The following is a 57069-nucleotide window of genomic DNA, read 5'->3' on the forward strand; positions in this document are numbered from 1 at the left end:
CCATTCGGCACCACGCACCGGTGTTCCGGACCTCGATCGCCGCCCCGGCCGAACGGCGACTCAGCGCGGCGGCCCGTGCCCTGCTTGCCACCGCCCAACGCCAGGCCGCCCCGCTCGCCCCGATCGCCTGACGCTTCGGTGCGCGGTGCGGTCTACGACGGTGGCGGCAACGTCAAAAACCGGCGACGCAGGTCCCCGACCGAAACCGACGGCAGGTCCTTGACCGCCTCGCTGAGGCACAACGAGAGATAGAGCGCCACCGAGACGCCCGGCTCGTCGGCCAGTTCCTCCTTCCGCGACACGCACGGCCACTCAAGGCCACAGGCCCGGCAACGCCAATACGGCCGTACGGCGACATGCTCGCTCACCAGTGCCCCCGATTCGGCATGTTGGTGGGCGGCTCGGCCGGTTGTGGTCGGCTGTGCCGGTCCGGACAGGTCCGGAACCTCAGCCCGCACCGGCACCACCGGCTCAGCGGATGCCGCCGCCGATGCTCCGGCCCATCGGGTACCACCTGCGCCTTGCGCGAACGCCTCATCACCTCATCGTGCTATCGCCCGTATTGACGGCGATCGTCAACTGCGACCGCTGTTTGCGATCGTCTGACTATCGGGCTTACCTAAAGTCAGCCGTGTGCCCGAGGTGGAGTTTGTAGCCATCGCCGAGATCCGCGACATGCTCGGCGGTCTGTCCCGAGCGCGGGCGTGTGTCGTCGCCTCGCGGCGCGATTTTCCGGCTCCGTACCAGGTGCTCCGGATGGGGCAGATCTGGCGCCGTACCGACGTCGAGCGCTGGATCCGTGACCACCGCCCCGAACTCTCCGACGAGACATAGCCAGTGATCCAGGAGAGTTTGGCCGGCTCCAGCGAGCCGAACTCTCCGCGATAATGGACCCCGCATCCCGTCCGTCCCCCGATGCGAGGTTTTTGGGCTTGCTCGACTCGGCTCGGGCGGGCGTCGGCGGAATGTTGGCGGGGCCGGGTCGGTTATACATCGCGTACGACCGGAGCAGCGCCGGGGTTGAGTTCTCGCCTCGTGCCGGCTGTGGCCTCGTACTTCTTTCCCCGAGCGCAGGCGCCTTCCCCTAGGCGCGCGTCGGGTACCCCCGATTGAAAGGTGAGCCATCGTGAAGACGACGACTTTCACCAGTTTTGCTGAGACTTCGTTTGTTCGTAAGACCGCTCTCGGTATCGCCGGCCTCGCGTTCGTCGGTGGTGCGGTTGCGGGTCCTGTGGGCCATGCGTTCGCGTCTCCGGCCGAGCACACCGCCGCCGCCCCGGCGATGACCACGGTCGCGCAGGTGACCAGTGACAAGCCGGGCATGGACAAGCTCGTCCCGCACGGTACTCAGGGTGCTCAGTCGAGCATCGACCTGAGTAAGGAACAGCGTGACAACGCCAAGGCCATCACGGATACGGCGAAGAAGCTGGGTATGGGTGAGCGTGGTGCGGTGATCGCGGTTGCGACTTCGATGCAGGAGTCGAAGCTGGAGAACCTGGGTCATCTGGGTGACATGAACGACCACGACTCGCTGGGTCTGTTCCAGCAGCGTCCGAGTTCGGGTTGGGGTACTCCGGAGCAGATCACGGACCCGACCTACGCCTCGACGGCGTTTCTGAAGTCGTTGAAGCAGGTTGATGGTTGGCAGGACATGCCGTTGACGGATGCGGCGCAGAAGGTTCAGGTGTCGGCGTTCCCGGATGCGTACGCGCAGTGGGAGAACCAGGCCGCGCACATCGTGCAGGACGTCTGGACCAAGTAAGTAGTTACGGAAGCCGGGTCCCCGTACACGGGGACCCGGCTTTTCGCGTACCCAGAAAAGCCCGGACCTCGGCGGTGAACTCGGCCGGTCGGGTGGCATGGACCTGGTGCCCGGCCGCGATGGTGACCAGCCGACCGGCCGGCATCCGTCCGGCCATCGCCGAGATCTGTTCCTGCGGAAGGTGGCTGGTTGGTCCGCCGGCGATGACCAGGGTTGGTGCGGCGATCTGTGCCACGGCCGCCGACCAGCTCGGGTCGGGCGCGTTGAGCTGGGCGATGACCGCCGGGCGTACCGACCAGTCGTAGGGGAGTGGCTGGTCGGGGCGTTGTGGGATGGCCAACCCGAGCGGGATCGGGGGTGGCGTCTCCTCCAGGATCAGTGCCTCGACCCGGTCGGGATGCGCTGCGGCGAAGAGGTACGCGACCACCCCGCCGAGTGAATGCCCGATCAGCGTCACCCGGTCCAAACCCAGCCCGTCGAGGAATCCGAGCAGATCGTCGCGCATCAGCTCGATCGAGTAGCGGCCGGGTTGGTCACTGTGCCCGTGCCCGCGAAGGTCGGGGGTGTAGAGCCGCCACCGGTCGGCGAGGCCGGCCAGCACATTGTCCCAGGTCGACCCGTCCCCACCGCCGCCGTGCAACAACACGATCGGTGGGGCGCCGGGTTCGCCGGTGACCCGGTAGCCCAGATGTACGTTGCCGACGTCGAGCACCCGATGGACGGTCACGCCCCGCAGGCTAACAACGTACGGTTGTGGAAGGCGGTTACACCGGGCTCGGATCGTTGTAGGCGGGGGCGTACTCCTGGCCGGAGAGCGCGCCGATGGCCTGCACGATCTCGTCGGTTGCCCGGCGGCGGTCGGACGCCGACGCCGCGTCGCCGTAGTCCGGGCCGAAGTGCAGCGGGGTGCCGAACCGGATTCTCACCCGACTGATTCTCGGCAACCTGCTGCCGACCGGTTGGATCCGTTCGGTGCCGTTGAGCGCGACCGGCACCACCGGTGCCCGTGCGGTCAGCGCCAGCCAGCCGACGCCGGTACGGCCACGGTAGAGCCGGCCGTCCACCGAGCGGGTCCCCTCGGGGTAGATCCCGAAGGCGTCACCGGCCGCGAGCACCTCCAACGCCGCGTCGAGCGATGCCTGCGCGGCGCGGTTCGCCCCGCGCTGGACGGGGACCGAGCCGATGGCGGTGAAGAACCAGCGGACCACCCGTCCCTTGAGCCCTCGACCGTGGAAGTACTCGGCCTTGGTCAGGAAGACCACTTTCCGGGGTGCCATCAGCGGGATGATGATGCTGTCGAAGAACGACAGATGGTTGCTGGCGAGGATCACCGGCCCCTGTGCGGGTACGTTCGACCGCCCCTCGATGATGGGCCGGAAGGCGAGTCTGACCAGCGGAATCAGCAGCAGTCTGGCGATCCGGTAGAGCACGGAGGCTCCCCTCGATGGCTGGGCGGGCGTTGGTGTCAGGGACTATAGCGTCCGAACGGTCGTACGCTAAATGGGTCGCTGCTCGTTATAGTAAGCGCCGTGAGTCCGCGTCGATCGAACACCGAAGCCGGTCGGACCCGCGCCGCGATCCTGGCGCGTGGCGTGGCGGTCGCCTCGGTCGAGGGGCTGGAGGGGCTCACCATCGGCCGACTGGCGACCGATCTGGGGCTGAGTAAGTCCGGGCTGCTGGGCCACTTCGGCTCCAAGGAGTCTCTTCAGTTGGCGGTCGTCGACACAGCCGCCGAAATTTTCTTCCGCGAGACAGCAGACCACGCTGCCGGCGCCGCACCGGGACTCCCGCGTCTGCGTGCCATGGTCGAGGCGTGGATCGCTCACCTGGAGCGCGAGGTGTTTCCGGGCGGCTGCTTCTTCACCGCCGCATCGAGCGAGTACGACGATCGCGACGGGCCCGTACGCGACGCCGTCGCCGCCCTCGTCGGACTGTGGGAACGAGACCTGCGGCTACACGTACGCCTGGCGGTGGAGGCAGGCGACCTGCCCGCCGGGACCGACCCGGACCAGGTGGTGTTCGAACTGATCGGGCAGATGCTCGCGCTCAACCACACCCTGCGGCTGCACCGGGACCGTGCCGCCCCAGCCCGCGCCCGCCGCGCCATGAACCGCCTCCTGCCCCAACCCGAAAACCCCCGCCGAACGGGACCCCCACCCGAAACCGGACACCGCACACTTTCAGAGAATGAGTGGTTATCTCGGCGTGGATAGCCACTCTTTCTCTGCATGAGGCGCCCCGGTCGTGCGGGGTGTCGGGTGTGCGAGGTTTTTGGGCTTGATCAACTCGGCTCGGGGGCCGGTGGGCGGAATGTTGGCGGGCCCGGGGCGGTTATACATCGCGTACGACCGGAGCAGCGCCGGGGTTGAGTTCTCGCCTCGTGCCGGCTGTGGCCTCGTACTTCTTACCCCGTACGCGAGCGCCTTTCCCCCTTGTGGGCGCGCGTCGGGTACCCCCGATTGAAAGGTGAGCCATCGTGAAGACGACGACTTTCACCAGTTTTGCTGAGACTTCGTTTGTTCGTAAGACCGCTCTCGGTATTGCCGGCCTCGCGTTCATCGGTGGTGCGGTTGCCGGGCCCGCGAGCCACGCGTTCGCGTCTCCGGCCGAGCACACCGCCGCCGCCCCGGCGATGACCACGGTCGCGCAGGTGACCAGTGACAAGCCGAGCATGGACAAGCTGGTTCCGCACGGTACTCAGGGTGCTCAGTCGAGCATCGACCTGAGTAAGGAACAGACCGACAACGCCAAGGCGATTGTCGAGACCGCCAAGAAGCTGGGTATGGGTGAGCGTGGTGCCGTGATCGCGGTTGCTACCTCCATGCAGGAGTCGAAGCTGGAGAACCTGGGTCACCTGGGTGACATGAACGACCACGACTCGCTGGGTCTGTTCCAGCAGCGGCCGTCGTCGGGTTGGGGTACTCCGGAGCAGATCACGGACCCGACCTACGCCTCGACCGCGTTCCTGAAGAGCCTGAAGCAGGTTGATGGTTGGCAGGACATGCCGTTGACGGATGCGGCGCAGAAGGTTCAGGTGTCGGCGTTCCCGGATGCGTACGCGCAGTGGGAGAACCAGGCCGCGCACATCGTGCAGGACGTCTGGACCAAGTAAGCAACCAAGTAAGTAGAACGGCAGGAACGGAAGCCGGGTCCCCGTACACGGGGGCCCGGCTTTTCGCGTACCCGGAAGTGGGGAAGTCAGACCGCGACGATGACGGCGGACTCGGCCGGCAGCTCGACCCCGTTGCGGTTCACGATCGCGCCGGGACCGGTGGCCAACAGGACCTTGCGCACCGCGTTCGCGAGGTCGATCCGTTGCGACTTCCCGGCCAGGTTCGCCGCGATCACGCAGCGGCCCCGGCGCACGACCACGAACCGGTCGCCGTAGCGTACGTCGATCCGGTCCAGCCGGGGGTCGGACAGGTCGGTACGGCTGCGCCGCAGCGCGATCAGCCGACGGTAGAAGTCGAGCATGTCCCGGTGTTCGGGCTTGTCCAGCTCGGCCCAGTCGAGCCGGGAGCGGGCGAAGGTCTGCGGGTCCTGCGGGTCCGGCACCTCGTTGTCGGACCAGCCGTGGGCGGCGAACTCGCGGCGGCGGCCGGTGGCCACGGCGGCGGCCAGCTCCGGCTCCGGGTGGCTGGTGAAGAACTGCCACGGTGTGCTCGCCGCCCACTCCTCGCCCATGAAGAGCATCGGGGTGAACGGTGCGGTGAGCAGCAGGGTCGCGCCGACCCGTTGCAGGCCGGGGGAGAGGGAGGCGGAGAGCCGGTCGCCGGTGGCCCGGTTGCCGATCTGGTCGTGGTTCTGGAGGTAGGCGACGAACCGGTGGCCGGGCGTGCGGTGCCGGTCGACCGGGCGGCCGTGGCTGCGCCCCCGGAAACTGGACCACCCACCGGCGTGGAAGAACGCCCCGGTCAGTACGTCGGCCACCGACTCCAGCGAGCCGAAGTCGGCGTAGTAGCCCTGTTCCTCGCCGGTGAGCAGGGTGTGCAGGGCGTGGTGGGCGTCGTCGTTCCACTGCGCGTGCAGGCCGAAGCCGCCGGCCTCCCGAGGGGTGATCAGCCGGGGGTCGTTCAGGTCCGACTCGGCGATCAGCGACAGCGGGCGGCCGACGTGGGTGGAGAGCGCCTCGACCTCGGTCGCCAACTCCTCCAGCAGCGGGATCGCCCGCTGGTCGCGCAGGGCGTGCACGGCGTCCAGGCGCAGCCCGTCGAGGTGGTAGTCGCGCAGCCACATGATGACGCTGTCGACGATGTAGCGGCGCACCTCGTCGGAGTGGGGGCCGTCGAGGTTGACCGAGCGGCCCCAGGTGTTGCTGGTCTCGGCCAGGTACGGGCCGAACAGCGGGGCGTACGCGCCGGAGGGGCCGAAGTGGTTGTAGACGACGTCGAGGATCACCCCGAGCCCGCGTGCGTGGGCGGCGTCGACGAGCCGTTTCAGCCCGTCGGGGCCACCGTAGCCGTGGTGCGGGGCGAACCAGCAGACACCGTCGTACCCCCAGTTGTGCTCGCCGTTGAAGGCGTTCACCGGAAGCAGTTCGATCAGGTCGACGCCGAGGTCGACCAGGTGGTCGAGCTTCTCGATGGCGGAGTCGAAGGTGCCCTCCGGGGTGAAGGTGCCGACGTGCAGCTCGTACAGGACCCCGCCGGGCAGTTGCCGGCCGGTCCACCGTTGGTCGGACCACGTGTACGCAGCGTGGTCGTAGACGCGGCTGTGGCCGTGCACACCCTCGGGCTGCCACGGGGACCTCGGGTCGGGCAGCGCCCGGTCGTCGTCGTCGAGCAGGTACGCGTAGTCGGTGCCCGGTCCGGCGGTCGGTACGTCGACCCGCCACCAGCCGTCCGGGCCGGCGACCATCTCGTGGTCACCGCCTCCGACCAGGCGAAGGCGTACGCGGGCCGCCTCCGGTGCCCAGACCGTGAACTCGGTCATGATGTCTCCACGGGCTCGCTTGCGATGAGCAGTGCCACCGGGTAGTCGGCCAGCAGTTCGGCCAGGAGGACCCGTCCGCCACTGTAGACGCGACCGGTGAACAGCTCGGTCACTTGATTAACGGACGGTGACAGCCAGGTGCCGGCCCAGCCGCCGCCCCGGGCCAGGCCCAGCGGCAGCCGGGTGGCGACCGCGATCGCCCCGCCCCGGTCGAACGCGACCGCGTGTGCGGCGGCCGGTCCGTGCACCGGCACCGGGCGGTAGCCGGTGAAGAGTTCGGGCCGGTCCCGGCGCAGCCGCAGGGTGCGGGAGACGACGAGCAGCTTCGCCGCCCCGCTCGGATCGACCGGGGGCAGCCAGCCGGTGTCGAGCCGGTCCAGCAGGTGCCGGCGTACGGCGAAGTCGACCGGGCGGCGGTTGTCCGGGTCGACCAGCGAGTTCTCCCACAGTTCGGTGCCCTGGTAGGTGTCCGGCACGCCGGGCATGGCGAGCTGGACGAGTTTCTGGCCGAGGGAGTTGGACCAGCCCGCGCGGGTGATCCGGTCGGCGAAGGCGGTGATCTCGGCGTGCAGGTCGGCGTCGTCGTACATCCGGTCGACGAGGGCGTGCACGGCGGTCTCGAAGACCGGGTCCGGGTCGGACCACTTGGTCGAGGTGCCCGCCTCGCGGGCCGCCTTCTCCGCGTACGCGTGCAGCCGGTCGCGTTCGATCGGCCAGGTGCCGACCGCGCTCTGCCACAGCAGGTGCGCGAAACCCGGGTCGGGCAGCGGGTGGCGGGCCGACCAGTCGCGTACCCGCCGGTCCCAGTCGCCGGGCAGTTCGGCGAGTACGGCCAACCGGGCCCGGACGTCCTCGCCGCGCTTCGTGTCGTGGGTGGAGAGCGTCGTCATCCCCGCCGGTCGGTGCGCCTGCCGGTCGGCGGCGGCCCGGTGGAACTCGTCCGGCGGCACCCCGAACCGGGCCGGGCTGCCGCCGACCTCGTTCAGGGCCACGAACCGGGTCCACCGGTAGTAGGCGGTGTCCTCCACCCCCTTGGCCATCACCGCCCCGGTGAACTGCGGGAACCGCATCGCCAGTTCGTCGTCGGGGTCGCGCAGGTGGGCGGTGATCGCGTCCAGGGTGACGGTCAGGTCGGGGCGGCGCCGCCCGGCCTCGGACCGGGCCATCGCCAGGTGCCGGGCACCGTGCGGCGGGTAGCCCCGGTAGACGGGGAAACAGGCGGCCAACTCCGCGAGCGCGGCGCGGGCGGACTCCGCCGGCACCTCCGGCACGAGCAGGGCCAGCCGGTTCAGCTCGGCGGCGAGCAGGGTGGTGGCGACCATCCGCTTGGACCGGTGGGTCAGCGAGGGCCAGGAGGTGGGTCGGCCGGTGAGGGTGGTGTCCAGGACGGTGAAGTCACCGGCCGCCGCCGGGTCGACGAACAGGCCGCAGATCGCGGCCAGGGACTCGTACCCGGTGGTGCCGTCGACCGGCCAGTCCGGCAGCTCCTCGCCGTACTCCAGGATTTTCTCCACCACGAGCCAGGCGTCCGGCGCGGCCGCCCGGAGCCGGGCCAGGTAGCCGGCCGGGTCGCGCAGCCCGTCGGGGTGGTCGACCCGGATGCCGTCGACGTCGCCCGCGTCGACCCAGCGGAGGACCTCGGCGTGGGTGGCGGTGAACACCGCCGGGTCCTCGACCCGCAACCCGGCCAGGTCGGAGACGGCGAAGAACCGTCGGTAGCCGAGTTCGGTGTCGCCGCGCCGCCAGGAGACCAGCTCGTAGTGTTGCCGGTCGTGCACCTCGCGCGGGCTGCCGCCGTCGGTGCCGTCGGCGATCGGGTAGCGGTGTTCGTGGTAGCGCAGTTCACCGTCGGCGACTTTCAGGTCGGCGAGCGCGTCCGGGCTGTCGGCGAGGACCGGGAGCAGCAGCCGGGGCCGCGACCAGTCGATGTCGAACCAGTCGGCGTACGCAGACGCGCGTCCCCGCCGCAGCACGTCCCACCAGGCCGGGTTCGCCGCCGGTACGGCCACCCCGGCGTGGTTCGGCACGATGTCGACGACCAGGCCGAGCCCGGCCTCGCGCAGCGCCTGCACGAGTCGCCGCCGAGCGGCCTCGCCGCCGAGTTCGGGGTTGACCGCGCGCGGGTCGACCACGTCGTAACCGTGCGCGGAACCGGGGGTGGCGGTCAGCAGGGGCGCGCTGTACAGGTGGGTGACACCGAGGTCGGCGAGGTAGCCGGCGAGGCCGGCGGTGGTGTCCAGGTCGAAGCCGGGGCGGACCTGCACCCGGTAGGTCGCCGTGATCCGGGGGTACGCGCCCGTCGGCATGTCACACCATCCTCTCCAGGACTACCAGGCAACGGTCCGGCACCCGTACGGTCCCGCCGGTGTCGATCACCGTCGGGGAGTCCGGGTCGGGGTCGGCGGTGCTCACGACGCGTTCCCACTTCTGGCCGAACTCCCCGCCGGGCAGGGTGAAGTCCAGGGCCGCGTCGTGTGCGTTGAACAGCAGCAGGAACGAGTCGTCCCGGTGCCGTTGGCCGTACTGGCCGCGTTCGCGGATGCCGTCGCCGTTGACGAAGAGAGCGAGCGCCCGGCCGAAGTCGTTGCCCCAGTCCTCGCCGGTCATCTCCCGCCCGTCCGGGGTGTACCAGGCCAGGTCGGGGAGGTCGGCGTCGGCCGTACGGGTGTGCACCGGCAGCCCGGTGAAGAACCGCCGCCGGTGGAACACCTGGTGGCGGGCGCGGAACGCGGAGAGCGTACGGACGAACTCCAGCATCTGTTCGTCGACGTTGGTCCAGTCGACCCAGGCCAGTTCGTTGTCCTGGCAGTAGGCGTTGTTGTTGCCGTGCTGGGTCCGGCCCAGTTCGTCGCCGTGCCCGATCATCGGTACGCCCTGCGAGAGCAGCAGGGTGGCGAGGAAGTTGCGCCGTTGCCGGGCCCGCAGGGCGAGCACCTCCGGGTCGTCGGTCGGCCCCTCCACCCCGCAGTTCCAGGACCGGTTGTGTCCCTCCCCGTCCCGGTTCTCCTCGCCGTTGGCGTCGTTGTGCTTGTCGTTGTACGACACCAGGTCGGTCAGGGTGAAGCCGTCGTGGCAGGTGACGAAGTTGATGCTGTGGAACGGGCGGCGCCCGTCGTCCTGGTAGAGGTCGGCGGAGCCGGAGATCCGGGAGGCGAACTCGGACAGGGTGGCCGGCTCGCCGCGCCAGAAGTCCCGCACGGTGTCCCGGTACTTGCCGTTCCACTCGGTCCAGACCGGCGGGAAGTTGCCCACCTGGTAACCGCCGGGGCCGACGTCCCACGGCTCGGCGATCAGCTTCACCCGGCTGACCACCGGGTCCTGCTGGACCACCTCGAAGAAGGTGGAGAGGCGGTCGACGTCGTAGAACTCACGGGCCAGGGTCGCGGCCAGGTCGAACCGGAAGCCGTCGACGTGCATTTCCTGCACCCAGTACCGCAGCGAATCCATGATCAGTTGCAGCGAGTGCGGACTGCGTACGTTGAGGCTGTTGCCGGTCCCGGTGTAGTCGACGTAGTACCGGCGATCCTCCTCCGACAGCCGGTAGTACGACGGGTTGTCGACGCCCTTGAACGACAGCGTCGGGCCGAGGTGGTTGCCCTCGGCGGTGTGGTTGTAGACCACGTCGAGGATCACCTCGATGTTCGCGGCGTGCAGCGCCTTCACCATGCCCCGGAACTCCTGCACCTGCTGGCCGAGCCGGCCGAGCGCCGAGTAGCCGTGGTGCGGGGCGAAGAAACCGATGGTGTTGTAACCCCAGTAGTTGCGCAGCCCCAGGTCGCTCAGCCGGTGGTCGTGCACGAACTCGTGCACCGGCATCAGCTCGATCGCGGTCACCCCGAGCCGGGTCAGGTGCTCGATGATCGCCGGGTGGGCGATGGCGGCGTACGTGCCGCGCAGTTCCTCCGGTACCTCCGGATGCCGCCGGGTCAGCCCGCGTACGTGCGCCTCGTAGATGAACGAGTGGTGGTACGGCGTACGCGGGGGCTTGTCGTTGCCCCAGTCGAAGTACGGGTTCACCACCACCGCCTTCGGCATGAAGGGCGCCGAGTCGGTCTCCGACATCCGGTCCGGGTCGGCGAGGTCGTAGTCGTAGACCGCCGGGTCCCAGGTCACCTCACCGTCGACGGCTTTCGCGTACGGGTCGAGCAGCAGCTTGTTCGGGTTGCAGCGGAGCCCGTTCGCCTGGTCGTACGGCCCGTGCACCCGGAAGCCGTACCGCTGCCCCGGCTGCACCCCCGGCAGGTACGCGTGCCAGACGTACGCGTCGACCTCCCGGAGCCTGACCCGCCGCTCGCCGCCGAGGTCCCACTCGTCGAAGAGGCAGAGTTCGACCGACTCGGCGACCTCGGAGAAGATCGCGAAGTTGGTGCCCGTGCCGTCGTAGGTCGCTCCCAGCGGATACGGTTCCCCCGGCCAGACCTGCATGGTGCTCCTTTGCCCTGGTCCGCAAGGCGTCGGGCAGCGGGTGACCCGACGCGCAGGGGTAATGCCCAGCCGTCGTACCCGCCAATCCACCCGTTCGGGGTCGGTGGTGCGGCTCGGGTCAGGGCAGTGAGGCGGGCAGCCCGAAGGCCCCGAACAGTTCGGGGTCGAGGAACGAGGTGATCTCCGTGATCCGCTCGCCGCGCAGCGTCAGCACGTTGATCCCCCAGGCCAGGTGCGTGGCGGTGGCGTTCTCGCCGACGTAGAACGCCACCGTGGGCTGCCCGTTCGCGCTGGTCGTCAGGTACCGCCAGCTCGGGCAGCGGGTGAGTGGGACCTCCACGGCGAAGTCCATCACCGCGTCGCGGCCGTGGTACCAGTGCGCCAGCGGCGGCATCGACCAGGTGACGTCCTCGGTCAGCAGGGCGACCAGGGCGTCGGCGTCACCGCGTTCCATGGCGGTGCAGAACGCGCCGACGATCTCCCGCAGGCGGGTGTCGTCGATCTCCCGCAGCGTCTGCTGCTGGCTGGGCGCGGGGATCTTCTCGGCGGCGATCCGGCGGGCCCGTTGCAGGGCGCTGTTCACCGAGGCGGTGCTGGTGTCCATCATGATCGCGATCTCGGCGGCGGAGAAGCCGAGGACCTCGAAGAGCAGCAGTGCCGCCCGCTGGTTGCCCGGCAGGTGTTGCAGGGCGGCGACGAACGCCAGTTCGACGGCTTCGCGCTGCTCGTAGCGGGCCTCCGGGGCGGCCGGGCCGGAGCCGAGCCCGGCGTCCGGGTAGGGGCCCAGCCAGGCGATGTCGGTCAGCGGCGCGGCCAGTACCGCACGGTCGCTGGACGGGCCGAGGTCGACCGGCAGCGCCCGCCGGCCCCGGCTTTCGACCAGGTCCAGGCAGGTACGGGTGGCCACGGCGTAGAGCCAGGAGCGCAGTGAGCCGCGCCCCTCGAACCGGTCCAGCCCCCGCCACGCCCGCAGCAGGGCGTCCTGGAGCGCGTCGTCGGCGTCGTGGGTCGAGCCGAGCATCCGGTAGCAGTGGGCGTGCAGTTCCCGGCGCAACGGCTGCACCAGGCGGGTGAACGCGGCATCGTCCCCGTCGCGGGCCCGGAGCAGGTCCCGGTCGGCGGCGTCCTGGGCCGTCGGGTCCGGGGTCGACCGAGAAATGTCGCTCACGACCGATGATTCTGCCCCACCACGGCGGTCTTCCTTGTCGACCGAGTAATACCGCACTTCCAGGCAAGGACACCATGACACAGAGCGGACACCACTCGACACCCGTGTGGTTCGACATCTCCACCCCCGACGGCCCCCGCGCCCGCCGCTTCTACCAGGACATGTTCGGCTGGCCGGTGCAGGTCCTGGACGACACGTACGCGTTGGTGGGCGGGGAGGGCGGCCCGCCGGTCGGCGGGATCGGCCAGGCCGACGCCGACAGTCCGTACATCGGGATGGTCGTCTACTTCCGGGTCGACGACGTCGACGCCGCGCTCGCGCGGGCCGAACAACTCGGCGGCGCCCGCACGCTGGACCCGGTCACCGTGCCGGGACAGGGGCGGATGGCCGTCTTCCACGACCTGGACGGCAACCCGGTCGGACTGCTGGGGCCGTGACCATGACCGGAGCGGATCTCAAGGCCGATCTTCACCGCTACCTGCGGGAGGCCCGCGCGGCCCTGGTCTGGAAACTTGACGGGCTCTCCGAGTACGACCTCCGCCGGCCGCTGACGCCGACCGGCACCAACCTGTTGGGGCTGGTCAAACACCTGACCAGCGTCGAGTTGCTGTACCTGGGATTCGTGTTCGGCCGGGACTTCCCCGAACCGGTGCCCTGGTTCCGGCCGGATCTGGGACCCGACGCGTTCGCTCCCAACGCCGACATGTGGGCCACCGCCGACGAGTCCAGCGGGTACGTCGTCGACCTGTACCAGCGGGTCTGGAAGCACTCGGACGCGACGATCGAGGAGCTGGCGCCGGACGCGACCGGACACATCATGTGGTGGCCCGAGCCGGAGCGTGAGGCGACGCTGCACCGGGTCCTGGCCCACCTGATCGCCGAGACGCACCGGCACGTCGGACACGCCGACATCGTCCGTGAGCTGGTCGACGGAGCGGCCGGGGAGCAGCGGGACAACACCTTCCTGCCACCGGTCGACGAGGCGTGGTGGCAGGACTACCGCAACCAGCTGGAGCGGGTGGCGGAGCAGGCCGGACGGAACTGAGCGGTACCGGCACGTGTACGTGGCCGACCCGGGGAGGCCGGGGCGTCGCGGGAGCCGGCCCGGACCTTGCGGTGATCGGGGGTGGTCCGGGTGGGACCGGCGTACGTATCCGGGTTTTCCCGGGGTCGGCCGCTTCCGCGGGGAAGCGGTCTGGTCAGTCGGCGAGTCGGGCGGCGTGCAGGTCGGTCCGGACCTCGACCGTGGTCGGGTGCTCCGGGCCGAGGATCCGCTCGCACCGGGCCAGCGTGTGCTCGTAGCGGCCGATCGCGTCGGCGAGCCGACCCGCCGCCCGGTACGCCCCGGCCAGGTCCCCGGCGCAGTCGAGGGAGCGCGGATGGTCGGGACCGAGCAGGCGTTCCAGGTCGCCGAGCGTCCGTTCGAGGATCGTGATCGCGTCCGTGCACCGGCCCGCGTCCCGGTACGCGTTGCCCAGGTTGGCGCAGGAGATCAGCGTGTCGATGTGGCCGGCGCCGAGGATGCGTTCACTGTCGGCCAGGGTCCGTTCGAGCAACGCGGTCGCCTCGACCAGCCGGTCTGCCTCCCGGTAGGCGTTGGCCAGGTTGTTGCGGGAGTAGAGCGTCCGGACGTGGTTCGGCCCGAGGATCCGTTCCCGGTCGGCGAGCGTCCGCTCGAACAGCGGGACGGCCTCGGCCAGCCGACCGCCGGCCCGGTACGCGTTCGCCAGGTTGTTGCGCGCGGTGAGCGTGTCGGCTGCCTCCGGTCCGAGGATCCGTTCCCGGTCGGCCAGACAGCGCTCGAACAACGCCGTCGCCCGGTCGAGCTGCCCCTGGCCGGCCAGGTACTGGGCCGCCTGCCCGTGCAGGAAGGAGAGCTCGGCGCTGCGGTGGTCGGCCGGAAAATAGCCGGTCAGCACGTCGACGTGGGGGAGCAGGACGTTCCACCTCGGCCAGCCGGAAACCTCGTACATGGGGTTGCGGGGGATCGCCCGGTGCAGCAGCAGGCACGCCTGGTCGGCTGGCGTCGGTCCGGCATCCGCGCCGGCCTGCGCCCGGGTGGCGGCCTGGACCAGCCGGTGCACGCTCACCATGCCGTCCTCCCGGACGACCATGCTGTACGAGGCGAGCAGGTGCAGCGCGTCGGCCAGGTCGAGTTGGTCGGGGGCGAGCGGGACCAGCACGTCCTCCGGCAACTCGTCCGGAGCGAGATGGGCGAGGATCGACAGCACCCGACCGGCGAGCACCGACCTGCCGGCGATGACGCCCATGGTGAGCTGCCAGACCCGCCGGACCGTACGGGTCGCGTCGACCCCCTCGGTGACCGTGTCGTACATCCGGTCCGGGCGTTCGGCGAGCAGTGCCCGGTACCGGGCGATGGGCAGATCGTGCTGGGCGATGTACGCCCCGGCCTGCTCCAGCGCCAGCGGCAGGTCACCGAGGTCGGCCGCGAGCAGGGCCGCGTCCCCGGTCTCGTCCGGCCGCTCGCCCACGGTGGTGAGCAGTTCGACGCTGGCCGCCCGGTCCAGTTCGGCGAGCCGCAGCGGGGCCAGCCGGAGCCGGCGCCAGGCCCGCGCGCCCAGGTCACGCCGGGTGGTGACCAGTACCCGACCGTCCGGGTGGGCCTGGGCCAGCAGGTCGGCGACGTCCTCGGCCCGTTCGACGTTGTCGAGTACGAGCAGCCAGCCGGAGTGGCTCTGCAACCACGCGCGGGCCCACTCGCCGGCGTCGGTGAGCGACGCGGCCGGGTGCAGCCGCCGGGTCAGCCCGGCCAGCCCGAGCAGGATCCGCTCCGGGCTGTCCGCGGTGATCCACCAGATCAGGGTGAACCGGTCGGCGTGGGCGTGGGCGTACCGCAGGGCCAGTTCGGTCTTGCCGATCCCGCCGAGGCCGTGCACCGCCGGCCCGATCGCACCGCGTACGGCGGCGAGCGCCCCGGACAACTCGGCCAGCGCAGCATCCCGGCCGACGAAGACCCCGCCGGCCGGGTGGGGAAGGTTGTGCGTGCCGGCGGGGGCCGGTACGTCGGCCGGAGGCGGCAGCAGACCGTCGGCCCCGGCGTGCAGGTTCACCTGGGTGTTGCCGTCGCCGAGTTGCACCCCGGCGGAGCGGCTGACGTTCACCCCGGTCGGGCCACCGGTCACGCCGGGGTCGGGCCGAAGGTGTTGGTCTGGGTGTTGCCGCTGCCGACCTGCACACCCTGTGAACCGGTGATGGTGACGGCGTAACCGGCGGTGCCGGGGACTCCGGCGTCGGCGAGCAGCTTGCCGATCTCGGCCGCCAGTTCCGGGTCGTCGGCCAGCACCTTCTTCACCTGGGCGCGTACGGCCGCCTGGAAGTCCTCGTCGTCGGGGTGCTCGCCCAGGTCGGTGACGGCCGCCTCGATCGCCGGCCGCGACTCCTCCCGGCCGAGCAGCCGGCCGAGCAGGCGTCGGCCCACCTCGACGGTGGAGTTCGTCGCCTCGTCCTGGAGCCGCTGGAGGACCGCGCCGCCGTACGCCCCCGCCACCGCGCCCAGGTAGGGAAACGCCTGGCTCACCAACACGCCGATATCCACTGTGGGTCACTCCTCCGGTCGCCGGCAGTGGTTACCGGTGTACCACGTCCGTCACACCCCTGTCGGTCCCGGTGCCCCGACCCCGGGCCGGGGCAGGCGGTGTCATCGCCCCCGGCCTGCGTCGATGGCTGCTGCGTGAAAGGGTTGACCGGCTTTCGAGGTTTTCGTAATCCGTCGGGCCGGTGTCGGTCTCCTGACAGGGAGAGGTCGGACGAAGCCGACCAACCTGCCCTGAGGCTCGGGCATATCGCCACAATCGGGCGGACAACCGCTGGGGCGGTCACAATCGAAGGGGAGTGAGACGCCGTGTCCGGAGTCGGTCGGGGCGTACCCGATACCGAGATGGTCATCGCGGCCCAGCGTGGCAACCAGCACGCGCTCGACGATCTGGTGGCGGACTCCCTGCCGCTCGTCTACAACATCGTCGGCCGGGCGCTGCGCGGCCACGTCGACGTCGACGACGTCGTCCAGGAGACCCTGGTACGGGTCGTCCGGCACCTGTCCGACCTGCGCGACCCCGAGGCGTTCCGGCCCTGGCTGGTGGCGATCACGATCCGGCAGATCCGCAACTGGGAACAGCACCGGCGGACCGCGCTGATCCGCGACGCCGGAGTCGAGGCGATCCACGAGGTGCCCGACCCGGCGGCCGACTTCGCCGAGGTCACCATCCTCCGGCTCGGCCTCACCGACCAGCGCCGGGAGGTTGCCGAGGCGACCCGTTGGCTCGACTCCGACGACCAGGAACTGCTCGCCCTGTGGTGGCTGGAGGAGACCGGCGAACTCGACCGGGCCGACCTCGCCGCCGCGCTCGGACTCAGCGCCAGCCACGCCGCCGTACGGATCCACCGGATGAAGGAGCAGATCCAGACCGCCCGTACGGTCGTCCGGGCGCTGCGCGGCCGGCCCGGCTGCAACGAGCTGCGAGGCATCACGGCCGGCTGGAACGGCACCCCCACCCCGCTGTGGCGCAAGCGCCTGGCCCGGCACGTACGCGACTGTGTGGTCTGCGGCCGGTACCGCGAGGACTTCCTTCCGATCGACCGGCTGCTCGCCGGCCTGCCGCTGCTGCCGCTGCCGGCGAGCTTCGGCAACCAGGTCGCCGCCGCCGTTGCCACCCACGCGGCGGCGGCCACCCCGCACGGCGCCACGGCCACGCAACAGATCGGAGCCGGCGGCGGTACGCCGTGGACCCCCGACCCGGCCACCGCCGACGCCCCCGGCTGGCTGGGCAACCTGTTCGGCGCCGGCCTCGGTAAGGCGGCGGTCCCGTTCGCCGCGGCGGCCACCGTGGCCGCCCTGGTCGCCGGGGCGCTGTTCGTGACCAAGCTGACCGGCCCGCCACCGTCGTCGTCCGCCGCGCCACCGGCGGTCGCGGCACCACTGAGTCCCACCGCGACCGTCGCACCCACCCCGTCGCCGAGTGAGTCGCCGAAGGTGACCCCGAGCGCCAAGCCGAGCAGCAAGGCACCGGCCGCCGGGCCGGCGGTGACGTCGGCGAAGAAGGGCGTCGCGGTCTGGGACTTCAACGGCGCGAGTCAGGCCCTGGCCAACTCGAAGGCGAGCTGGTACTACACCTGGAACACCGGGCACCCGGGGATCACCACCCCACGCGGGGCGACCTTCGTACCGATGATCCGGGCCTCGACGAATGTCACCGCCGCCGAACTGGCTCGGGCGAAGGCCGCCGGGCCGTATCTGCTCACGTTCAACGAGCCCGACCTGGCGGAGCAGGCGAACATGTCGCCGGAGGCGGCGCTCGACCTGTGGCCGCAACTGGTCGCCACCGGCGCCACGCTGGGTAGCCCGGCGGTGGCGTGGGGTGCCGCTGACCCGGGTCGCTGGCTGGACCAGTTCATGTCCGGTGCGAAGGCGCGCAACCTGCGGGTCGACTTCATCACCCTGCACTGGTACGGCGGTGACTTCAACACCACCAACGCCGTCAACCAGCTCAAGCAGTACCTCACGGCGGTCTACAACCGGTACGGGCTGCCGATCTGGCTGACCGAGTTCGCGCTGATGAACTTCGCCAACGGCGGTCAGCGGTTCCCGTCCCAGGAGCAGCAGGCGGCGTTCGTCACCGCCTCGACCAAGATGCTCGCCGGCCTGTCGTTCGTGCACCGGTACGCCTGGTTCGGGCTGCCGGCCACCGACAAGGACCAGTCCGGCCTGTTCCGTACGGGCACCGAGGCGACCGCCGTCGGTCGCGCGTTCCAGGCCGCCGGCTGATCTCGCGCGGGCGGCGCCCGACCCACCGCCGCCCGCGCGACCGCCGATTTCCGTACGCCCGCCGCAGCACTGTGGGCGGGCCGTCGAAAGGTGCGTCGATCAGGTCGGCCGACGCGTGTGGCGTGCACCGTGGATGCAATTGTGCGACTCTTCGTCGGCTCGGTCACCAATTCCGTCACCGGATTCGTGACGCGCGGCTGACGTGCGTGTTGAGCAGGACTTATGCGGCTGGCTGCCGAAAGCCGGCGCACGTCGCGACTCGGATCGGATCTGCTGGATTACAGATTTAAGGCGAAGATAAAGCGGGGTCGTGCGAGCTGATGCGGGACCAGGAGTTAAGTGAAAGATAAGGGATCCAAGTCGAGTTCGTCGACACTGTCCACGTATTGTCTCCGGCGGAGAGAGAAAGGTGCGTGCCCCCCGTATGACCACACGACCCATCCTCGGAAAACTTCGACCCGTCACCGCGGTGTTGTTGCTCAGCGCGGTGCTGTTCAGCGGTTGTGCCGACACGTCGGTCGTACCCGGAGCCTCGGGCCCGTCGGAGTCGACGTCCGCCTCGGCGGAGACCGGCTCCGGACCGGCGGGCACCCCCGGACCGTCCGGAACGCCCGGCTCACCCGCCGCGACCACGGGTGCGCCCGTCCCGTCGCCGACCCTCAGCACCTCACCGAAGGTGCCCCCGACCGGTAAGCCGAGCACCAAGCCGCCGGCCGGTGGACCGGCGGTGACGTCGGCGAAGAAGGGCGTCGCGGTCTGGGACTTCAACGGCGCGAGTCAGGCCCTGGCCAACTCGAAGGCGAGCTGGTACTACACCTGGAACGCCGGGCATTCGGGGATCACCACTCCGAGCGGGGTCAACTTCGTACCGATGATCTGGGGTGCGAAGAGCGTCACCTCGGCCGAACTCGCGAAGGCCAAGGCCGCCGGTCCGTACCTGCTCGGGTTCAACGAGCCGGACATGGGCGAGCAGGCGAACATGACCCCGGAGCAGGCGCTCGACCTGTGGCCGCAACTGGTCGCCACCGGTGCCATCATGGGCAGCCCGGCGGTGGCGTGGGGCGGTGCGGACGCGAACGGTTGGCTCGACCGGTTCATGTCCGGCGCCAAGGCGCGCAACCTGCGGGTCGACTTCATCGCCCTGCACTGGTACGGCGGTGACTTCAACACCACCAACGCCGTCAACCAGCTCAAGCAGTACCTCACGGCGGTCTACAACCGCTACGGGCTGCCGATCTGGCTGACCGAGTTCGCGTTGATGAACTTCGTCAACGGTGGGCAGCGGTTCCCCACCCAGGAGCAGCAGGCGGCGTTCGTCACCGCCTCGACCAAGATGCTCGCCGGCCTGCCCTGGCTGCAGCGGTACGCCTGGTTCGGGCTGCCGGCCACCGACAAGGACCAGTCCGGCCTGTTCCGTACGGGCACCGAGGCGACCGCCGTCGGGCGCGCGTTCCAGGCGGCGGGCTGAGTCCACGCGGGCGGCGGTCCACCTACCGCCGCCCGCCCCGCCCTGCCCACACCAACCGGATTGTCCAACGCAACGTGAACGGTGGGTACTGAGCCATGACGGACACGGGTGTCGGCGCCACCGCCCGGACCCGCGCCTGGCGACTCGCCAGTGCGGTCGCGATCCTGGTCGCGACGGTGCTGGCGGTGGCGCTGGTGCAGGGCTGGGGGCGGGACGGGTCGCGGGCGCGGGCGACCCAACCAGCGGTGAGCGCGACCCCGTCGGCGGCGGCGCCGGTCGTGCTCGGCGGTACGGATGTGGCGTACCTCCAACTGATGGTGCCGATGAACGACGGCGCGCTGGCTCTCTTCGCCTACCTGCGGACCAGTGCGGTGGCCCCGCCGGCACTGCGTGAACTGGCCGACCGGCTCGCCGCGACGCACCGGACCGAGGCGGGCGAGATGCGGTCCCTGATGGCCGCCGGGGGCGTGTCCGAGGAGAACATCCACGAGGGCCACCAGATGCCGGGCATGGTCACCGAGGAGCGACTCGCCGACCTCAGGCGGGCGCCGGCGGCAGAGTTCGGTGCCCGTGCGGCCACCCTGATCCACGATCACCTGGCCCAGGGCGTGCTGCTGTCCCGGGGAGAGCAGGAGTCCGGCGGCACTGACCAGGTCAGGGCCTTCGCCGCGGTGGCCGAGAAGGCCCGCAACGCGGAACTCGCCGAGCTGGCGGCACTGCCGGGAGGCTCCGGGGCGGGCTGACCGGACCGGTGGCGCGACACACCGGCCCTACCCGGCCGTTCGCACACCTGTCGGGTAACTTCGACCTCTGGCCCTGGCAGTAGTACCACCGGACAGGAGAAGTTTCACGCATGGGTAGAAAGACCGTTCACGTCTCCGACTTCAGCGGCAAGGTCCTCCAGTCCGACGACGAGGTCGTCCGCGTCGTCGTCCTGGAACACCCCGACCTGGTGGCCGGACCCGTGCAGTTGGAGGCCAGGTCGGTCGAGGTGGAGAGCATCGACGACGCGTCGCTGGACGTGGCGATCGTCGAGATCTACGACGGCCACGGCGGCGGTGAGCCGCGCCGGGTGGTGCTCACGGCCGGCGAGTTCGACGCGCTGGCGACCGACGTGCCGATGGCGCAGTTGCTCAGGACCGCGGAACGGATCAAGCCGCCGAGGGCGGCGAAGAAGGCCGCTGTCGACCGGCTCGACTACGCCACGCTGGAGCACGCCGGCAAGCCGCACCGGGGGAAGACCACCGACGAGGAGGCGCAGCTCGTCCGCGACCACCTCGACGAGATCAACAAGCGGCTGGCCGACGAGGGCATCCGCCAGATCGACCCGGCCGACCCCGAGCACGCCGCCCGGTACGGCTTCCCGGTCTGAACCACCCGCACGATCGCACACTGCTGGCCGGGTACCCCGTACCCGGCCAGCGGTGTCTGCCGGGATTCCGGCCGGGCCCGGTAGCGTTCGCGTCGACATCCGGTGGCGCCGGGGCACCGGAGCCGGGAGTGCGAGCGGGGGACGACGATGGCTGACGGGCGGGAACCGGTCGACCTGCTGGCGCTGGAGCGGCAGGTCTGTTTCGCGCTCTCGGTCGCCTCCCGGAACGTGGTGGCGCTCTACCGGCCGCTGTTGGAGCCGATGGGACTGACCCACCCGCAGTACCTGGTGATGCTGGCGCTGTGGCAGAACACGCCGCTGTCGGTCAAGGCGCTCAGCCAGCTGTTGCAGCTCGATCCCGGCACGCTCTCGCCGTTGCTGAAGCGGCTGGAGGCGAACGGCCTGATCCGGCGGGAGCGGGACCCGCAGGACGAGCGGGCGCTCGCCGTCGTGTTGACCGAGTCCGGTCGGGCGTTGCGGGAGCGGGCGGAGCTGATCCCGCCCGCCGTGATCGAACGCCTCGGGATGGGGCTCGACGAGCTGGAGCGCCTGCACGAGTCGCTGAGTCGGGTGATCGCCCTCACCCGGGGCGTCGGCGACGGCGGTACGCCCACCGACTGATCGATCGGCGGGGATCGGATCGATCACAGTCCGGGGGCCTTGCCCCGGCCAGTGCTTGGTGTGCAAACTATTGGCGTACAAAGTATCTTGGTTCGGCGGCGGGAGTGTGGTCGACGTGAGTGGGTCCGGAGCGAAACGACCGTTGTTCGGGCGGGTGGGCGGACAGGACCGGATGTTCGACTTCCTGTTCAAGATCCTCGGGCCGCCGACGGTGGAGAACGCGGTCCAGGGCACCAGCGCCGAGGCCCGCGAGGGCTGGCAGCGCGACCTCGCGGCCCGCAAGCGGTACAGCGCCGAGCAGCGGGCCAAGCGGGAGGAACGTCGGCGCGGCAGCCGCTCCGCGACCCCCTTCGGTACGCCCGCCCACCCGGCGAACCCGATCGACTGAGCCACCAAACCGGCACACCGGTCACCGGCGAACGGCTGATCCGTTCACGACACCCGCGTCACCTTCCGGTTACCTGCCTCGTTGCGGTGAGGGCGCGTACTCCCCGTACGCGTGATCCAGTTGACGGCAGAACCAGGAAGGAGGCGAGGCGTGGCCAACTTCCGGTCGGTCCTACGACAGGCGTTCCACATCTCGGGTGGACAGCGGGTACGCATCGTCGCGCAGCGGACGGCGTTACGGGCGCGCTCCGGTGCGTTCCGCAACGAGATCGGCGTACGTATGCACGCCGACCCCGCCGACATCCGGGGCGTGCTCCTCGCGATGTACCACGGCAACCTCGACCGGAGCGCGGTCGCCACCTGGCGCCGGCTCGCCGAGGAACTGCGCCCCACCGTCGCGCTGGACATCGGCGCCAACTACGGCGAGGTGGCCTTCTCCACCCGCTACCACCACCAGCTGCGCCAACTGCACCTGGTCGAACCGAACCCCGTGGTGCTGCGCATGCTGCGCGAGACCGTACGGCACACCGGCTCGGACTATCCGGACATCGTGCTGCACGAGGGTGCCGCCAGTGACGAATCCGGGACCGCCCGGCTGAACTTCCACACGCACTCCGGGGTCTCCTCCCTGCGGCTGCCGAGCGACCGTGGGGTGTCGGTCGACTGCTTCCGGTTGGACGAGCGGATCACCCTCGAACCGGACGACTCGCTGCTGTTCAAAATCGACGTCGAAGGGCACGAACTGGCGGCGCTGGAGGGCATGGCCGGCCTGCTGCGCGGGCGTACGGTCGCCGGGATCTGCGAGGTGATGCACGCCGACGACGAACTGCTCGCGTTCCTCTGCGACCGGTTCGCCGTCAACATCATCCGGTCCGGCGTGGAGCACCCCGTCGACCTCCACGACCTGCGGGACGCGATCACCGGGGCTCGCGCCACCGGCTGGGCCGGCCTGAGCAAGGACGTGGTCCTCCGGTCCCGGTAGCCCCCGGTGGTGGTGCGACCCGGCCGGTCCGGCACCACCCGGTCCCGGGTCGAGTGGGCTGTGTCGGTGTCGTCACCGGCACAGCCCATGTACCGAGGCGTGCGCTGTCGCCGGAGCGTGACGAAGCTTTCGTCACGGCGAGTCACGGACCCCCTACGAAATGCCTGGGAGTGACCCGCTCCCGTCCTGCCTTACCGCCTCTGACCTGCTATTTCCTGGTGCGCCCGGTAGGGATCGAACCTACGACCTTGGGATTAGAAGTCCCCTGCTCTATCCGCTGAGCTACGAGCGCCTGCTGTGGTACGCGCGCGAGAAGGGTACCCGCGATGCCGGACGGTTGTCCGGCTGGACGGGGGTCGCCGGCCCGGCCAGCACATACTAGGTTTTCACGGGTGCAGGTGACGAGCACCCAGTTTTTGCCGCTGCTTGTGTCGACCGTTGATGAGCAGGTCGGCGGGGACACGCTGCTCGACGAGTTCTCCGACGACATCGGCATCGCCTACTCGTTCGGCCCCCCGTACGGTGAGCGCCTGGTGACCTGGGCGGACCTGGAACGCAGCGGGGTCGGCCGGCGAGCCCTGCGGCGTACCGCGATGCAGAACCTCGACCTGGCGATGAGCCGGCTGCGGATCTCCGGCCAGCCACCGGCGCTGCTGCTCTCCTTCGACGGCCTGGAGTCCAGCGTGCTGCTGGTCGACGAGTTCTGGAACGACCTACAGCAGTCCGTCCCCGGCGAGCTGGTCATTGGCGTCCCGGCCCGGGACGTGGTGATCGTCACCGGCTCCCAGTCCCGACCGGGGCGGGAGAAGGCACGTCGGGCGGTCGACCGGGTCTTCTTCGCCGGTGACCCGCATCCGCTCAGCCGTGATCTGCTGGTCTGGCGGCAGGGGATGTGGCTGCCGTTCCATCCGGCCGCACCGAGCGCCGGTCCGACCCGTCGGGTGGTCCAGCAGCCCGCCCGGCCGCCGTACCAGCCATTATCGGAACGCCCGGTGCCCGGTCCGGCGACGGAACGGCCGGGTCCCCGGCGGAGCGCGGAGCAACCGGGCCCGAGGCCGGCCGTCGAACGGTCCGGCCCGCGACCGGCAGTGGACCGACCGGCTCAGCGACCGACGGTCGACCGACCGGCTCAGCGACCGACGGTCGACCGGCCGGCTATGGACCGACCGCCAATCGATCGTCCAGCGGTGGATCGGCCGGCGTACGAGGAGCCGGATCGGCCGGTGTACCAGCAGACGGATCGGCCGGCGTACCAGCCGCAGGGGCGTCCGGGGTATGGGGAGCGGGCTCGTCAGCCGTACCAACCGGTGCCGGAGCAGCCGGCTCCGGTGCCGCCGTACCGGGCGCCGGAGCCGCCGGACGAGCCGGAGCCGGAACCGGTTGCGGAGTCAGGGCCGGTGGTGCGCTGGTCGGAGTCGCCGCAACCGGGGGAGTTCGGGAGAGGAAGGCGCCGACCCACCGATCCAACTCGGTGAAAACCTGCTCGCGTACGGCCGGGCCGGACAGGGTCAGGTCGTGCAGACCACCATCGAACCGGACCAGGGTGACGTGCCGTCCCAGCATCGGTGCCCAACGCGCCATGTCGGCCACGTTGAGGACGGCGTCCGCGAGGGTCGCCGACTCGTGCCAGGTCCCGCCCCGGAAACTGCGCGTCGACGAGGCGAGCAGAACCGGTACGGAGATGGCCAGTCCACGCTGCACCTGCCGCTGGGCGCGACGGATCGCGGCCAGCCAGCCGGCCCGGACCGGAAAACCGCCGATCGGCTTCCAGGTCAGGTCGTAGGTCCACTCGCCCCGGTGCTCGGTGTGCAGGCTCTGGCCGTACACCGGGGAGAGCGGAAGCGGGATGACCAGGTGTGGCATCCGCCGGGCCAACCGGGCGACGGCGGCGGCCAGCGGTCTGCGGGCCAGCCAGGGCGCGTTGAGGTCGAGGAACGGACTGTTGAGGAACAGCCCGTCGATCAGTGCCGTGTCCCGCCGGGCGTGCGCCCAGAGCACCGTCAGCAGGCCGCCGGTGGAGTGCCCGTTGACCAACAGGGTGTGGTTGCCGTCCTGGGTGCGGATGATGTCGGCCGCGGCGTCGAGTTCCGGGAAATACTCGGTCAGGTCGCGGCAGAAGTTCGGCGTCTGGTGCGGCAGCAGGCTGCGGCCGTGTTTGCGCAGGTCGAGCGCGTAGAAGTCCCAGCCGCGCTCGACGAAGAAATCGGCCAGGTGGGCCTGGAAGAAGTAGTCGGCGTAACCGTGCAGATAGAGCACGGCACGACCGGTGGGCTGCTCGGCCCGGCGGCGGACCAGGGTGGCCCGCACCGGACCCTCGTCGTCGTGCCCGAGATCGATCGTCTGACTCTCGTACGCTCCGCCGAGCACATCCGGTTCCACGGGATCGACGTTATCTCGCATAGCACATTCGTGCTTGATCAGGTTTCTGTCCACCGGTCGCCGGGTTGTCCACAGCTCGCCTCCCGACCGGTGGCGTGACGGCTGCCCGCCCGCCAGGCTCGACGGCGAGTCGACTCGAAGCCATTCGCCGGAAAAATCGTGGAAGCTACGGAGATCGAATGTTTGACACCTATGTAACGGTCGTGGGCAACGTCCTCACCGCGCCGGAGTGGCGGCGTACCACCCAGAGCGGCACGCTGGTGACCAACTTCAAGGTCGCCTCGACCGCGCGCCGCCTCGACCGGGAAACCGGACGCTGGGTCGACGGCAACAGCCTTCGGGTCCGGGTCAACTGCTGGCGCAAGCTCGCCGAGGGCGTGGCCTCCTCGGTGATGACCGGCGACCCGGTGATCGTGGTGGGCCGGATGTACACCCGCGACTGGGTCGACGACGCCGGCAACCACCGCACCATGTACGAGATGGAGGCGGTCGCCGTCGGCCACGACCTGTCCCGGGGCCGGGGCCAGTTCGCCCGCAACCGCCCGACCACGACCACCAGCTCGATCGAGGACGCCGAAGCCGAGCAGCGGGTCCGGGGCGAGGAGACCGAACCGGTGCCGGACGCGGAGGCCCCCGCCCGGCCCGACGCCCGCACCCTCGACGATGAGCCCGGCTACGCGCCCGCACCGGTCTCCCCGGCCCCCGGCTACCCGTCCGACCCGGACTACACCGGTACGGACTACGAGCGGTTCCTGACGCTGCGCGACGAGCTGCCGGACCTCCCGCCCGCCGACGACCCGACCGGTCTGCCGGCGCAGGAGGCGGCAGCCGGCGATCGGGGCGACGACGACCGGTCAGCCGGGTCGACCGGAGACGGGTTCCCCGGTGAGGACCTGCCCGGTGGCGAACCGGCGGCGGGACCGGAGGCCGACGACAGGTCGGGCAGCGGTCGTGCGCGGCGTGGGCGCGCTCGGGTGCCCGTCCCGGCCTGATCGGGGCGGGGCGGCGGTGGTGGGGCGTGCGGGCGCGTACCGATGCGTGCTCGCCGCCCCGCCCTCTCCGGACGGGAAGGTCAGACCGAGCGCAACCGGCGTCGTACCGGTGGGTCGTGGATCCAGCCGGTGAACCGGAGGTCGGCCTGCTCGGCGGTCAGGTCGTCCAGGTCGGCCGTGGCCCTGTCCCGGAAGTGCCGCATGAACACCGTGAGGCGGTCGCGGTCGTTGCGGTAGAGCGACCACATGCGGCGCTTGAAAACCTGGCAGGGCCACTCCTCGTCGTCGTCGCGGCAGTGCCAGTCGGCGCCGGGGCGGTGCGGGGCGCCCATCGGGTCGCCGTCGTCCTCCCGGTCATCGCTCACACCCCCGCTCCCATCCGGTCGGCCAACTCCGCCACCAGCGCGGGCGGGGCGCCCTTCGTGCCGCGCAGCACCGCCGACATCACGTCACGCCCCATCGGTCGTGAGCGGATCTCGGCCGGCGCGTGCCGGTCGCCTTCGAGCAGGGCGTCCCCGGCACGGGCCATGTCACCGACCAGGACGTAGCCGCGTGCCACGTCGAGCAGGGCATGTGCGCGGCGCTCGGGCATGAGCGCGCCGAACGGCCGCGGGGGCAGGGCGTGGTGAATGGCGATGGCCTGTCTGCCATCGCCGAGTTCGACGGCGGCCGCCGTGCGGTGAAGTTCGACGTTGGTCGGGCCGAAGGACGTCCGGTACCGGTTGTCGTTCTTGCCGAGGGCGGTCGCCGCCACCTTCGCCTCCCGCAGCAGTTCGCGAACGCTGGCGTTGTCGCCCTGGTGTGCCGCCGCCATCGCCCCCTGCAACAGCAGCGACCCGTAGACGGAGAGCCGGTCGGCGTCCGCCCAGGTGGGGCCATTCGGGGCGAGGCGGTGGGCCATCACGATGTTCGCCTCGAACGCCGCGCGGGCATCACCGGCCGAGAGCAACGCGTTGGCGAACCGGGTCGTGCCGGTGCCGGCCAGAAACGGATCGTCGGCCCGCAGTGCGGCGTCGATCGACCGTTCGGCAGTGATCCGGGCCAGATCGTGGGCGCCGAGCTTGCGGGTCACCGACGACATGACCTGGTAGACCTGCCCGACCAGGCTCGCCGCCCGAACCCGGTTGTCCCCACCGTGGTACGCCTCGGCCGCGCGAACGTCGCGTAGCAGTCGCGGTAGCGCGCGGACCAGAACGTCGTACTGACCGTACTGGCAGGTCAGCCAGGCGTGGGTGACCGACTGCTCCAGTTCGTGCAGCAGCGGACCGGTGCCGGCACGGGACGTGCGCAGGTACGCGACCGGCGCGAAGAGGGAGAGCGTACGCCGAATCTCGCCCAGGTCGATCGGCTCGGTCGGGGCCACGCGAGCGGTGTTCTCCGCCCCGTCGAGCAGCACGTCCACGCTGATCCCCAGCGCCCCGGCGATCGTGTGGAGCACGGAGAACTTGTCCAACCGCCGCTCGCCCCGCTCGACCTTGTCGACCCAGCTCTTCGACTTGCCGATCCGGTCACCGAACACCTGCTGCGACAACTTCCGGCGCCCACGCCAGTACGCCACCCGCCGCCCGATCGGCAGTTCGCTGTCCACCGGGTCAGCCCTTCGGGCTTCGTCGTACGCGACCGGAGACGCCGAGCGCGAACAATTCTGATGGGACGGGCATTTTCACGGCGCGAATCGGAGTGGTTGACATCGGTTCGATCATGCCCACCACTTTCCTCAAATCACCGTCGAAGGTGCACCCCAAGGCTGGACAACTGAGGACGTCTGGTCATAGATTGAGTCGTCCCTAGATGTGTCTCGGAGGTTGGTGTGCCGAATGAGCGTCTGCGTGATGCCATGCATCGGAGGCGCCTTACCCCGGGTGATCTGGCCGTTGTGGTCGGAGTTGATCCAAAGACGGTCGAGCGGTGGGTTTCACAGGATCGGATTCCGTATGCCCGGCACCGCTATGCGCTCGCAGCGCATCTCGGTGAGACTCAGACGTACCTGTGGCCGGACGCCCTGGTGCCGACGCGCGCTGCTGGCGTCAGTGAATCGGAACTGATCCAAACCTATTCACGCCGTGCAGCGGTGCCTGCCGAACTATGGCGTCGGCTACTGACAACGGCCACTCAACAGATCTCGATCCTGGTGTACGCCGGCTTATTCCTGCCCGAGCAACACCCGAACCTGGTCGCCATCCTGAGAGAGCGGGCTGGGTTTGGTGCGAAGGTGCGAATCCTTCTTGGAGATCCAGACTCGCCGGAGGTTGCACAGCGCGGCGCGGACGAGGGAATCGGTGATGCGATCTCGGCGAAGATACGCAACGTCCTCGCCTGGTACGAGAAACTTGACGGGGTCGAGGGTGTCAGCCTGTGTCTGCACCGGACGACGCTCTACAACTCGATCTACCAGTTCGATGACGAGATGCTTGTTAACCCGCACGTCTACGGATTTCCCGCCGCTCATGCGCCGATGCTGCACCTTCGTAGGCTTGCCGGTGGAGACCTGTTCAACCTGTACGCCGACAGCTTCGACCGAATCTGGTCCACGGCTCGTCCGCTGCGCGAGTACCGAGAGGTGCCGTAGGGCATGGCACGGACCGAGTATTTCCACGATCCCACCGCCCCCAAGCCCAACAGCATCGTCGTTGCGGTCACCGCTTTTGTGCTCGATCACCAAGGCAGGGTCCTACTCATCCGGCGCACCGACAACGGACTCTGGGCACTGCCGGGAGGCGCCCAGGACTTCGGCGAGTCGATCGCAGAGACGGTGGTTCGTGAGACCAGCGAGGAGACCGGCATCGCGGTTGAGGTCATCGGGCTGATCGGCACCTACACCGATCCGAACCACATCATCGCGTACAGCGACGGTGAGGTGCGGCAACAGTTTTCGCTCTGCTTCCGTGCCCGTTATGTGTCGGGGCAGCCGACCGAGAGCGATGAGTCGTCCCAGGTGGCATGGGTCGAACAAGCCGCTCTTGACGATCTGAGCATTCACCCTTCGATGCGTCTACGGATCGATCATGGGTACGCGGGCCTGCCCCAGCCCTACATTGGCTGATCACAGCGCAGCGAGACGCGCCTCGGTCCGCCGTACGGCCGCGACAATGTCAGGCTCTGCTCGATCGATGAAACGGGTTACCAGGTCGTGGGGGCCGTAGCGGGTCCGGATCTCGACCAGACGCTCGAACACGTCGAAATTCTGACCATCAGGGCCAGTGGTTGCGTCGCAGTACCAGAGCGCGTCGGCGGTCGGGGACTCTTCACGCCGGAACTCGGCATCCAACGCGCCTGCCAGCCCTCGCTCCTCCGCTTCGAGTATCGCGTGGGTGTGGTGCGCGACCAGACAGGCGACCCGTTCATCGAAACCTCGCGACCGCAGCCAACGCGCACCGTCCAGCGGATGGAACCCGGTGAGCGCCAACGGCGGGGCGTACCCGATGTCGTGCAGCCAGGCTGCGGCAATGAGCGCGTCCTGATCCACCTGGTCCAGGATCGCCGAGACGCCCGTTGCCTTGGCGGCCACCGCCTCCACGTGTGCCCACCGTCGCGGCAGTGCCTCGCTCAGCATGGCTGTGGCCAGGTCGCGTGCCTCTGTTGTCAACTCCACACCGGCCAGAGTACGGATCAAGGACTTGCGTCCACGCCACGTTAGGGGTCGTCCCGTGGGCCGACCCCGTCCAGCGTGTGGCGATGACCGGGGCTAGCGACGGGCCAGCCAAACTGTCCGCTCCGTGTGTACGCTCAGATCGTCGCGTTCACCCAGGCCGGCGACAACCTTGTCCAGGGCCGCGAGGTCGGACGGCGACAGTCGGTCGTCCAACCCGTGGCGCATCCGGAGCAGCGAGACCTCGGCGTACCGCGCGGCGGCTGCGGGCAGCGGCGGCCGGAGGTCGATGTCGAAGCGTCGCTCGGTCACGGCCGTGAATCCGGCGTGGGTGATCCGGTCGCCCCAGTTCTCGTGCATGTGCAGGCCCGCCTCAAGCCGACGTTTCGCCGCCTCGGCGTGACCGCGCTCCTCCACGTCCGCGTCCGGGGTGCCGGCCAGGAAGTGCGGGAACGAGTCCAGTTCGGCGATCACCAACAGCCCGTCCGGCCGCAGCGCGTCGTACGCCGAGGCGAGTGCGCGTCCGGGGTCGGCCATGTGGTGCATCGAGGAGGCGGCCCAGATGACGTCCGTCGGGCCGAAGTCGGGCCAGGGCCGGTCGAGGTCGGCTTCGACGGTACGGATCCGCCCGCCCAGCCCGGCGGTGTCGGCCCGGCCGCGCAGGTGGGCCAGCATCTCCGGGGACACGTCGACTGCGGTGATCTCGGATCCGGGCAGTTCCCGGGCGAGGGCGAGTGATCCGGTGCCGCTGCCGGCGCCGATGTCGATGATGCGGGGCCGGTCGGCGGCCTCGCGGCCGACCCAGTTGATCAGGTCGCGGTGGTATTCGCGGAGGACCTCGGCGTCCAGGTCGAGCATTTCGATCAGGTGGTCGTGTGCCATGCGTCGACGGTAGCCGCGCGTTGCGCCCTTGGCATAGTCTCTTGCGTATGAAGCAAGACAAGGACCTGGAGGCTCTGGTTCGGCAGCGGATCCGTGGCCTTCGGGTGGCCCGTGGCTGGTCGCTGGACGAGATGGCCACCCGCTGCCTGCTCAGCCCGTCCACGCTCAGCCGAATCGAGACCGGTCACCGGCGGATCGCCCTGGACCAGATGGCGGCGATCGCCCGCGCGCTGGGCGCCACGCTTGATCAGTTGGTCGAGTCGGATGCCGACGACGACGTGGTGATCCGCCCCCACTGCAACGACGAGCGCGGCATCACCACCTGGCTGCTCTCCCGCGACAGTAACCAGACCGTTGCCAAGCTGCGGGTCACCCGTGAGGTGCCGGCAGAGCTGCGGGTGCATCCGGGTCGTGACTGGTTCACCGTGCTCTCCGGCACGATCGTGCTCCGTCTCGGCGAGCGGACGATCCTGGTCGGGACGAACGAGGCGGCCGAGTTCTCCACCATGGTCCCGCACGCGTTCGGTGCGCACGGCGGCCCGGCCGAGATCCTCTGCATCCTCGACCACGAGGGCGAACGCAGCCACCTGGGCCCCGAGCACTAGTCACCCGACCGGGCCGTACCTGTTGCTCCGGCTGCATCGCCGCTCACGTCCAAGAGCGAACCGCGATCGGAGTCGACTACGTTCAGTTGCAGCCGGACGGCCGTACGCGCACGGACGGCGGCAGATCCGGATGTTCGGTCTCGCAGCGTCTGAAGCGACGCATATCAATGGCGGTGCTCGGTCATGGAGGACTGCTGTGAGGTGGATGTCAGCGCGGCATCCGGGCGATCACGTCGTCCCAGATCTCCTCGGGCCAGTCGTGGCCCACGCCGGGGTATTCCATGAACTCCGCGCCGGGGATCTGGGCGGCCAGGTCGCGGCCCCCGCTCGGCTTGATGAGTGGATCGTCGGCGCCCGAGACGACCAGGGTGGGCGCGGTGATGCCGGAGAGCGGCGGCAGCTTCACGGCCCGGCCGGCGGCGAGGTGCCGCTGGGTTGTGCGCGGATCGCGGGGCGCGCGGCTGTGGCTGAGCGTCGCCGCCTCGCGGACCCACTCCTCGGGGAACGGGTACCCGGGCGAGGCCTGCGCTCGGTAGATCGCGATCAGGTTGTCGATCTCCTGCTCGGGCGTGGTCGCCTTCGGTAGCCTTCGGAACTCGCGGAAGATGCCGAACTTGAGATAGCGCAGGGTCTGCAGAATTCCGGCGGTGGCCGGACTGCTCATGCAGAGTGTGAGGCCGCGGACCCGCTCGGGGTGCAGCAGCGCCATGGCCTGCGCGATTGCCGACGTGCCGCCCAGCACGTGCGCGTTGGCCCAGCCGAGCGCGTCCATCACCGCCAGCCCGTCGGCGGCCATGTCGGCGATCGTGTAGAGGGGGCGGGTGCCGCCGAGCAGCGCCCGCCACGGGCTGCCGTCCGCCGGCTGCAGGTAGTGCGTGGACAGGCCGGTGTCCCGGTTGTCGTAACGGGCCACGTGGTAGCCCGCTTTGACCAGGCGCTCGCAGAACGCGTCGGGCCACCAGACCATCTGATAGTCCAGCCCCAGGACCAGCAGCAGCGGCTCACCGGCCGTGCCGAAGGTCTCGTAAGCGATCCTGGCGTCCCCGTTCACGGCGTACTCGATGCCCATGTCTGCCTCCCCGGATTTTTTAATGCGATCGCATGATAACGTTCCGCGGTCTCTGATGGCAATGCGCTCGCATGAGATAAGTTCGGTACGTGCCGAAGCAGGTCGACCACGAGCAGCGCCGCCGCCTCCTGGCCGAGGCGGTCTTCGCCGTCATCGGCACTCGCGGGTTCGAGGCGGTGAGCCTGCGTGACGTCGCCGAGCAGGCCGGCGTGTCGATGGGCACTGTGCAGCACTACTTCCCCACCAAGGGGCAGATGCTGTTATTTGCGCTGTCTCACATGCGCGAACGCGTGCTGGCCCGGCTCCAGGCCGCCGTCGCCGCACTGCGTGAGCCCACCCGCCGCGACCTGATCCGTGCCGCTACCGCGGTGATGCTCCCGGTCGACCCGGCTGGCCGCGAAGAGGCTTGCGTGAACATCGCGTTCTTTTCTGCCGCGACTGTCACACCGGCGTATGCCGAGCAGCTTCGCGACGGATACGGACGCATCCTGACGGTTTCGGTCGCCAACTTCCGCGAGGCGTCTCGATTGGACGAATTGCGCGACGGAGTCAATCCCGATGTGGAGGCACCGGCGCTCTACTTCCTCGCCCAGGGCCTGGTTGGGCCGATTCTCGTCGGCCTGTATAGCCCGGACGAGGCACTGACCCTCGTTGATGCCCAGCTTGACCGAGTGTTTCGTCCGACAGCACCGTGAACGGATCATGGTCTGAGACCTGCCCTTGAAAATATGGTTCAGTCACAGAAATATGCCCAAGATCGGACATCCGCTCATCGGCACGACCGGGCGCTGAGCGCCGACGTGATGTCGCGCACTGTGACGCCCAGGTCGCGGCATGTGAGTGCGTGAGTGACGGCTGCTACGGAGCACCTCGCACAGCCAATTCTGAATTTTTCACTTTGCCGTCGATTATGCCTAGATTTCGTACGCTCCGGCGGGAGCGTAATGGGGGCAGCTTCGGGCACAGCGGCCAATACGGGGTAGCCGTGGACAACCGCGTCGAGAGGTCGGTGCCAGCCGATATCCACGGAGATCGCGGCGGCGACGTCGTTGGCCTCGCAGAACTCCCACATTGCATCAGCAAAATCGTCACCGTCGGCGACGTGGTCCTCCGGTCGCCCGGGCACGCCTCGCGCCAGCATCCAGTCCCGCTCGATCGGTAACGGCTCGCCCGTTGACTCCTCGGGATCAGCACTGCTGTAACGGCGCGTCGTCACTCCATCCTGGGCGACCAGCCACGCGGACCCGTCGCCTTGGGCGCCGAAGTGGAACGCGTGCGCCTCGCCGTATCTGACGCTTAGCTGCTCGATGGTCGTCCGGACCTCGAAGGCCCGGTCGCCGAATGCGTCGCACCAGCCTCCGATGACCGGGGTCCAACCGTTGATCTCCGGGCCTACGTATACCAGACCAGGGGGGCTCATCCATGTGCTCGATGAGGTCCACCACGGTGCAGGCGAGGTTGAACGTTACGGGCCGCGCATTGGTCAAGCCGAGTGTGGCGATGATGCCAGCCTGGTCGCCGCCACGAATACACCACCAGTAGGTCCAGCACGACATCGCCGGGCCTACGGGATCGGTAAGTCTGCGGATCCGAATGAGACGCTCGACGGCGGTGACGTCCATGGTGTCGAGGGCAGCCTCGCCACCGAGGTACATCAGTGCATCGAGCGCGGCCAACCGCAGCCGGCCAGGACCATGGCGACGCACCGCACGCAGCGCGTCCCTCGTGCCAGATTGGTCCGGGAACTTCCAGAGCACCTGGTGACGTTCCCCCGCGGGCGCCGCGCGCAAATGCGTCAACATCTCGTGAACATCGCTCACCACACCCGGCAACCTAACGCAGCCGCGAACCGATACGTCCTGCACGGCAGTTCTCGGCAGCGAAGACAGCCTCGTCGGCCCGTCAATCGGCCCTCGCGACTGCAGGGGAGCACTCTCATCGACAGTCGGCACTTCGGAACAGTCACTTCCCGGACCCGCCAACATTCAGCCTAGAACACCGTTCCTCGCCGCCTCTTGACACAGAGGGGAGCCGGATCAGGATGTTGGGCGACGATAGAGGTCGTTACGGTGTGTGATGGTGGGCTGTACGCCGCCGCGCACAGTCGACGGTCTGCGGCAGAGGAGCACGCGGTGGTGAGGACGCCCTGACAAGACCAGCGGCCTCGCATTGAGTGCCGCCCCGCTGCCTGTCGTACGTGGACGGCAGGATGCTGGTTTGGGCGATCGCGACGGCTCAGACCGTCCGCGTGGAGAGGACGATTTGGATGAGGGTCGGACCGCCGAGCCGTCTCGCTATCGATCACGACGACTATCACGCCGAGCATGTGGGGCGCACCGCTGATGGAAGACAGTTCTTCCTCACCACCCCCTTCGAGCCCGCCGCCCGTGCGGAGGAAGATGGTCAGGAGTTCGTCGCCCTGTACCTCTTCGACGCCGATGGCCGGTTTCTGGAGGCCCGGATTGATGCGTTCGGTCCCAGAGCCCGGATGGACCGCGCGGCGCGCCGGGCGGCGTACGACGCCCGGCTGAAGGAACTTGGGGAGGTCACGTTCACCCGCATCGAAGTCGAGCCCTTCGCAATCAATCGGTTCGGTACGACCTTCGGCCTCATCCCAACAGAGCCGGAGGGGGACGACGACGCATGGTGGGTCACCCTGGAGCCCGGCGACTACATGGCTTTCACCGACCCATGGGACAGCGGTGAGTACGACACCTGATGCCCAGTCAGGCACCCCTAACCTGCACCACGCCAGGAGGCCGGCCTGCTCAACGCGCGGCGCCGGTACCGCGCGTCACTGAACCCAGGGATGGCAGCACCGTTCGAGTCGGGCCAGGCTCCTGGGAGCCTGCTCATTATGAGCGGGCTCCCTAAAACGGCCCTGCCGGGACACGGGCGGCGGCAGATTCGGATGCGCCTGTCGAGGTGCAAAGCCCGGGTCTGGCATGCGGGCGGACGTGCGGGCGGATAGTCGTCGCCGACGCCGGGTGCGGTCCTGGAGAATGGCCGATGTGATGGGTGACAACGATCGAATCTGGGCGGCCCTACCCGAGGAGGTCCGTGCGGGGGTCGATGACCTGATCTGTCGCCGCCGCAAGGTCAACGCGGCCGTACTGGTGCGAAATGGAGTTGGTTCCGCCGGCCCGGTATCGATCCCCGACGCGTTGAACGTCGTGGAGGAACGTGGCTGCGAGCTTGAGGTGTTGGGCCGGGTGGACGCCTCTCCACCGCCCGTGCCGACGCCGCGGCTCATCGAGCAGGCCAGAACCATCACCGACCCGGTCGTGGCGATCGAGGCGATGTGGGACGGTGACACAGCGAGTTGGGGTGTATTCCTCCTTGCCATCGTGCGCCGACCCAGCGCGCGACACCCGCAGTTCGACGAGCACGTGCTGACCTTCGTTGACGGTCGCGACGCGCCAGCATCCACCGGTACTGGTACCCATGGGCGGGCAGCCGACGAAGCGATGCACAAAGGCTCAGCGGTCGCAGACGATCTCGGTGTCCCCTTCAGCTTTCTCGATCCGGACGCTTCGCTCGTCAACTCGCCGCGATGGTGGGACTCCAAACTCGCCTGACAGGGCTGCAAGCACCCTCTGCTGAGGCACAGGTCATTGGAACTCCAGTCGGCTACCGGCCCGAGCCGGCCGGCGATGTAGTAGACAAGTCTACTAGTGGTGCTGCATGCTGGAGCCGTGGTTCTCGCGCGTATCCTCCTCGGCCTGCTCGACCTCGCACCCATGACCGGCTACGAGCTCAAACGTCACTGCGACACCACGATCAACCACTTCTGGTACGCCGACAAAGCGCAGATCTACCGCACCCTGTCCCAGTTGACCGGGGACGGCCTCGCCACCGTCGAGACGGTTCCCGGCGTCGGCGCTCCGGATCGACAGGTCCACCACATCACCGACCGGGGTCGCGAAACCCTCTACCACTGGCTCACCTCGGAACTCGACCACCAACCCGAACGCGATGCCTTCCTGGCACGCCTCTTCTTCTCCGGCGGCCTGACCGATCCGCAGCTGGAAGAACTGCTCGCAGCACGACTGGACAAGACCCAAGCCCTGCTGGCGGTCCTGACGCAGATACGGGTCTCGACACCCGAGCCGACCGACCGGCGGGCCCGGTTGCGCCGAGCCACGCTGGACAACGGCATCGCCCACGTACGCACGGAGCTGGACTGGCTGAACGCGTTGCAGGAGGAGTTGGCGTGACGGGTTTCGCGGAGATCCACCAGCCGGCCGCCCCCTCGCAGGCTCCTCCCGTGCTGCTCCTGCACGGCAGTAACGTCGCCAACTGGATGTGGCAACCCCAGGTAGACGTACTCGACGATCGGCTCGTCGTGACGCCGGACCTGCCGGGATTCGGCGTACACGCCCACAAGGTCTGGCCCGGCCTGCCGGCCGTCGTCGACCGTCTCGCGGACCGCCTCGCCGCACTGCGGATCACCACACCCGTCGATGTTGTCGGACTCTCCCTCGGTGGAAACGTCGCGCTGCATCTCGCGGCCCGGTATCCGGAGCTGATCCGCTCCCTGTTCGTCACCGGAGCCATGATGGGGCGACCGGGGACGATGGTGCGGGCAACGGCAAGGCTCCAACTCCTGCTCTGGAACGCCCCCTGGTTCTGGAAAGCTCAGGCTGCGGCGTTCGGGCTGCCCACGGACGCCCGGACCATGTTCGTCGAACACGGCCTCTCGGTGTCCCGAGAAACGTCCCGACGGATTCTCGACGAGGTCACCACCGGTGGGGTGCCGCACGGCCTGGCGGATTTCAGCGGCCCACTGCTGGCCGTCGTCGGCGAGCGCGAACCCCGGTCGACCCGCGACACACTCCAGCTCATCCGGGACGTCGCCCCGCAGACCAGCGTCCGCCTCGTCCCCGGAATGCACCACGTCTGGAACGTGGAAGACGTGAAGCTGTTCAACGAGACCATGCGGCGCTGGCTCGACGGGCAGGTGCACCCGCAGTTGCTTCCCGCCTGAGAGCGCGGCGCCCACCGCCCCACCGCGTCCGGGACGCACCGGCTGGCTAGGCTGCCGGCCGGGGGGTGGTCGGAGTGCGACCGAAGGCGATCGACAGTCGGACCGGACGGCGGGGCGCAAACAGCTCGTCCGGGGCCGGAACCCGCGCGAGCGGGCCGTGGGTGGGCACCGGCACCGCCAACGCGGCCGGACTCGCCGCCGGCTACGCACTGGACGCACTCTTCGGCGACCCCCGACGGTTGCACCCGGTCGCCGGGTTCGGGCAGGCCGCCGCCGCCCTGGAACGCCGCTTCTACCAGCCCAACCGATCGGCCGGTGCGAAGTACACGGCGCTGGCGGTGGGCGTACCCGTGCTCGTCGCGGTGGCCGCCGCGACCGCGACCCGGCACCGGCCGGTGGCCCGCGCCGCCCTGGTCGCGGCCGGCACCTGGACCGTGCTCGGCGGGCAGACCCTGCGGCACGAGGCGACCGTGATGGGCCGCACGCTGCGCAAGGGCGACCTGCCGGCGGCCCGGCAGCGGCTCAACCACCTCTGCGGGCGGGACCCGTCGACGCTCGACGAAACCGAACTCGCCCGCGCCACCGTCGAATCCGTCGCGGAGAACACCTCCGACGCCGTCGTCGCGCCACTGGTCTGGGGCGCCGTCGCCGGCCTGCCCGGACTGATCGGCTACCGGGCGGTCAACACCCTCGACGCCATGGTCGGGCACCGCTCGCCCCGCTACGAGCACTTCGGCACCGCCGCCGCCCGCCTCGACGACCTGCTCAACCTCGTACCGTCCCGGCTGACCGCGCTGCTCACCATCGCCGCCGCCCCGACCGTACGCGGAGACCGGGCGCGAGCGTGGCGGATCTGGCGCCGGGACCGCAACGACCACCCCAGCCCCAACGCCGGACAGTGCGAGTCCGCGATGGCGGGCGCGCTCGGCGTACGGCTCGGTGGGCGCAACGTCTACTTCGGGCGCTCCGAGGTGCGGCCCTTCCTCGGGGACGGCCCACGACCGGAGGCGCGACACATCCGGCGGGCGGCCAAACTCTCCGGCACCGTCGGGCTCGGTGCGCTCGGCGTCGCCGTGGCGTACGCGATCACCGCCCGACCCCGACGGGCCGTGCTGGGCGGTCTGGCCCGAGTGATCGGCGCGACGGCGGTTTCCCCGCGAGCGCTACGGAAGCCGGAATGAGCGGCGGGCTGCTCGTCGCCGGCACCACCTCGGACGCGGGCAAGAGCGTGCTCACCGCCGGCATCTGCCGCTGGCTGCGTCGCCGGGGGGTCAACGTGGCCCCGTTCAAGGCACAGAACATGTCGAACAACTCGGCCGTCGTCGTCGGGCCGGACGGCCGGGGCGGGGAGATCGGCCGGGCCCAGGCCATGCAGGCCGCCGCCTGCGGACTCCCGCCCGACCTGCGGTTCAACCCGGTGCTGCTGAAGCCGGGCAGTGACCTGTCCAGCCAGGTCGTCCTGCTCGGCGAGGCACTGCGCGACCCGGCCGCCGACTCGGTGCCGGGCGGTGGCACCCCGGACGCGTCCGGGACCACCTCGATCACGGCGACCAACTTCCGGTCGCTGCGGCCCCGGCTGGCCCGTACCGCCTTCGCCGCCCTCGCCGAACTGCGCGCCGAGTACGACGTGGTGATCTGCGAGGGCGCCGGCAGCCCCGCCGAGATCAACCTGCGGGACACCGACTACGTCAACATGGGCCTGGCCCGGCACGCCGACCTGCCCACCATCGTGGTCGCCGACATCGACCGGGGCGGTGTCTTCGCCTCACTGTTCGGCACCGTCGCCCTGCTCGACCCCGCCGACCAGGCACTCGTCGCCGGATTCGTGATCAACAAGTTCCGAGGGGACCTCGGGCTGCTCCAGCCTGGCATCGACATGCTCAACCGGGTCACCGGCCGACCCACGTACGGGGTGCTGCCCTGGGACCGCGACCTGTGGCTCGACGCCGAGGACTCGCTCGCGTACGACCGGCTGCTCGGTCGACCAGCCCCGCCGCTGGGCACCGAATGGCTGGACGTGGCGGTGATCCGGCTGCCCCGGATCTCCAACGCCACCGACCTGGAAGCACTCGCCACCGAACCCGGCGTACGGGTCCGACTCACCGTCGAGCCGAGCGAGGTCGCCGCCGCCGACCTGGTGGTGCTGCCCGGCACCAAGTCGACCGTGGACGACCTGGCCTGGCTGCGGCGTACCGGCCTCGCCGACGCGGTGCTCGCACACGCCGGAGGCGGCCGCCCACTGCTGGGCATCTGCGGCGGCTTCCAGATGCTCTCCCGAACCATTCACGACGAGGTCGAGAGCCGACGCGGAACCGTCGACGGGCTCGGGCTGCTCCCGATGGAGGTCGCCTTCGCCCCGCGCAAGACGGTGACCCGGTCGGTGGGCACGGCCTACGACTCGCTCCCGGTGCACGGCTACGAAATCCACCACGGGTACGTCTCCGGCGCCGACGCCGACCTGCCACCGCTGCTCACGTACGCCGACGGGCGGGCGGAGGGGGCAAGCGCCGGTACGGTCCTCGGCACCCACTGGCACGGCGCGTTCGAGTCGGACGGGTTCCGCCGCCGGTTCCTGACCGAGGCGGCCCGGTTGGCCGGTCGGCACGGCTTCCGGGTCGCCCCGGACACCTCTTTCGCCGCCGCCCGTGAACGTACCCTCGACCTGCTCGGCGACCTGGTCGAAGAACACCTGGACACCGACACCCTCTGGCGCCTGATCGAATCGGGCACCCCCACCGGCCTCCCCTTCATCCCACCCGGCGCACCCCCAACCCACTGACCCACCCCGCTCCCCGCTCCGCCCCGCCCCGCTCCGGGCTCCCCCCCCCCGCTCCGGGCACGCACTTTCACTGAAAGAGTGGTTATTCGCGGCCGGATAACCACTCAAACAGTGAAAGTGGGGCGTCGGGCGTCGGGCGTCGGGCGTCGGGCGGCGGGTCTGGGGCGGCGGGTGGCGGGCGTGGGGCGGCGGCGGGTGGCGGTGGGTGGGGCGGGAAGTAGCGTGCGGGGGTGGTTGGGCGGGTGGAGACGTACGCGGGGCTTGCCCGGCTGATTGTGGGGCGGCCGGCGCGGCTCGGCCGTACCCGGTTGGTGGCGGTCGACGGGCCCAGTGGTGCGGGCAAGACCGTCTTCGCCGATCGTCTCGCCTCGGCGCTGGCCACCGGTGTCGGGGTGGTGCCGATCGTGCACACCGACGACCTGCTGGCCGGCTGGGAGGACCAGTTCACCTTCTGGCCCCGGCTGGAGGAGTGGGTGCTCGCCCCGCTGCGCGCCGGCCGACCCGGCCGCTACCGCAGCTACGACTGGGTACGTGAGGAGTTCGGCCCGCACTGGGTCACCGTGCCGGCGGCCCCGGTCGTGATCCTCGAAGGGGTGAGCAGTGGCCGGGCCGGCATCGCGCCCGAGTTGACCCTGACGGCCTTCGTGACCGCGTCGGCCCGACTGCGCCTGGACCGGGCGGTACGACGGGACGGGGCGGAACTGCTGCCGTACCTGATCCGGTGGCGGCAGGGTGAGCGCCGGCACTTCCGCGCGGACGCCACCGCCGACCGGGCCGATCTGGTGGTCGACGGTGCACCCGCTCGGCCGACGGCGGCAGCGGGTTGCGGTGACCCGGCCGGGGGCGCCGCCGCGGCGGCGTTCGATCCGGAAATCCACTACGTTCGATTGGCTTGACTGGCATGTCCGGCCCATGGACGGCATCGGGCCGCTGCGGCACGATCGCAGGGTAGGACGAGGGACTGTGGACGGGGAGCCCACGATGACTTCAGCCGGCGAGGGCGCTGCGGGCGCTCCGGCCCGTACCCGGTTGGTGCTGACCGGGATCAGCTCGCGGGCCTGGGAGCATCCCGCCGACCGGGGCGCGCTCACCGCCCTGCGGGAGCTGCGCGGCTTCGACGAGGTGATCCGGTCGTTCTTCGGGATGTGGAACGAGCGCGGTTTCCGGCTGAACTTCCTGGCCACCGGCATCCGGGTCGACCACCGCCAGTATCCACGGGTCTACCAGCGCTTCACCGAGGCGGCGAGCACGCTCGACGTGCTGGAACTGCCCGAGCTGTACGTCACCCAGTCACCGTGGCTGAACGCCGAGGCGATCGGGCTGGACCGTCCGTTCATCACCCTCAGCTCCGCCTGCGTACAGCAGCTCGACGACGACGAGTTGCGCTGCCTGCTCGGCCACGAACTCGGCCATGTCGGCAGCGGGCACGCGGTCTACAAGACGATCCTGTCGATTCTCACCCGCTGGGCGGCCAGCCTGAGCTGGCTGCCGGTCGGGGCGATCGCCCTGCGCGGGATCATCGCGGCGATGCTCGAATGGTGGCGCAAGGCCGAGCTCTCCGGTGACCGGGCCGGTCTGCTCGCCGGTCAGGATCCGGCTGCCGCGCTGCGGTTGCTGATGAAGATGGCCGGCGGTGGGGACCTGTCGCAGATCGACACCACCGCCTTCCTGGAGCAGGCGGCCGAGTACGAGGGCGGCGGCGACCTGCGGGACAGCTTCCACAAGATCAGGATGACCGCGTGGAGCACCCATCCGGTGCCGGTGGCGCGGGCCGCCCAGCTGCGGCAGTGGATCGACTCGGGCGGGTACGGCCGGGTGCTCGCCGGTGACTACCCCCGGCGGGCGGACGACCGGGACGCCTCGGTGACCGAGGACGTCCGGGCGGCGGCCGAGTCGTACCGGGAGGCGTTCGGTAGCAGCCAGGATCCGCTGGTCGGGCTGTTGCGCCGGCTCGGCGACGGTGCCACCGACCTGGGCGACTGGGCCGGCGGCGGGGCCAGCCGGGCCCGTACCTGGATGGGGGCGGCGGGCGAGGCCGCCGCCCGTGCCGCCGGCCGCCCACGCCGAACGGAGGGCCCCGACGGCGGGACCGCGACCGGCGGGAATGGCAACGGCGGCTAGGTCTTGTCCCGCGGGCCCTGTCGTCCGGAGCGTTGGTAGGCGGCCCACGGATCGCCCTGATGCACCACGGTCGCTCCCTCGTTGTCCGCCTCTCATGATTGCGAAGAGTTTGGCCGGTCATAGCGAGCCAAACTCTCCGGGATCATGGCACGGGAGCGGGAACGGTTCTCTGGGCTCGGCGGGCAGGCAGCGGTAAGGGCGGCCTACGATTCCGGTCATGACCAGACCGATCTTCACCGAGGCCGGGTTGCGGGCCGCGATCGAGCGGGAGCTGCCGGGCGTCCGGGCCGACCTCGAACGCCTCGTCCGGATCCCCGGCATCGCGTTCGACGGCTTCGACCACGCACAGGTGGAACGCTCCGCCGAAGCCGTCGCCGAACTCATGCGTGGCTGCTCGCTCGACGTAAAAATCGTGCGCTCCGGCGGGCAGCCGGCGGTCATCGGTCGGCGGGCCGCGCCGCCCGGTGCGCCGACCGTACTGCTCTACGCCCATCATGACGTCCAACCGGTCGGCGACCTGAGCCTCTGGGAGAGCGACCCGTTCGAGCCGGTGGAGCGCGACGGGCGCCTCTACGGCCGGGGCGCGGCCGACGACAAGGCCGGCGTCATGGCGCACATCGCCGCGCTGCGCGCGTTCGGCGACGACCTGCCGGTCGGTGTGGTGTTGTTCATCGAGGGCGAGGAGGAGTTCGGCTCCGACTCGCTGGAGCAGTTGCTCCGGGAACACCGCGACGAGATCGCCTCCGACGTGATCGTGATCGCCGACTCCGGCAACTGGGACATCGGCGTACCGGCGTTGACCACTTCGCTGCGCGGCATCGTGAACTGCTTCGTCGAGATCCGTACGCTCGATCACGCGGTGCACAGCGGCATGTTCGGCGGTGCCGTTCCGGACGCGCTGACCGCGCTGACCCGGCTGCTCGCCACCCTGCACGACGACGCTGGTGACGTGGCGGTGGGCGGGCTGGTGAGCCGGGTCGGCGCTGCGGTCGACTACCCGGAGGACCGGCTCCGGGCCGAGTCCGGCCTGAGTGAGGGAGTCTCGTTCATCGGCACCGGGCGGCTCACCGACCGGATCTGGACCAAGCCCGCGCTGGCGATCCTCGCCATCGACGCGCCGCCGACCGTCGGTGCGCCCAACGCCCTGGTCCCGGCCGCGAAGGCCAAGCTGAGCGTACGGCTGGCGCCGGGCGACGACCCCAAGCGGGCGTACGCGGCGCTGCGGGCGCACCTGGAGAAGCACGCCCCGTGGGGGACGACGGCCACGGTCACGTTCGAGCACGACGGCGACCCGTGCGTGATCGACGCGACCGGGCCCTACTTCGACGCGGCGCGGGGTGCCTTCGAGGCGGCCTGGGACGGGGTTCAGCCGGTCGACATCGGGGTCGGCGGTTCGATCCCGTTCATCGCCACCTTCCAGGAGATGTTCCCGCAGGCGGCGATCCTGGTCACCGGTGTGGAGGACCCGCACGCGCGGGCGCACGGGCCGAACGAGAGCCTGCACCTCGGCGAGTTCGCCCGGGTCTGCCTGGCCGAGACGCTGCTGTTGGCCAAGGTCGCCGAGGTGGCCGCCGCCGACCGCTGACCCGCACGGGACGCGGGGCCCGTTGATCGCCGATCGCGGGCCCCGCGCCATGCCGGGGGAAAACGGCGAAGTTCCGACGTACGTCCCGAGTCGTGCAGTATGGTTTCGAACATGAGTACGAACGAGGCGATTGTGCGGCTCGACGCCGCTGTCAGTGCTCTGGGGGACGTCAACGTCTCCGCGTGGTCCGAGGAAGTGTTGCGGGACCAGCTCGGTGAACTTTCCACCGTCCTCTGCGCGCTCGACGCCGTGCTCTCCCGGGTCGCCGACGAGATACGGGCCCGGGGGTTGCGGGTCGAGGAGCCCATCTCCGCATAGCTTTGCCCGACGGTATGTCGGGGGTGGCTGCCAGGATGGGGACGTGCGGTTCCTCGACCTGGCGGCCACCTCCGCCGCCGTGAGCGCGACCTCCGCCCGACGGGCCAAGGTCGAGTTGCTGGCCGCCGCCCTGCGCGGGCTCGCCCCGGACGAGATTCCGGCCGGCTCCGCCTACCTGGCCGGTGAGCTGCGCCAGCGGCAGACCGGGGTCGGCTACGCCGCCTTGCGTGACCTGCCGCCACCGGCCGAACACGCGACGCTGACCGTGGCCGACGTCGACACCACGATCGACGACATCGCCTCGGTCGCCGGGCCGGGGTCGCAGGCCCGCCGCCGTGAACTGCTCGGCCGGCTCTTCGCCGCCGCCACCGTCGACGAGCAGCGGATGCTGACCGGGCTGTTCAGCGGGGAGCTGCGCCAGGGCGCCCAGGCGGGTCTGCTGGCCGACGCCGTCGCCCGCGCCGCGCAGGTGCCGCTGCCCGCCGTACGCCGGGCGTTGTTGCTGGCCGGCGACCTGAAGGCGGTCGCGACGGCGGCCCTGACCGGTGGCGCCGCCGCCCTCGCCGAGATCAGCCTGCGGGTCGGTCGCCCGCTCGCGCCGATGCTCGCCGCCAGCGCCCCCTCGGTCGACCAGGCGATCGAGGCGACCGGGACACCGGCGGTGGTCGACGTCAAGCTCGACGGCATCCGGATCCAGGTGCACCGCTCCGGCGGTGAGATCGCCGTCTTCACCCGCAGTCTGGACGACATCACCGCCAGGGTGCCCGAGGTGGTGGCGGCCGTGCGCGCACTGCCCGCCCGCGAGCTCGTGCTCGACGGGGAGGCGATCGCGCTCGACGCGACCGGCCGGCCCCGCCCGTTCCAGGAGACCGCCAGCCGGGCCGCCACCCGGGGCGCCCGGCGCAGTGCGACCGCCGGGCTCTCCGCCGAGGTGGCCGCCGAGCAGTCGGCGACCGAACCGGTCCGGTCGTTCGGCGCCGCACCGGCCGCCCCGCCACCGCCGACCGACCCGCCCACCCCGGACCGGCTACCGGTCCCGGTCCGCCCCGAGCCGGCCGCCCCGGCGGTACGGGCGGCAGCCGGCAGCACCGGCACGACCGTGCTCACGCCGTACTTCTTCGACCTGCTGCACCTCGACGGCACGGACCTGCTCGACGCGCCCGGCCGGCAGCGGTGGGCGGCTCTGGCCGACACGGTCGCCGCGCCGCAACTCGTCGGCCGGGTGACCGTCGACAGTGTGCTGGCCGCCGCCGACGCGTTCGCCGCCGCGCTCGACGCCGGGCAGGAGGGCGTGGTGGTGAAGTCGCCGGAGGCACCGTACGAGGCCGGTCGGCGCGGCAGCGGCTGGATCAAGGTGAAGCCCCGGCACACCCTCGACCTGGTGGTGCTCGCGGTGGAGTGGGGCAGCGGCCGTCGTCAGGGCTGGCTGTCGAACCTGCATCTCGGTGCCCGCGACCCGGCCGGCGGCGGGTTCGTGATGCTCGGCAAGACGTTCAAGGGTCTCACCGACGACCTGCTGCGCTGGCAGACCGAGCGTTTCCTCGGCCTGGCCGTCGAGCGGAGCGACTGGGTGGTCCGGGTCCGGCCCGAGCAGGTGGTCGAGATCGCGTTCGACGGGGTGCAGACCAGTTCCCGGTATCCGGGTGGGATGGCGCTGCGGTTCGCCCGGGTGATCCGCTACCGCGACGACAAGAGCGCCGCCGAGGCGGACACCATCGACATGGTCCGGGCCATCCACACCGGCCGGATCAGCGGCTGAGCCGGGGGAGGCGCGGTCAGGCCGGGGTGGCGGGTGCCGGGTCGGCGGCCCGGTCCCGGTTGCGCGGGGTGCGGTCACCACCGGTCGGCAGGGTGTCGCCGAGCGCTTCGCGGCGGGCCAGCCAGCCGAAGCCGTAGAGGGCCATCAGCGCGAACAGCCACCACTGGATCACGTAGCCGGCGTTCTGCCAGTTGTTCTCGTGCTGGATCGGCACCGCCGCGAAGGTCGGGTCGGCCGCCGGGGTCTGCTCGGTGACCAGCAGGTACGCACCGAACACCGGGTACGGCAACTCGCCCGCCAACCGGGGTACGGCCACCCGGCGGGTTTCCAGCTTGCCGTCGCGCCGGTCCACCGCACCGGGCTTGCTCTCCGACAGGTGCACCCGCCCGACCACGGTCACCTGCCCGGTGGGGACGGCCGGGATCCGGGGCTGCTCGGTCGCGGAGCCGCCCGGTGGCGGCACCCAGCCGTGGTCGACCAGGACCGCGCTGCCGTCGTCGAGCAGCAGCGGGGTGACCACCTCGAAGCCGACCTTGCCGTCCACCGTCCGGCCCCGGACGACGATCGTGTTCGTGGTGTCGTACCGCCCGGTGACGGTGACCATGCTCCAGGCCGCTTCCTTGGCCGGCGCCCGACCCGCCACCCCGGCCGCGCCGCCCGCCGGGGGCAGGACGCCGGCCAGCGGGACCGGTGCGATCCGTTCGGCGGCGTCGATCCGTTCGTTGATCGCGGACCGTTCCCGGTAGCGGCTCAGCTGCCAGTTGCCGAGCAGCACCATCACCGTGGCCGCGACCAGCGTCAGGGCGAGGATGCCCAGCCAGCGTGGGCTCAGCAGGAAGCGGTACACGACACGAGGTTACCCGTGTGACGGCAGCCACTACGCTGGTGCCCGGATTGGCGGCCGGCGGGTCTTCCCGACGCCCGGTATCGTCACGCCCGGCGATCCGGTTGCCGGGTTGCCCCGCCCCGCCACGTCCGCGCGCGTCTGTTCCATCCGCGCGCGTTCGCCCTCGTCCGGGTCCGGGGGACCGGGCCGCCCGGGTGATCCCGTGCCCTGCCGTCCGTCTCCGGTAATTCGTCCGCCCCCGAGGAGCCGATCATGACCGCCGTGCCGCGCGTACTGGTGAGCGCGCCCTCATCCGGACACGGTAAGACCGCGATCGCCGTCGGGTTGCTCGCCGCGTACGCGGGCCGGGGGCTGGCCGCCGCCGGTTTCAAGGTCGGCCCGGACCAGATCGACGCCGCGTACCTGGGACTCGCCGCCGGGCGACCGGGGCGCAGTCTCGACCCTCGGCTGGTCGGTCCGCACCGGGTCGCGCCGATCTTCGCCCACGGCTGCGCGGGCGCGGACGTGGCGGTGGTCGAGGGCACCATGGGCCTGTTCGACAGCCTCGCCGGCCGCTCCGAGACGGATTCGACCGCCGCCGTGGCAACCGCCCTGCGGGCCCCGGTCGTGCTGGTGGTCGACGTCGCGGCGATGGGCCAGTCGGTGGCCGCGCTGGTGCACGGCTTCCGCGCGTACGACGAGATGCTGTGGCTGGGCGGGGTGATCCTCAACCGGGTCGCGTCCGACCGGCACGAGCAGTTGCTCCGGGACGCGCTCGACGACATCGGCGTACCGGTCTTCGGCGCGCTGCGCCGCCACGAACTCCCCGCCGTCCTGCCGTCGCGCGAGCACGGGGTGGTGCCGGTGCTGCACCGGGGTGTGGACGCGTACCGGGGGATGCGCCGGCTGGGTGAGGCGATCAGCGCCACGGTCGACCTGGACCGGCTGCTCGCGCTGGCCCGGTCGGCTCCCCGGCTCGCGGTCGAGCCGTGGTCGGCGGCGGAGGCGCTGGGCCAGGGTGCCGGCCCGGTCAACGGCGGCCGGCGGCCGGTGGTCGCGCTGGCCGGCAGCACCGCCCTGTTCTACTCCTACCCGGAAACGGCCGAACTGCTCGCCGCCGCCGGGGCCGAGGTGGTCCCGGTCGACCCGCTCCAGGACGACAACCTGCCCGAGGGGACCGACGCGCTGGTCGTCGGCGGCGGGCTGCCCGAGTCGTACGCGGAGGAGCTGTCCGCGAACCGCCGGCTCGGCGCCGAGGTGGCCGATCTGGCCCGGTCCGGTCGCCCGGTGCTCGCCGAGGGGGCCGGCGTGCTCTGGCTGACGCGGGAGTTCGACGGCCGGCCGATGACCGGGGTGTTGGACGCAACCGGGGTCAGCACCGACCGGATAGTGGTCGGCTACCGGGAGGCGACCGCCCGCGCGGCCAGTGTGGTGGCCCCGCTCGGGGCCCGGATGATCGGTTACAAGCAGCATCGGGGCGTGCTGACCCCGAGGGCCGGGCAGGCACCGGCGTGGACCTGGGGCGGCGGTACGCCGGAGGGCTTCGTCTGGCGTCAGGTGCACGCCTCGCAGCTCATCCTGCACTGGGCCGGCACGCCGGAGATCGCCGGCCGGCTGGTCCGGGCGGTGGCGGCGGTGAACCCGCTGGCGCCGAGGGCGGGTGCGGAGCCGGTTGCCGGCGGTCGGGTCGGGCCGGTGACCGGGCCGTTGGCGCCCCGAGCGGGTGCGGAGCCGGTGGCCGGGCCACGGCTGGGGCTGGTGCCCCGGGCGGGCGCCCCGGTCGGCGTGACGGAGTCGGCGGCCACACCCGAGCAGCCGGATCCCCGTACGCCGAGCGGCCCGACCGGTGGGATGTCGGCGTGACCGGCGAGGTGGCGGTCCGTCGGTTCCCGACCCTGACCGTCTCCACCCCGCGCGCCCACGTACGGCCACTGCTGGCGTACGACATCGCGGCGGTCGCCGAGATCTTCGGTGACAAGCTGACCCAGCGCTGGTTGCCGCTGCCCGAGTCGTCCGGCCCGATCGACGCCACCGCCTGGTGCACGGAGATGGCGAAGGAGCGGCGGGACAGCGGCAACGGCGACCACTACGGGGTGGTCCGGCGCGAGGACGACCAGGTGGTCGGGGCGCTCTGGACCAAGCGCACCGACTGGTCCGGCCGGGTCACCGAGATCTGCTACGCGGTCGCCCCGCAGGCGCGGGGTTTCGGCTTGGCCGCCGAGGCGGTGCTCGCCCTGGCCATCGCGTTGATCCTGGAGCACGGTTTCCAGCGGATCGAGCTGCGGGTGGCGCCCGGCAACGTCGCCTCCCGCCGGGTCGCGGAGAAGGCCGGTTTCAGCTACGAGGGCCTGCTGCGCAACGCCGGGTACGCCCAGGGTGGCCGGGTCGACCTCGAATCCTGGTCGTTCGTCTCGGCCGACCTGCGCCGCCAGGCGTGAGGACCCGCCGCCGGAGTGGGCGAGTGCCGGTCACCGGGTGATGTCGAGCGACGGTGGGGCGAACTGGCGTACCGGCTGGTCCTTGAGCGCTTCCTTCAGGGTGTCGGAGACGGTGCTCACCGGTTTGTTCGACTGCGCGTCACCGACCGCGTTGAACGGGTTGTCCGGGTCGGCGAGGAAGCTGGCCATCGCGTACTCCGGGGTGTAGCCGACGAACCAGGCGGACCGGGTGCTGTCCGTGGTGCCGGTCTTGCCGGCGACCGGGCGACCGACGGTGCCCTTGACGCTGTCGGCGGTGGACCAGCCGCCGCACGAGCCCCGGGCCGGGGTGTCGCCGGTGGGGCAGCGGGCGGCGTCGGTGGCGGCGCGGGCCGCGTCGGCGCTCACCTCCTGGTGGCAGCGGGGCTTGGCGGCCTCGACCTGTGCACCGCTCTTCGTGGTGATCATTGTCGGGGTGCCGTCCGGGTTGGTGATCGAGGTGACCGGGATCGCCTCGCAGAACCGGCCGTCGGCGGCGATCGCCGCGTACGCGTTGGCCATCTCCAGCGGGGTCACGTCGGAGACGCCGAGGACGAAGGCGCCCCATTCCTTGCGCTTCTCCGGCGACGCCTGCCGCTGGTCCACCTCGGTACGCCACTGCAGTCCGAGCCGTTCGGCCAGGGCGACCGCCTTGTCCGCGCCGACCGCCTGCTCCAGTTGGACGAAGTAGGTGTTCACCGACTTGCCGAAGCCGGACCACATGGTCTGCCGGCCGGTCATCGCCGCGCTGGCGTTGGACGGGCACCAGAGCCCGCCGCAACTGCTGGTCGTACCGCCGCCGGGGTAGATCGAGGTGATCTTCATCGGTGAGTCGTACGCGGTCGACAGGGGCATGCCGGCGTCGAGCGCGGCCAGCATGACGAACATCTTGAACGTCGATCCGGCCTGGTAGCCGGGGAGGTCGCCGCCGCCGAGCAGCGGGTTGACGGTGTTCGGGTAGTTGCCCCTCATCCGGGACCGCTTCTCCGGGTCCGAGTGCGGGCCGTTCTCGGAGGAGTCCAGCGAGTAGATCCGGTTGATCGCCATCGCCTTGACCCGTCCGGTGCCGGGCTCGACCGCGACCAGGCCGTGCGCGAACGGGCTGCTCTCGCTCTCCTTCGCCAGTACGTTCTTCTCGGCGATCTCCTGGACCTTCGGGTCGATACTGGTGATGATCTTGTAGCCGCCCCGGCGGAGCTTGTCCTGCCGTTCCAGGGTGTTGGTGCCGAAGCCCGGCTGCACGGACCACCAGGCCTTCAGGTAGTCGCAGAAGAAGCCCCAGCTGTTGTACTCCTTCGACACCGAGATGCAGTCGTTCGGTGGCGTACTGAGCTTGAGCTTGATCGGTTCGGCCTGCATCGTCGCCGCCATGTCCGGCGAGATGTAGCCCATGGTGCGCATCCGGTCGATCACGTAGTTGCGCCGGTCGGTGGCGGCCTTCTGGTCGTTGACCGCCGGGTCGTACTCGGAGGGGGCCTTGACCAGACCGGCGAGGGTGGCCGCCTCGACCGGGCTGAGGTCCCGGGGGGTCTTGGAGAAGAAGATCTCCGAGGCGGCGTAGATGCCGTACGCGCGGTGGCCGAAGTAGGCGGAGTTGAGGTACCGCTCCAGGATCTCCGACTTGGTCATCTCCTTCTCCAGGTCGAGCGCGATCCGCATCTCGCGCAGCTTGCGGATGCTGGTCTGCTCGGTCGCCTCCTGCACCTCCAGCGGCGTCTGCGCGCTGTCGCGCAACGCCATCCGGACGTACTGCATGGTCAGGGTCGAGGCGCCCTGGGAGACCCCGCCGGCCTGCTGGTTGGCGACGAACGCGCGGGCCACGCCCTTCGCGTCGACGCCGTTGTGCTTGTAGAACCGGGAGTCCTCGGAGGCGACGATCGCCTGCTGGATGTACGGCGACATCTCCCCGATCGGGGTGTACTTGCGATGCTCCTCGTAGAACGTGGTGAGCAGCGTCTTGCCGTCGGCGCCGTACACGTAGGTGGTCTGCGCGGGTGAGGTGTGGCGCAGGTCGCGCGGCCGGTCCCGGACCAGGTCGGCGGTTGCCTTGGCGCCGAGCCCGCCGAGGGCGGCGAGCGGGTAGGCCGCTGCGGCGAGCACAACTCCGGCGATCAGACCGGCCCGGAGCAGGGGAAGGAAGCGGTTGCCTTCGGGAGGCTTGAGGGTGGGGTTCGTCACCCTCTTAAGCTATGACATGCCCCATAATAACCTGATAAAAATTCGCGAACGTCGCCGTCGCACCCCACTCCACCGCCGGCCACCCGCTGGCCCGCGAACCCGGCGCCGGGCAGGATCCCCGTCATGCACCCGCAGGTAACCGCGCCGCACCCACCGGCACCCGCCGGCCCGCCGCCCGCCGCCGGTTACCCCGACGCGGACCTCGGTCACCCGGACGACACCGCCCCCGCCGTCCCCGACACCGGCCTCGGCCCCGACACCGGCCTCGGCCAGCGTGACGACGCCGACGTGGACCTCGGCCATCACGGCGACGCCGAGGTGGTGCCCGGCCTGGTCGACCTCGCGGTCAACGTCCGCCGGGCGCCGATGCCGGACTGGCTCGCCGACCCGATCACCGCCTCCCTCGGCGAACTGGCCAGCTACCCCGACCCCGGCCCGGCCCGCGCGGCGGTCGCCGCCCGGCACGGCCGACCCGACGCCGAGGTGCTGCTCACCGCCGGTGCCGCCGAGGGCTTCGTGCTGCTCGCCCGGGCACTGCGGGAGGCCCGCCGCCCGGTCGTCGTGCACCCGCAGTTCACCGAACCCGAGGCCGCGCTCCGGGCCGCCGGCCACCGGGTCGAACGGGTCCTGCTACCCGCCGAGACCGGCTTCCGGCTGGACCCGGCGCTGGTGCCGGCCGACGCCGACCTGATCTTCGTGGGCAACCCGACCAACCCGACCTCGGTGCTGCACCCGGCCGCCGTCCTCGCCGAACTGGCCCGGCCGGGCCGGGTCCTGGTGGTCGACGAGGCGTTCGCCGACACCACCACCGACCCGGACGCCACCGACGCCGAACCCGAATCACTCGCCAACCGACGGGACCTGCCCGGTGTGGTGGTCGTGCGCAGCCTCACCAAGACCTGGGGGCTGGCCGGGCTGCGGATCGGCTACCTGCTCGGACCGGCCGAGCTGATCGACCGGCTGGCCGCCGTACAGCCGCTGTGGGCGGTCGGCACACCGGCCCTGGCCGCCGCGCGGGCCATCGCGACGCCGGTCGCGGTCGCCGCCGAACGGGAGATCGCCGTACGGCTCGCCGCCGACCGCGAGTACCTGGTCCGCCGCCTGTCGGCGCTGCCCGGCGTACGCGTCGCGGGCACCCCGGCCAGCGCGTTCGTGCTGATCCACCGGCCCGGCGCCGCCGACGTACGGCTCGCGCTGCGCGACCGTGGCTACGCCGTACGCCGGGGCGACACCTTCCCCGGGCTGGGCGCCGACTGGCTGCGCGTGGCGGTGCGGGACACTGCCACCACTGACGCGTTCGTCGCCGTGCTGGCGGAGATCCTGGAGGCATGATGTTGGAGGCGCTGATCGCCGCGATCCGCCCGCTCGACACCGAGGCGATGGCGGCCGCCCGTCTGCTGCACGGCCGGCTGACCAAGCCCGCCGGCTCGCTCGGCGCCCTGGAGGACCTGTCGGTACGCCTCGCCGGCCTGGCCGGCACCTGCCCGCCCCCGCTGCCGGCCCCCGCCGCCGTGGCGATCTTCGCCGGTGACCACGGTGTGCACGCCCAGGGGGTGACGCCCTGGCCGCGCGAGGTGACCGCGCAGATGGTCGGCAACTTCCTGGCCGGCGGTGCCGTGGTCAACGCGTTCGCCCGGCAGACCGGAGCCTCGGTCACCGTGGTCGACGTCGGCGTGGCCACCCCGCTGCCCGGCTCGGATAACCCGACCGCAGCCACGGCCACCTCCGCCGTCGCGACCACGGTCGACGAGTCGACCGCCCTGGACGACCTCACCGCCCCCGACGCCCTCGTGGACCTCGACGGCCCCGCCCCCACCCCGACCGTCCCCGCGCAGCGGTCCACCCCTGACGAAACCCCCGCCCTCGTCCGGGCCCGGGTCCGCCCCGGCACCCGCGACATGACCGTCGAGCCGGCCCTCACCCGCGACGAGGCCCTGGCCGCGATCGAGGTCGGCCGCCGTACCGCCGACGAACTGATCGACGCGGGCGCGGGAATCCTGCTCACCGGTGACATGGGCATCGCCAACACCACCGCCGCGGCGGCGCTGATCGCCGTACACACCGGGGCCACCGCCGCCGAGGTGACCGGTCGGGGCACCGGCGTCGACGACGACACGTACGCCCGCAAGGTGGCCGTGGTGACCGCCGCGCTGGCCCGGCACCGCCCCGACCCGACCGACCCGCTCGGCGTACTCGCCGCCGTCGGTGGTCTGGAGCACGCCGCACTGACCGGCTTCATCCTGGGCGCCGCCGCCCGGCGTACGCCGGTGCTCCTGGACGGGGTGAGTACGGTGGCCGCGGCACTGGTCGCCGCCGCCTTCGCGCCGGACGCCGTCGGCGCCATGGTCGCCGGGCACCGGTCCGTCGAGCCGGGCGCCAGCACCGGCCTGCGCGCCCTCGGCCTGGAGCCACTGATCGACCTCGGACTGCGGCTCGGCGAGGGGACCGGCGCCCTGCTCGCCCTCCCGGTGGTCGCCGGCGCGGTCCGGGTACTGCACGAGGTGGCGACGTTCGACGCGGCGGGAGTATCGGAGAAGTGACGCAACAGATCGGCACCAACCCCTACCCGCTCGGCCTGCGACTGGCGGGCCACCGGGTGCTGGTGGTCGGTGGGGGAGCGGTGGCCACCCGCCGGGTGCCGGCGCTGCTGGACGCGGGCGCCCTGGTGGAGGTCGTCTCGCCCGAGCTGACACCCGCGCTGCGGGCGCAGGTCGACGCCGGCCGGGTGCGGTGGACGTCGCGGCGGTTCGAGCCCGCCGACGTCGACGATGCCTGGCTGGTGCAGGTGGCCGTGGACGACCCGGATGCCGCCGAGGCGGTCAGCGTCGCCGCGTTCGAGCGCCGGGTGTTCTGCGTACGCGCCGACGACCGGGCCGCCGCCACCGCCTGGACCCCGGCGGTGGTCCGGCACGGCGCGGTGACCGTGGCCGTGCTCGGCGGCGGGGACCCGCACCGGGCGGTGACCGTCCGGGACGCCATCCGCGACCGTCTCGCCGACGGCACCCTCCCGCAGACCGGCCGGGAGTCCTCGGCTGGCAGGACCGACGTCACCAGGGCCGGCGGAGGGACCCCCGGCGTCGGTCGGGTGGTCCTCGTCGGCTCCGGTCCCGGCGACCCGGAGCTGATCACCGTCAAGGGGCGCCGCCTGCTCGCCGAGGCCGACGTGGTGGTCGCCGACCGCCTGGTTCCCGGCCTGCTCCTGGACGAACTCCGGCCGGACGCCGAACTGGTCGACGCCTCCAAGATCCCCTACGGTCCGTCCCGCGCCCAGGAGGAGATCAACCGCATTCTGGTCGACCGGGCCCTGTCCGGAGCCTTCGTGGTCCGGCTCAAGGGCGGCGACCCGTACGTCTTCGGCCGGGGCGGCGAGGAGGCGCTCGCCTGCGCGGCGGCCGGCGTACCGGTGACCGTCGTCCCCGGCGTCACCAGCTCGATCGCCGCACCGGCGCTCGCCGGCATCCCGGTGACCCACCGTGGGGTGGCGCACGAGTTCACCGTCGTCTCCGGGCACCTGGCTCCCGACGACCCGGCCTCGTTGGTCGACTGGGCCGCGCTGGCCCGCCTGCGCGGCACCCTGGTGGTGCTGATGGGGCTGAAGAACCTGCCCGCGATCGCCGCCACCCTCCTGGCGCACGGCCGGGAGCCGGGCACGCCGACCGCGGTGGTCCAGGAGGGCACCACCGGCGCCCAGCGCTCCCTGCGCGCCACCCTCGGCACGATCGCCGACGCCGCCCACACCGCCAACATCCGCCCCCCGGCAGTAGTGATCATCGGCAACGTCGTGGCCACCCTCCCCGTCACCGCCTGACCACCCACACACACGCAGAAGCTCCGGTCGGCCACACACCCCGACCGGAGCAGAAACCCAAGGCGTCACCACTCAAGCTACAAACCGAACAGGTAAGGGTTGGGCCCCACCGTGACCGGCGAGGGCATCAATCCTGACGACCCTCGCCGGGCACGGTGGGGCCCAACCTCACAACGTGGGGACCAACCTCACAAGATCAAACCAACGAACCATCCAACAACAACGCACACCGGATCAACCCAAGATGGCTGTACGCCTGCGGGTGGTTACCCAACCCCCGCTCCACCAGCGGGTCGTACTGCTCCGGCAGCAACCCGGTCGGCCCGGCCGTGTCGACCATCTGGCCGAACAGCTCCTCGGCGTCGGCCCGCCGTCCGGTACGCAGGTACGCCTCGATCAGCCACGCCGTGCAGATGTGGAAGCCGCCCTCACGCCCCGGCAGCCCGTCGTCCCAGTGGTAGCGGTAGACCACCGGCCCGCTGCGCAGATCGGCCTCGATCTTCAGCACCGTCGACAGGAAGCGCGGGTCGTCGTCGGGCAGCAGCCCGGACAGCCCGATCCAGAGCGAGGAGGCGTCCATCTCCTCCTCGCCGTACGCGACGCTGTAGGCGCCGACGCCCTCGTGCCAGCCGTACTCCAGCACGTTGTGCCCGATCCGGTCGCGCAGCTCGACCCACTCGGGCCGGTCCTCGCCGCCGTGCCGGCGCACGATCTGTAGCGCCCGGTCCACGGTCATCCAACACATGACCTTGGAGTAGACGTGGTGCCGGGGAGGCAGCCGAGCCTCCCAGAGGCCGTGGTCGGGTTCGTGCCAGCGGCGGCTGACCGCCTCGACCATCGAGTCGAGCACCCGCCACTCGGTCTCCAGCACCGAGCCGCGCAGGTCGGCGACGGCCGCCAGCAGGTCGGCGATCGGCCCGAACACGTCGAGTTGGAGCTGGTGGTTGGCCAGGTTGCCGACCCGGACCGGCCGGGAGCCGGCGTAGCCGGGCAGGGTGTCGATCACCGCTTCGGCGCCGAGTTCGTAGCCGTCGACGGTGTAGAGCGGGTGCAGCCGCTCCGGGTGCCCGCCGGTGCGTTCGACGCAGCCGTCGACCCAGCGCAGGAACGCCTCGGCCTCGCCGAGCGAGCCGAGGTCGACCAGGGCCCGTGCGGTCATCGCCGCGTCCCGCAGCCAGCAGTAGCGGTAGTCCCAGTTGCGTACGCCGCCCAACTCCTCGGGCAGCGAGGTGGTCGCGGCGGCGAGGATGGAACCGGTGGCCTCGTGGCAGAGCCCGCGCAGGGTGAGTGCGCTGCGGGCGACCAGTTCGCGGTCGTGGCTGGGGAGGTTCAGGCTGGCCACCCAGTCCCGCCACGGTTGTTCGGCGGCGGCCTGCCGTTCGGCGACCGGGACCCGGTGATGGGCCAGGCTGTGCGAGCCGAAGCGGAGTTCGAGAGTGATCGACCCACCGGCGGCGGCGAGGTCGACCACGGCGCGGGCGGTCTCGTAGCCGCCGTCGGCGACCACCTGCCACTGCACTCCGGGGGCGTAGAGCGCGATCGGCTCGTTGGAGCCGAGCACCAGCAGCCCGTCGGCGAGCGGTTGGAGCTGGACCGCGACCTGGCCGAACTCGGGCCGGGGGGCGAACTCCAGCCGGACCCGGCCGGATCCGGTGAGCACCCGGACCAGGGTCGAGTCACCGGAGATGACGGCGGACCCGGCCGGAACGTTGTCCGACGACGGCCGGTCCAGCCAGTCGGTGACGGTCAGCCCGGACCAGCGGGTCTCGACGGTCATCGTGCCGGGCCGGTAGCGCTGACCGAGCGGCAGACCGCCGCGCTCCGGTCCGACGCTGAA

General features: G+C 70.8%; 54 protein-coding genes, 1 tRNA gene and 1 pseudogene (2 of these 56 cut by a window edge). 36 read left to right on the plus strand and 20 right to left on the minus strand.

Translation table 11 applies throughout. From position 1 onward, the window contains the following. Window positions 1-131: the 3' portion of a LysR family transcriptional regulator gene (locus ACZ6QQ_RS19225; RefSeq protein WP_465877775.1), read on the plus strand. 769 nt of this gene lie to the left of the window's left edge; 131 of the gene's 900 nt are visible here — the last part of the coding sequence; its start codon lies beyond the left edge, outside the window; it ends in the stop codon at window positions 129-131. 21 nt (window positions 132-152) lie between these two features. On the opposite strand, the gene ACZ6QQ_RS19230 is transcribed toward ACZ6QQ_RS19225, so the two are convergent. Then, complete coding sequence (locus tag ACZ6QQ_RS19230) at window positions 153-302, minus strand: hypothetical protein (protein WP_465877776.1); 150 nt, start codon at window positions 300-302, stop codon at window positions 153-155. 331 nt (window positions 303-633) lie between these two features. Here ACZ6QQ_RS19230 and ACZ6QQ_RS19235 point away from each other — a divergent pair, with 331 nt between their 5' ends. Beyond that, window positions 634-834 (plus strand): hypothetical protein, encoded by a 201-nt coding sequence (locus tag ACZ6QQ_RS19235; protein ID WP_465877777.1) that lies wholly within the window; start codon window positions 634-636, stop codon window positions 832-834. A 292-nt stretch (window positions 835-1126) separates the two neighbouring features. Then, a complete protein-coding gene (locus ACZ6QQ_RS19240; protein ID WP_465877778.1) occupies window positions 1127-1762 on the plus strand; it encodes a hypothetical protein in 636 nt (211 codons plus the stop codon). Between the two features lie 4 nt (window positions 1763-1766). Here ACZ6QQ_RS19240 and ACZ6QQ_RS19245 read toward each other — a convergent pair whose 3' ends face one another. Then, window positions 1767-2489 carry an alpha/beta fold hydrolase gene (locus ACZ6QQ_RS19245; RefSeq protein ID WP_465877779.1) on the minus strand — a complete coding sequence of 241 codons (723 nt, stop codon included), beginning with the start codon at window positions 2487-2489 and terminating at the stop codon, window positions 1767-1769. A 37-nt stretch (window positions 2490-2526) separates the two neighbouring features. Next, window positions 2527-3192 (minus strand): lysophospholipid acyltransferase family protein, encoded by a 666-nt coding sequence (locus ACZ6QQ_RS19250; protein WP_465877780.1) that lies wholly within the window; start codon window positions 3190-3192, stop codon window positions 2527-2529. 99 nt (window positions 3193-3291) lie between these two features. Here ACZ6QQ_RS19250 and ACZ6QQ_RS19255 point away from each other — a divergent pair, with 99 nt between their 5' ends. After that, window positions 3292-3975 carry a TetR/AcrR family transcriptional regulator gene (locus ACZ6QQ_RS19255; protein WP_465877781.1) on the plus strand — a complete coding sequence of 228 codons (684 nt, stop codon included), beginning with the start codon at window positions 3292-3294 and terminating at the stop codon, window positions 3973-3975. 263 nt (window positions 3976-4238) lie between these two features. Then, complete coding sequence (locus ACZ6QQ_RS19260) at window positions 4239-4874, plus strand: hypothetical protein (RefSeq protein WP_465877783.1); 636 nt, start codon at window positions 4239-4241, stop codon at window positions 4872-4874. Between the two features lie 86 nt (window positions 4875-4960). Here ACZ6QQ_RS19260 and treZ read toward each other — a convergent pair whose 3' ends face one another. The 4 genes from treZ to ACZ6QQ_RS19280 all read right to left on the minus strand — a co-directional run bounded on the left by treZ (window position 4961) and on the right by ACZ6QQ_RS19280 (window position 12278). Next, window positions 4961-6694, minus strand: a complete 1734-nt coding sequence (gene treZ, locus ACZ6QQ_RS19265; RefSeq protein ID WP_465877784.1) for a malto-oligosyltrehalose trehalohydrolase — start codon at window positions 6692-6694, stop codon at window positions 4961-4963. Next, entirely contained in the window at window positions 6691-9000 is a 2310-nt protein-coding gene (treY, locus tag ACZ6QQ_RS19270; RefSeq protein WP_465877785.1) for a malto-oligosyltrehalose synthase, read from the minus strand. Before treY ends, treZ begins: the two co-directional genes overlap by 4 nt. Window position 9001: 1 nt before the next feature. Then, window positions 9002-11119, minus strand: coding sequence for a glycogen debranching protein GlgX (gene glgX / locus ACZ6QQ_RS19275; protein WP_465877786.1), 2118 nt, complete (start codon window positions 11117-11119; stop codon window positions 9002-9004). 118 nt (window positions 11120-11237) lie between these two features. Further along, window positions 11238-12278 carry a sigma-70 family RNA polymerase sigma factor gene (locus ACZ6QQ_RS19280; RefSeq protein WP_465877974.1) on the minus strand — a complete coding sequence of 347 codons (1041 nt, stop codon included), beginning with the start codon at window positions 12276-12278 and terminating at the stop codon, window positions 11238-11240. 83 nt (window positions 12279-12361) lie between these two features. On the opposite strand from ACZ6QQ_RS19280, the gene ACZ6QQ_RS19285 reads away from it, so the two are divergent. After that, entirely contained in the window at window positions 12362-12724 is a 363-nt protein-coding gene (locus ACZ6QQ_RS19285; protein WP_465877787.1) for a VOC family protein, read from the plus strand. A gap of 2 nt (window positions 12725-12726) precedes the next feature. Beyond that, window positions 12727-13332: a DinB family protein gene (locus ACZ6QQ_RS19290; protein ID WP_465877789.1), complete on the plus strand. Its 606-nt coding sequence runs from the start codon at window positions 12727-12729 to the stop codon at window positions 13330-13332. Window positions 13333-13486: 154 nt separating this feature from the next. On the opposite strand, the gene ACZ6QQ_RS19295 is transcribed toward ACZ6QQ_RS19290, so the two are convergent. Beyond that, window positions 13487-15430, minus strand: a complete 1944-nt coding sequence (locus tag ACZ6QQ_RS19295; RefSeq protein ID WP_465877791.1) for a tetratricopeptide repeat protein — start codon at window positions 15428-15430, stop codon at window positions 13487-13489. Next, the gene (locus ACZ6QQ_RS19300; protein ID WP_465877793.1) at window positions 15427-15843 is read right to left on the minus strand and encodes a hypothetical protein; all 417 of its coding nucleotides are present in this window, start codon (window positions 15841-15843) and stop codon (window positions 15427-15429) included. The genes ACZ6QQ_RS19295 and ACZ6QQ_RS19300 overlap by 4 nt, the downstream gene beginning before the upstream one ends. Window positions 15844-16149: 306 nt before the next feature. Here ACZ6QQ_RS19300 and ACZ6QQ_RS19305 point away from each other — a divergent pair, with 306 nt between their 5' ends. From ACZ6QQ_RS19305 to ACZ6QQ_RS19335, 7 genes are all read left to right on the plus strand, one after another. Further along, window positions 16150-18069: a sigma-70 family RNA polymerase sigma factor gene (locus ACZ6QQ_RS19305; protein WP_465877795.1), complete on the plus strand. Its 1920-nt coding sequence runs from the start codon at window positions 16150-16152 to the stop codon at window positions 18067-18069. A 424-nt stretch (window positions 18070-18493) separates the two neighbouring features. Next, a complete protein-coding gene (locus ACZ6QQ_RS19310) occupies window positions 18494-19537 on the plus strand; it encodes a glycoside hydrolase family protein (protein ID WP_465877797.1) in 1044 nt (347 codons plus the stop codon). Between the two features lie 95 nt (window positions 19538-19632). Next, window positions 19633-20280, plus strand: coding sequence for a DUF305 domain-containing protein (locus ACZ6QQ_RS19315; RefSeq protein ID WP_465877798.1), 648 nt, complete (start codon window positions 19633-19635; stop codon window positions 20278-20280). 110 nt (window positions 20281-20390) lie between these two features. Beyond that, window positions 20391-20909 carry a hypothetical protein gene (locus ACZ6QQ_RS19320; RefSeq protein ID WP_465877800.1) on the plus strand — a complete coding sequence of 173 codons (519 nt, stop codon included), beginning with the start codon at window positions 20391-20393 and terminating at the stop codon, window positions 20907-20909. Window positions 20910-21056: 147 nt separating this feature from the next. Beyond that, on the plus strand, window positions 21057-21530 hold the full coding sequence (locus tag ACZ6QQ_RS19325; RefSeq protein WP_465877802.1) for a MarR family winged helix-turn-helix transcriptional regulator: 474 nt from the start codon (window positions 21057-21059) through the stop codon (window positions 21528-21530). 115 nt (window positions 21531-21645) lie between these two features. Beyond that, complete coding sequence (locus tag ACZ6QQ_RS19330; RefSeq protein ID WP_465877803.1) at window positions 21646-21918, plus strand: hypothetical protein; 273 nt, start codon at window positions 21646-21648, stop codon at window positions 21916-21918. Between the two features lie 150 nt (window positions 21919-22068). Next, on the plus strand, window positions 22069-22899 hold the full coding sequence (locus ACZ6QQ_RS19335) for an FkbM family methyltransferase (RefSeq protein WP_465877804.1): 831 nt from the start codon (window positions 22069-22071) through the stop codon (window positions 22897-22899). Between the two features lie 216 nt (window positions 22900-23115). On the opposite strand, the gene ACZ6QQ_RS19340 is transcribed toward ACZ6QQ_RS19335, so the two are convergent. Continuing rightward, a tRNA-Arg gene (locus tag ACZ6QQ_RS19340) sits at window positions 23116-23191 on the minus strand. 34 nt (window positions 23192-23225) lie between these two features. Here ACZ6QQ_RS19340 and ACZ6QQ_RS19345 point away from each other — a divergent pair. After that, window positions 23226-24374: a DUF1444 family protein gene (locus ACZ6QQ_RS19345; RefSeq protein ID WP_465877805.1), complete on the plus strand. Its 1149-nt coding sequence runs from the start codon at window positions 23226-23228 to the stop codon at window positions 24372-24374. On the opposite strand, the pseudogene ACZ6QQ_RS19350 reads toward ACZ6QQ_RS19345, so the two are convergent. Continuing rightward, window positions 24271-25278, minus strand: a pseudogene (locus ACZ6QQ_RS19350) (alpha/beta hydrolase); the annotation flags it as partial. The gene ACZ6QQ_RS19345 and the pseudogene ACZ6QQ_RS19350 overlap by 104 nt on opposite strands. A 179-nt stretch (window positions 25279-25457) precedes the next feature. Between ACZ6QQ_RS19350 and ssb the strand changes: the two are divergent. Next, window positions 25458-26270 (plus strand): single-stranded DNA-binding protein, encoded by an 813-nt coding sequence (gene ssb / locus ACZ6QQ_RS19355; protein WP_465877806.1) that lies wholly within the window; start codon window positions 25458-25460, stop codon window positions 26268-26270. An 80-nt stretch (window positions 26271-26350) separates the two neighbouring features. On the opposite strand, the gene ACZ6QQ_RS19360 is transcribed toward ssb, so the two are convergent. After that, window positions 26351-26635, minus strand: a complete 285-nt coding sequence (locus ACZ6QQ_RS19360; RefSeq protein ID WP_465877808.1) for a hypothetical protein — start codon at window positions 26633-26635, stop codon at window positions 26351-26353. Then, window positions 26632-27858: a helix-turn-helix domain-containing protein gene (locus ACZ6QQ_RS19365; RefSeq protein WP_465877810.1), complete on the minus strand. Its 1227-nt coding sequence runs from the start codon at window positions 27856-27858 to the stop codon at window positions 26632-26634. The genes ACZ6QQ_RS19360 and ACZ6QQ_RS19365 overlap by 4 nt, the downstream gene beginning before the upstream one ends. A gap of 222 nt (window positions 27859-28080) precedes the next feature. Between ACZ6QQ_RS19365 and ACZ6QQ_RS19370 the strand changes: the two genes are divergently transcribed. After that, window positions 28081-28839: a helix-turn-helix domain-containing protein gene (locus ACZ6QQ_RS19370; RefSeq protein ID WP_465877811.1), complete on the plus strand. Its 759-nt coding sequence runs from the start codon at window positions 28081-28083 to the stop codon at window positions 28837-28839. 3 nt (window positions 28840-28842) lie between these two features. Continuing rightward, window positions 28843-29313: an NUDIX hydrolase gene (locus tag ACZ6QQ_RS19375; protein ID WP_465877812.1), complete on the plus strand. Its 471-nt coding sequence runs from the start codon at window positions 28843-28845 to the stop codon at window positions 29311-29313. Here the strand turns inward: ACZ6QQ_RS19375 and ACZ6QQ_RS19380 are convergent, their stop codons facing one another. Together ACZ6QQ_RS19380 and ACZ6QQ_RS19385 are read right to left on the minus strand one after the other, a co-directional pair. Beyond that, on the minus strand, window positions 29314-29862 hold the full coding sequence (locus tag ACZ6QQ_RS19380) for an HD domain-containing protein (RefSeq protein ID WP_465877813.1): 549 nt from the start codon (window positions 29860-29862) through the stop codon (window positions 29314-29316). Between the two features lie 93 nt (window positions 29863-29955). Further along, entirely contained in the window at window positions 29956-30741 is a 786-nt protein-coding gene (locus ACZ6QQ_RS19385) for a class I SAM-dependent methyltransferase (protein WP_465877814.1), read from the minus strand. A 47-nt stretch (window positions 30742-30788) separates the two neighbouring features. Here ACZ6QQ_RS19385 and ACZ6QQ_RS19390 point away from each other — a divergent pair, with 47 nt between their 5' ends. Then, entirely contained in the window at window positions 30789-31346 is a 558-nt protein-coding gene (locus ACZ6QQ_RS19390) for a helix-turn-helix domain-containing protein (RefSeq protein WP_465877815.1), read from the plus strand. A gap of 208 nt (window positions 31347-31554) precedes the next feature. Here ACZ6QQ_RS19390 and ACZ6QQ_RS19395 read toward each other — a convergent pair whose 3' ends face one another. Beyond that, entirely contained in the window at window positions 31555-32415 is an 861-nt protein-coding gene (locus ACZ6QQ_RS19395; RefSeq protein ID WP_465877817.1) for an alpha/beta fold hydrolase, read from the minus strand. Window positions 32416-32504: 89 nt separating this feature from the next. On the opposite strand from ACZ6QQ_RS19395, the gene ACZ6QQ_RS19400 reads away from it, so the two are divergent. Next, a complete protein-coding gene (locus tag ACZ6QQ_RS19400) occupies window positions 32505-33110 on the plus strand; it encodes a TetR/AcrR family transcriptional regulator (protein ID WP_465877818.1) in 606 nt (201 codons plus the stop codon). Between the two features lie 74 nt (window positions 33111-33184). On the opposite strand, the gene ACZ6QQ_RS19405 is transcribed toward ACZ6QQ_RS19400, so the two are convergent. Next, window positions 33185-33835: a hypothetical protein gene (locus ACZ6QQ_RS19405; protein ID WP_465877819.1), complete on the minus strand. Its 651-nt coding sequence runs from the start codon at window positions 33833-33835 to the stop codon at window positions 33185-33187. A gap of 777 nt (window positions 33836-34612) precedes the next feature. On the opposite strand from ACZ6QQ_RS19405, the gene ACZ6QQ_RS19410 reads away from it, so the two are divergent. From ACZ6QQ_RS19410 to ACZ6QQ_RS19460, 11 genes are all read left to right on the plus strand, one after another. Then, on the plus strand, window positions 34613-35134 hold the full coding sequence (locus tag ACZ6QQ_RS19410) for a hypothetical protein (RefSeq protein ID WP_465877820.1): 522 nt from the start codon (window positions 34613-34615) through the stop codon (window positions 35132-35134). A 283-nt stretch (window positions 35135-35417) separates the two neighbouring features. After that, window positions 35418-35993 (plus strand): hypothetical protein, encoded by a 576-nt coding sequence (locus ACZ6QQ_RS19415; RefSeq protein WP_465877822.1) that lies wholly within the window; start codon window positions 35418-35420, stop codon window positions 35991-35993. Window positions 35994-36110: 117 nt separating this feature from the next. Next, window positions 36111-36632: a PadR family transcriptional regulator gene (locus ACZ6QQ_RS19420; RefSeq protein WP_465877824.1), complete on the plus strand. Its 522-nt coding sequence runs from the start codon at window positions 36111-36113 to the stop codon at window positions 36630-36632. Then, window positions 36629-37402 carry an alpha/beta fold hydrolase gene (locus ACZ6QQ_RS19425; RefSeq protein WP_465877825.1) on the plus strand — a complete coding sequence of 258 codons (774 nt, stop codon included), beginning with the start codon at window positions 36629-36631 and terminating at the stop codon, window positions 37400-37402. The genes ACZ6QQ_RS19420 and ACZ6QQ_RS19425 overlap by 4 nt, the downstream gene beginning before the upstream one ends. 161 nt (window positions 37403-37563) lie before the next feature. After that, window positions 37564-38583, plus strand: a complete 1020-nt coding sequence (locus tag ACZ6QQ_RS19430; protein WP_465877826.1) for a cobalamin biosynthesis protein — start codon at window positions 37564-37566, stop codon at window positions 38581-38583. After that, a complete protein-coding gene (locus ACZ6QQ_RS19435; RefSeq protein WP_465877827.1) occupies window positions 38580-40181 on the plus strand; it encodes a cobyric acid synthase in 1602 nt (533 codons plus the stop codon). Before ACZ6QQ_RS19430 ends, ACZ6QQ_RS19435 begins: the two co-directional genes overlap by 4 nt. A 230-nt stretch (window positions 40182-40411) precedes the next feature. Further along, window positions 40412-41077 (plus strand): uridine kinase family protein, encoded by a 666-nt coding sequence (locus tag ACZ6QQ_RS19440; RefSeq protein WP_465877829.1) that lies wholly within the window; start codon window positions 40412-40414, stop codon window positions 41075-41077. Between the two features lie 85 nt (window positions 41078-41162). Continuing rightward, window positions 41163-42302 (plus strand): M48 family metallopeptidase, encoded by a 1140-nt coding sequence (locus ACZ6QQ_RS19445; RefSeq protein ID WP_465877830.1) that lies wholly within the window; start codon window positions 41163-41165, stop codon window positions 42300-42302. A 217-nt stretch (window positions 42303-42519) separates the two neighbouring features. After that, the gene (locus ACZ6QQ_RS19450) at window positions 42520-43887 is read left to right on the plus strand and encodes a M20/M25/M40 family metallo-hydrolase (protein WP_465877831.1); all 1368 of its coding nucleotides are present in this window, start codon (window positions 42520-42522) and stop codon (window positions 43885-43887) included. Between the two features lie 111 nt (window positions 43888-43998). Beyond that, window positions 43999-44205: a hypothetical protein gene (locus ACZ6QQ_RS19455; RefSeq protein ID WP_465877832.1), complete on the plus strand. Its 207-nt coding sequence runs from the start codon at window positions 43999-44001 to the stop codon at window positions 44203-44205. A gap of 43 nt (window positions 44206-44248) precedes the next feature. Next, window positions 44249-45964 carry an ATP-dependent DNA ligase gene (locus ACZ6QQ_RS19460; RefSeq protein ID WP_465877833.1) on the plus strand — a complete coding sequence of 572 codons (1716 nt, stop codon included), beginning with the start codon at window positions 44249-44251 and terminating at the stop codon, window positions 45962-45964. Window positions 45965-45980: 16 nt separating this feature from the next. Here the strand turns inward: ACZ6QQ_RS19460 and ACZ6QQ_RS19465 are convergent, their stop codons facing one another. Further along, window positions 45981-46811 carry an SURF1 family cytochrome oxidase biogenesis protein gene (locus tag ACZ6QQ_RS19465; RefSeq protein ID WP_465877834.1) on the minus strand — a complete coding sequence of 277 codons (831 nt, stop codon included), beginning with the start codon at window positions 46809-46811 and terminating at the stop codon, window positions 45981-45983. 252 nt (window positions 46812-47063) lie between these two features. Here ACZ6QQ_RS19465 and ACZ6QQ_RS19470 point away from each other — a divergent pair, with 252 nt between their 5' ends. Both ACZ6QQ_RS19470 and ACZ6QQ_RS19475 read left to right on the plus strand, forming a co-directional pair. Beyond that, a complete protein-coding gene (locus tag ACZ6QQ_RS19470; protein WP_465877835.1) occupies window positions 47064-48653 on the plus strand; it encodes a cobyrinate a,c-diamide synthase in 1590 nt (529 codons plus the stop codon). Then, on the plus strand, window positions 48650-49228 hold the full coding sequence (locus tag ACZ6QQ_RS19475) for a GNAT family N-acetyltransferase (protein ID WP_465877836.1): 579 nt from the start codon (window positions 48650-48652) through the stop codon (window positions 49226-49228). Before ACZ6QQ_RS19470 ends, ACZ6QQ_RS19475 begins: the two co-directional genes overlap by 4 nt. Before the next feature lie 30 nt (window positions 49229-49258). Here the strand turns inward: ACZ6QQ_RS19475 and ACZ6QQ_RS19480 are convergent, their stop codons facing one another. Further along, window positions 49259-51424, minus strand: coding sequence for a transglycosylase domain-containing protein (locus ACZ6QQ_RS19480; protein ID WP_465877838.1), 2166 nt, complete (start codon window positions 51422-51424; stop codon window positions 49259-49261). A gap of 123 nt (window positions 51425-51547) precedes the next feature. On the opposite strand from ACZ6QQ_RS19480, the gene cobC reads away from it, so the two are divergent. The 3 genes from cobC to cobA are packed head-to-tail and all read left to right on the plus strand — an operon-like array spanning window position 51548 to window position 55232. Further along, window positions 51548-52756: an Rv2231c family pyridoxal phosphate-dependent protein CobC gene (cobC, locus tag ACZ6QQ_RS19485; RefSeq protein WP_465877839.1), complete on the plus strand. Its 1209-nt coding sequence runs from the start codon at window positions 51548-51550 to the stop codon at window positions 52754-52756. Beyond that, on the plus strand, window positions 52756-53964 hold the full coding sequence (locus ACZ6QQ_RS19490; protein ID WP_465877976.1) for a nicotinate-nucleotide--dimethylbenzimidazole phosphoribosyltransferase: 1209 nt from the start codon (window positions 52756-52758) through the stop codon (window positions 53962-53964). The genes cobC and ACZ6QQ_RS19490 overlap by 1 nt, the downstream gene beginning before the upstream one ends. 8 nt (window positions 53965-53972) lie before the next feature. Continuing rightward, window positions 53973-55232 (plus strand): uroporphyrinogen-III C-methyltransferase, encoded by a 1260-nt coding sequence (gene cobA, locus ACZ6QQ_RS19495; protein ID WP_465877978.1) that lies wholly within the window; start codon window positions 53973-53975, stop codon window positions 55230-55232. Window positions 55233-55428: 196 nt separating this feature from the next. Here cobA and otsB read toward each other — a convergent pair whose 3' ends face one another. Then, window positions 55429-57069: the 3' portion of a trehalose-phosphatase gene (gene otsB, locus ACZ6QQ_RS19500; RefSeq protein WP_465877979.1), read on the minus strand. It continues 933 nt past the right edge of the window; only the last 1641 of its 2574 coding nucleotides appear in the window; its start codon lies off the right edge, out of view; its stop codon occupies window positions 55429-55431.

It is taken from the genome of Micromonospora sp. NPDC049529, from assembly GCF_055586685.1.

Bases quoted from the DNA above. Each gene is read 5' to 3' on its own strand.
- treZ (WP_465877784.1), bottom strand. From the start codon at position 6,694: ATGACCGAGTTCACGGTCTGGGCACCGGAGGCGGCCCGCGTACGCCTT.
- treY (WP_465877785.1), bottom strand. From the start codon at position 9,000: ATGCCGACGGGCGCGTACCCCCGGATCACGGCGACCTACCGGGTGCAG.
- glgX (WP_465877786.1), bottom strand. From the start codon at position 11,119: ATGCAGGTCTGGCCGGGGGAACCGTATCCGCTGGGAGCGACCTACGAC.
- ACZ6QQ_RS19285 (WP_465877787.1), top strand. From the start codon at position 12,362: ATGACACAGAGCGGACACCACTCGACACCCGTGTGGTTCGACATCTCC.
- ACZ6QQ_RS19290 (WP_465877789.1), top strand. From the start codon at position 12,727: ATGACCGGAGCGGATCTCAAGGCCGATCTTCACCGCTACCTGCGGGAG.
- ACZ6QQ_RS19310 (WP_465877797.1), top strand. From the start codon at position 18,494: ATGACCACACGACCCATCCTCGGAAAACTTCGACCCGTCACCGCGGTG.
- ACZ6QQ_RS19315 (WP_465877798.1), top strand. From the start codon at position 19,633: ATGACGGACACGGGTGTCGGCGCCACCGCCCGGACCCGCGCCTGGCGA.
- ACZ6QQ_RS19320 (WP_465877800.1), top strand. From the start codon at position 20,391: ATGGGTAGAAAGACCGTTCACGTCTCCGACTTCAGCGGCAAGGTCCTC.
- ACZ6QQ_RS19325 (WP_465877802.1), top strand. From the start codon at position 21,057: ATGGCTGACGGGCGGGAACCGGTCGACCTGCTGGCGCTGGAGCGGCAG.
- ACZ6QQ_RS19345 (WP_465877805.1), top strand. From the start codon at position 23,226: ATGCCGGACGGTTGTCCGGCTGGACGGGGGTCGCCGGCCCGGCCAGCA.
- ssb (WP_465877806.1), top strand. From the start codon at position 25,458: ATGTTTGACACCTATGTAACGGTCGTGGGCAACGTCCTCACCGCGCCG.
- ACZ6QQ_RS19375 (WP_465877812.1), top strand. From the start codon at position 28,843: ATGGCACGGACCGAGTATTTCCACGATCCCACCGCCCCCAAGCCCAAC.
- ACZ6QQ_RS19385 (WP_465877814.1), bottom strand. From the start codon at position 30,741: ATGGCACACGACCACCTGATCGAAATGCTCGACCTGGACGCCGAGGTC.
- ACZ6QQ_RS19390 (WP_465877815.1), top strand. From the start codon at position 30,789: ATGAAGCAAGACAAGGACCTGGAGGCTCTGGTTCGGCAGCGGATCCGT.
- ACZ6QQ_RS19395 (WP_465877817.1), bottom strand. From the start codon at position 32,415: ATGGGCATCGAGTACGCCGTGAACGGGGACGCCAGGATCGCTTACGAG.
- ACZ6QQ_RS19405 (WP_465877819.1), bottom strand. From the start codon at position 33,835: ATGAGCCCCCCTGGTCTGGTATACGTAGGCCCGGAGATCAACGGTTGG.
- ACZ6QQ_RS19415 (WP_465877822.1), top strand. From the start codon at position 35,418: ATGGCCGATGTGATGGGTGACAACGATCGAATCTGGGCGGCCCTACCC.
- ACZ6QQ_RS19435 (WP_465877827.1), top strand. From the start codon at position 38,580: ATGAGCGGCGGGCTGCTCGTCGCCGGCACCACCTCGGACGCGGGCAAG.
- ACZ6QQ_RS19445 (WP_465877830.1), top strand. From the start codon at position 41,163: ATGACTTCAGCCGGCGAGGGCGCTGCGGGCGCTCCGGCCCGTACCCGG.
- ACZ6QQ_RS19450 (WP_465877831.1), top strand. From the start codon at position 42,520: ATGACCAGACCGATCTTCACCGAGGCCGGGTTGCGGGCCGCGATCGAG.
- ACZ6QQ_RS19455 (WP_465877832.1), top strand. From the start codon at position 43,999: ATGAGTACGAACGAGGCGATTGTGCGGCTCGACGCCGCTGTCAGTGCT.
- ACZ6QQ_RS19470 (WP_465877835.1), top strand. From the start codon at position 47,064: ATGACCGCCGTGCCGCGCGTACTGGTGAGCGCGCCCTCATCCGGACAC.
- cobC (WP_465877839.1), top strand. From the start codon at position 51,548: ATGCACCCGCAGGTAACCGCGCCGCACCCACCGGCACCCGCCGGCCCG.
- ACZ6QQ_RS19490 (WP_465877976.1), top strand. From the start codon at position 52,756: ATGTTGGAGGCGCTGATCGCCGCGATCCGCCCGCTCGACACCGAGGCG.